The organism is Bosea vaviloviae, assembly GCF_001741865.1.
Taxonomy (GTDB): Bacteria; Pseudomonadota; Alphaproteobacteria; order Rhizobiales; family Beijerinckiaceae; genus Allobosea; species Allobosea vaviloviae.
The window spans coordinates 1284311-1341156 of record NZ_CP017147.1 but is presented as its reverse complement, the minus strand read 5'-3'; the positions used below and the strand labels follow the sequence as shown (position 1 = coordinate 1341156).

Genomic DNA, 56846 nt, shown 5'->3' with positions numbered 1-56846 from the left:
GGCGCGAACGAGGCCGGCCACAGCCTTTGGATTGTCCTTGATCAGCTTCTGCGAGACCATCAGGCCGTTCGAGTAGAGGTCGAGGCCATAATCGCCGAACATCAGCCAGTTGAAATCCTTGTCCGGGTCCTGGCGGTTCAGCACGAGGTTGAAATAGCTGGTGATGTTGAAGACCAGCGCGCCGTCGATGTCGCCCTTGATCAGCAGGGGCTCCTGCAGGTTCGGCGCCATGTTGGAGAGCTTGACCTTGTCCATCGGAACGCCGTTCTTGCGCGCGAAGACCTCGAGCAGACGGGTCGTCGGCGTGCCCTGGGCGCCGCCCAGCGTCTTGCCGACGAGCTCGGCCGGCTTGGTCACGCCGGTCGCCTTCTTCGTCACGATCGCGAAAGGCGGCCGGTTCCACATCATATAGACCATCACCGGGGCTTCGCCCGGCCTGGCCGCGGCGTTCTGGATGATGGCGTTGACGTCGCCGAAGCCGGCATCATAGGCGCCGCTCATGACGCGGGTGACGGTGGCGCCGGAGCCCTCGCCCTGGTCGATGACGACGTTCAGCCCCTCGGCCTTGTAGTAGCCCTTGTCGCGCGCGACGAAGAAGGCTGCATCCGAACCTTGCGTCTTCCAGCCGAGCGTGAACTTGATCGTGGCCTCCTGGGCCAGCGCGGAGCCGGCCCAGGCGAGGCCGGCAAGGAGTGTCGCGGTCCATGTCTTAAGCATCGCGGTCTTCAGCATCGTGGTCTCCCCTTCTGACGATTTCTGGCGATTACGGCATGCCTAGGCGGTGGCGAGGTCGGTCTTGCGGGTGGCCCAGCCGGTGACGCGCATCTCGATCAGCGAGAAGGCGACGTAGAGCGCGACGCCGAGCCCGGCGAGGATGAACAACCCGGCGAAGACCAGCGGCACGTTGAAGTTGGACGAGGCCGTCATCATCACATTGCCGATGCCGCGATTGGAGGCGACGGTCTCGGCCAGCACCGTGCCGACGAAGGCGTAGGTGATCGCGACCTTCAGCGAGGCGAAGAAGAACGGCATCGTGCGCGGCAGGCCGACATTCCAGAGGATGTCGAACTTGCTGGCGCCGAGCGCCTTCAGCACGTCCTCCATCTCGGGCTCGGTCGTGGCGAGGCCGGTCGCGATGTTAACCACGATCGGGAAGAAGCAGATCGACAGCGAGGTCAGCACGGCCGGCACCGTGCCCGAGCCGAACCAGAGCACGAAGATCGGCACCACCGCGACCTTCGGGATCGAGGAGAAGCCGATCAGCAGCGGGTAGACCGTGTCATAGGCCGTGCGGGAAACGCCGATGACCGCGCCCAGCACGACACCGAGCGCAACCCCGAGCACGAAGCCGGCCATCGTCGTCGCCAGCGTCTGCAGGATATGCGGCCGCAGGATCGGGAAGCGCTGCACCAGCGTCGCGACCACCTGGCTCGGGCGCGGCAGGACCAGGTCCGACATGCCCGAGATGACGCAGAACAGCTCCCAGCCGACGAAGAACAGCACGATCAGCCCGGCTGAACCCAGCCTCTGCCTGAGACGGATATCGGCCATGTCAGATGCCCTCCTCAAGGATCGGGGCGGAGCGGGCATCGACGATGAGCTCGCGCAAGCGCTGGTTCAGCGCGACGAAGTCCGGCTCGAAGGTCATTGCGATCGTGCGCGGCCGGGCGAAGGCGACCGCGCTGTCGTCGAGGATGCGGCCCGGCCGGGCGCTCATCACGCAGATCCGGCTCGCCAGGAAGCCGGCCTCGCGCAGATCATGCGTCACCAGCAGGACGGTGGGACGGTGCGCCAGCCAGAGCTCCTGCAGGACCGCCCAGAGCTCCTCGCGCGTGAACTGGTCGAGCGCGCCGAACGGCTCGTCGAGCAGCAGCATGCGCGGCTCATGGATCAGCGCCCGGCACAGATTGGCGCGCTGGAGCATACCGCCCGAAAGCTGCCAGGGATATTTGCCGGCAAAGCCCTTGAGCCCGACCTGGGAGAGCAGCGCATGCGCCTTGTCGCGGAAGGCGCCGCGCTTCTCCCGCGCGAAACGCGAGCGGAACGGCTGCACGATCTTCAGCGGCAGCATGACGTTCTGCTCGATCGTCAGCCAGGGCAGCGTGGTCGGATTCTGGAAGGCCATGCCGATCCGGAGCGCCCGCGCGGTAACCTCGCGGCCGCCGACGATGACGACGCCTGAACTCGGCTGCACGAGCCCGCTCACCAGCCGCAGGATGGTGGACTTGCCGCAGCCGGAGGGGCCGACCAGCGCGACGAACTCGCCATCGGGAATGCGCAGGCTCGTCTCGGACAGGGCCGGCACCGCGCCTGCGCCACGGCCGAAGGTGACGGAGGCCTGCGAAAGCTCGATCGCCGGAGCGGCGCGCAGCGGCGCATCCGCGCCCGGCTGCGGCGGCGCCGATGGAACGATCGCTGGCTTGTGGCGTGGTTGGCTCATGCCAAAAGTGCATGCAATTGCAGTGCCACATTGTATCCCGATCGGACCGCCCTCCTTGTTCGAGCGGCCTCGGCAATCCATCACGGCCAGCGCGATCGGCGGGATGCCGAGGCAACCCGGCTGTCCCGCGCATGCATTGCGGAAGCGGTCGACATGGCGCTAAGACGATCGCCCACGACGTGGAAAACCATGATGGCGCGCGAGACGGACCAGGGCCGCACTTCGCCCGACAAGGTCGGGACGATCTGCCGCGCGTTACGCCGCGCGATCATCGAGCAGGCGCTGGAGCCGGGCGCGAAGCTGCCCGAGGATGCACTGGGCGAGAGTTTCGGCGTCAGCCGCACCATTGCACGCCACGCGCTTGGGCAATTGGCGGCCGAAGGGCTGGTCGAGCTGCGCCGCAACCGCATCGCGGTCGTGGCGACACCGAGCTGGCAGGAGGCGCGCGATACGTTCGACATCCGGATCGAGCTCGAGCGCCTCGTCGTGCGGCAACTGGCCGGCCGCTTGAGCAAGGCCCAGATCGCCGCGCTGAGGGCCCATGTCGATGCCGAGGATGCAGCGCGCGGCGGCCCCGACGCGGTCTCGATCCGGCTCGCGACCGAGTTCCACATCCTGCTCGCCACGATGACGGAAAGCCCGATCCTGATCCGCTATGTCAGCGAGATCGCCTATCGCTGCTGCCTGATCCTGTCCTTGTTCAGCCGGCCTCATTCGTCCGAATGCGCCATCAACGAGCACCGCCTGCTGATCGACACGCTGGCGGAAGGCGACGCCGACAAGGTGATGAGCCTGATGCATAGCCATCTCGATTCCGTCGCCGACCGCGCTTTGGTCGCGCAGGCCAAGCCGCGCGGCCGCGACATCATGGATATCCTGGCGCCCTATGCCGAAACGCCGCCGGCGAGCCCCGCCGGCAAGGCGGGTCCTGGCCGCAGCTTGCGGCGCGACGCGGCGGAATAGCGTTCAGGCCGTCGGCTGCTTCAGTCCCGCGCCGGCCATCCGCTCATCGCCTCCCCGACACGCCTGCTCTATCACATAGTGAGAGACGGATTCACCGATCAGGTCGATCCGACCTGATCGGATCCGGCTCTAGCGGTATCGGCACACAAAGTGCATGCATGTTTTTTGAACAGCCTGAACTCATTTCCTAGAGCAGGATGCGAAAAAGTGGGAACCGGTTTTTCGCATTGATCCTGCTCTCACTCTTTGATGAGAGACGGATTCAGATTTCAGACGGGATCACGAAGTGACCCCGTCTGAAATCATCCGGCTCTATGCATGCGATGCCCAGCTCCCTCGATCTCATCTTTCGTCAGGCGATTATCCCCAGCCACGATCAGCCGGTCGATATCGGCATCGCCGCCGGGCGCATCTCGGCCATCGCGCCCCGTATCGTCGCCGACGCGCCGGAGATCGTCCTGGACGGCCGCGCCGTGCTGCCGGGTTTCGTCGACAGCCATGTCCATCTCGACAAGGCCTGCCTGCTCGGCCGCTGCGGCCATAGCCATGGCGGGCTCGCAGACGCCATCGCCGCGGTCGCCGCGATGAAGCGCGATTTCACCGTCGACGATGTCTATGAGCGCGGCGCGCGCGTGATCGAAAAGGCGATCGCCAAGGGCACGACCCGGATGCGCACCCATGTCGAGGTCGATCCGCGCGCCGGCCTGCGCAGCCTCAAAGCGATCAAGGCGCTGAAGGCGGCCTATGCCTGGGGGCTGGAGCTTTCGATCTGCGTCTTCCCGCAGGAGGGGCTGACCAACGATCCCGGCACCGACGAGCTTCTCGTCGCCGCCCTGCGCGACGGGGCGGACCTGCTCGGCGGCTGCCCCTATACCGACAGCGACCCGCTTGCCCAGATCGACCGGCTCTTCGCCCTCGCCGGGCAGTTCGACGTCGACCTCGATATCCATCTCGATTTCGACCTCGACCCGAGCTGGATGCATCTCGATGAGATCTGCCGCCAGGCCGAGCGTCGTGGCTATCAAGGCCGCGTCGCGATCGGACACGTCACCAAGCTCTCGATGGTGGAGCCGGCGACCCTTGCCCAGATCGGGCAGCGGCTGGCTGAGGCGGGCGTGGCGGTGACGGTCCTGCCGGCGACCGATCTCTATCTGATGGGGCGGGAGGCTTCGCATGCGGTGCCGCGCGGCCTGGCGCCGGCGCACCGTCTCGTGGAGCAGGGCGTGGTCTGCTCGGTTGCGAGCAACAACATCCTCAACCCGTTCACGCCCTTCGGCGACGGCTCGCTGCTGCGCATGGCGAATTTCTACGCCAATGTCGCGCAAATCGGCCCGGACGGATTCCAGCGCTGCCTAGATCTCGTGACGACGCTGCCGGCGCGACTGATGAACCTCGACGATTACGGGATCGCCATCGGCAACCCCGCCGATTTGATCGTCTTGGACGCGCCGACCGGCCACGACGCACTCGCGGAGATCGCCGAGCCGATCATGGGTTTCCGAAGCGGCCGGCAAAGCTTCGCACGCCCGGCCGCGGCGCTGTTCGCCCCTGCATTACGCTCGCGGCACGCGCTTTGAGCGAATTGATGCGAAAAGCGCGGGGAACCCCTCTCCTGCATCGAAGTCGGGTTTACCCGACCTCGACACTTTGAGTGCCGAACTCGGGCAGGCCCGAGTTCAGTGAGAGGGGCAGGGGTGAGGTGTAGGCCTCTGGACCAGTGGCGTGACGACCTTGCCGTCATTGCGAGCGTAGCGAAGCAATCCAGGAGGTCTCGCTCTACGTCTCCTGGATTGCTTCGCTACGCTCGCAATGACGAGGGAGCAGCGGTTGGGACACAGACAAAGCGTCAAACGGCCTACCCCTCACCCTACCCTCTCCCTACGGGAGAGGGTTCCCCGCGCTTGTCTCGGCAAGAACACGAGGCCCCGCCCTATCGGCGACGCCGCCAGCTCGAACCGGCGGTCATTCAGGGCCAGGACAACACGGAGGTGCGCCAATGCGCGCTCGCGAATCCGTCATCGCCGATCAGCCGAGGGCGCGCACAAAACTTCGTTAAGACAGCCCCTGTAAGGGTCCCGAGCATTGGATCGGATCACAGAACCGGAATGCTGCAGGCCTCATCTCGGGCTCAGCGCGGCGCAACCGGCCGGGGCTGCCAACGCCTCATGATCTGACGATGAGGGAACGGCCGAACCGACTGCCTCGATCGTCCCGATCGAACCGAGCCTGTTCCCGTTGTCGCGCCGTCCCGCAGAACCCCGCCGCCGAAAGCTGACCATAGCCATGCTGAAGCACGCCTCCATCGTGTCGAAATCCATCGGCGTCGTCGCCGTGATGAGCGTCGTCGCCATCGTCATCGCCCTTGTCGGCTGGATGGGGCTGACGCAGCTCAAGCGCTCGATGCTCGATGTCGAGCAGACCGGCGGCGTCGCGCGTGAAGCGATGGATTTGCGCATCGACATCATCGCGATCAGCCGGATGACCTACCAGCTCGCGCGCCAGCCTGAAAAATATGCCGAGTTCGCCACCGACACCGAGCTGCGCGTGAAGGAAATGCTGGCCCGGCTGCCGATCCTGGAAGCGCTGGCCGATGCCGAGGAGAAGCGCCTGATCGGCGATGTCCGCGCCAAGCTTGGCAGCTATTTCGACCAGATCCGCGCCATGGTCGCCGCCTCCCGGAACAGCACGGCCGATCGCTCGGCGATCGAGGCCGCGCTGGCTGCCTGCCTCGGCGGTCAGAAGGCCGTCACCGAAGCGGTCAAGGCCTATACCACCTATTCCGGCAAGACGATCGAGGTGACCCGCGACACCGCCTTCGCGTCCGTCGACCGCTTCCTGCTGGTGCAGATCGTCGTCGCCGTGCTCGGCATCCTCGGCGGGCTTTTGCTCAGCCTGTTCGTCGCGCGCCGCGGCATCCTGCTGCCGCTGCGCGGGCTCAACGGCACGATGCACTCCATCGCCGAAGGCGATCTCGACAGCGCCGTCGAAGGCACCGAGCGCCGCGACGAGATCGGCCAGATGGCCGCCGCACTGCAGATTCTGCGCGACAATCTCCAGAAAATCCGCGCGCTTGAGGAACAGGAGCGCGAGGCCTCGTCGCGCCGTCTGCGCGCGGCGGAAAACATGGCCTCTGTCGTCTCGGATGTCGGCGAGGTCGTTGCCGCCGCGGCTGCGGGCGATTTCTCGGCGCGGCTGCAGATCGACCAGGCCGACGAGCAGATGCAGAAGCTCGTCGCCGGCATCAACGAGATCAATGCCGTGGTCGATTCGGCGACGAGCGAGTTCGCCCAGGCGCTCTCGGCGGTGGCGGGCGGGGATCTGACCGCCCGGATCGAGACCGCCTATCGCGGCAAGTTCGCCGAGCTCAAGGGCGCGATCAACGAGACGGTCGACCGGCTGTCCGCGACGGTGCGCACGATCCAGACAACCTCTGCGGATGTCGGGCTGGCGGCGCGCGAGATCACCATGGGCGCCGACGACCTGTCGAAGCGCACGGAAGAGCAGGCGAGCTCACTGGAGGAAACCGCGGCCACGACCGAGGAGCTCGCAGCCTCGGTGAAGGCCTCGGCCCAGGCCTCGAAGGACGCCGCCGCGATCGCAACCGAGGCGATGCAGGCGGCGCAGACGGGCGGCACCATCGCGACCGAAGCGGTCGCTGCGATGGCGCGGATCGAGAGCGCCTCGCAGAAGATCTCCGACATCATCCGGGTGATCGACGACATCGCCTTCCAGACCAATCTCCTGGCGCTGAACGCGGCGGTCGAGGCGGCGCGCGCCGGTGATGCCGGCAAGGGTTTCGCGGTCGTCGCCTCGGAAGTGCGCACACTGGCGCAGCGCTCGAGCGCTGCCGCCAAGGACATCTCCGGCCTGATCTCCTCCTCCAACATGGAGGTCGGCACCGGCGTCAAGCTGGTCCGCCAGGCCGGCGACCAGCTCGACCAGATCCTCAGCCATTCGCGCAAGGTCGCCGCCACCATCGCCGACATCTCCTCGGCCGCCGGCGAACAGGCCAATGGCATCGACGAGATGAGCCAGGCCGTCGCCCATCTCGACGAGATGACGCAGGCCAACGCCGCGCTCTCCGAACAGAGTGCAGCCTCTGCCGGTTCGCTCTCGGGCCGCATCGTCCAGCTCAACGACCTCGTCGCCGCCTTCAGGACCGGGCCTGAGAGTGCAACCGCCTCTTCGGCCAATTACGCCCCGGCGCCAGTCAGGGCTACAGCGTCCGAGCCAGAGCGCCTGCGCAAGCTCGCCGCGGCTGCCTTCGGCCAGAGCAGGGCATCGGCGCCGACAGCCCGGGCTCAGGCGGCCGCGCCAGCGCCGCGCGCCCCGGCCAGGAAGGCCGCGAACAGCCGCGCCGGCGATGCCGGATGGGAAGAGTTCTGAGACCCCACCTGTTTGGAAAGGTGAGCCCTCATCCTGAGGAGTGGGCGAAGCCCGCGTCTCGAAGGATGCTCCAGATGGTTCGGGAGCCTCCTGGAGCATCCTTCGAGACGCCATTCCCAAGGGAATGCCTCCTCAGGATGAGGGCTCCGGGGTCCAAATAGACTCTTAGCAAATCCGGGCCAGCCGCTCAGCCGCCGACCGCAGGCCTGATGATGTCGTCGATCTCGTCCGCATCGATACGCCGCCGTTCAACCAGCCTTTCGGCAATGGCCTTCTGGGCCGCGAGCATAGCGGGCTGATACAGGATTGCGGCCGCCGCCCTGGCGCAGCGCGCCCGCAAAGCGAGCTCATCGGCAGGCCGCAGAAAGGCGATATAGGGCCGCATCTGTTCCAGGTCGTCTTCATGGGACTGGATCGCGCCCGGATACCATTTGAGCCCGTCCCCCTCGTTCCAATAGATCATCTCACCGCAATGACCGGCGGACAGGATCGTGATCTCGACCTCGGCGCGCCGGATGTCCGCCAGTCGCTCAATCTGGAAGCCTTTCCGATAAGGCTCGAAACAGGTCTCGCCAGTGAAGCCATAGGGCGGGCGAAGCCAAGCATGGGTGACATATCGCTCGTGATGCCAGCCGACGATGATGTGGCCGGCCTCATGAAACGCGCAAGCCGCGCGCCGAACCTCGGCAGGGATGGCGCTGAGCGCGTGATCTCGTCCCACCCTCATCTCCTGCGCCTCTCGTGCTGGCCTACTGAGGCCAATCGCCGCGAAAAGCCAGCCACAGCCGCAGCGCGCCCGGCACGCTTCGAAGGTTTGACCTTAGCCTGCCGGGCTTTGCTTCCTCGCAAAATCCCTCGTTGCCGAGCGCCCGGCTATCCCTTCCACGGATTGCGCCCGTAGCTCAGCTGGATAGAGCGTTGCCCTCCGAAGCTGGGTTTTCTCCGAGGCGCTGCCAAAATAGCCCGACATTTACAGCGGCTTGCGCTTCGAATTCGCGCGTGAGATCCGATCTCAACGCGATTCGGCACGACAGCGCCACATGCAACTGATCATCGGCTCGAATGTCCGAGAAATTTCAGCGCAGCCCATCATCGCTGGATGATATCCTTGCTTTCGAATCGACGAAGTCGGCACGGAGAGTCTCAACCTTGAATAGCATTCCAAGCGGACGCTTCGTCGTGCTCGACTTCGAGACGACCGGACTCAGCCCGTCGATGGGCGCGCGGGTGATTGAGGTGTCAGCTCGCGAAGTGGTGGATGGTCGAGCAGGCCATGAATTCCTGACCTTCGTCGACCCAGGCGTTCGCGTGCCTACCGAGATCACCCTGATCACCGGCATAACCACTGCGATGCTGCACGGCGCACCGGCCTCGGCCATCGCCATGTGTCGGCTGGCGTCTTTCATCGGCTCATCGCCGATCGTTTGCCATAACGCGGGCTTCGATCGGAAATTTTATGAGCACGAGGCCAGAAACGTCCTCGAAGGGCGGCCCGTTCGCACTCTTTGCACTCTGCTGTTGGCTCGGCGCATGTTCCCCGGCCGGAAAAGTTATCGATTGGGCGGTCTCATCGAAGAGATGGGCATTTCGTCCCCGGGCCGGCTCCATCGAGCGAGCGCAGATACGTTCGTGACCGCGCGCCTATTCGATCGCATCTGCGCGGATGCACGCTCTTATTGTCGCGCCGAGCATTTCGATCACGATGTGCTGCACCAGCTCCAGCGTGTCCGGGTTGCGGGGGCACGTGATTGGCTGGCAGCGTTGGGTAACCCTGACGCTAAATCGCACAGCAAATTTGGCTCAACCGGTACTGTCGCGCAAAGCATCAGCGCGGTGAACTAACCCAAATGAGTTCATGCTCCTGGACCATCGTCGTCCTCGACACCCTCAGCAAGTCGCCTGGAGATCAACGTCGGGGGCCGGCGTCGGAGATTTCTGACGCCGACGCCGAGACGCAATGAGCTGTCAAACCGCCCACCACAGCCGCGGCGCACCCGACACGGTTTGAACATGTGACCGTCGCCTGAGGGGCGTTTGCCCGTTCGTAATTGCTGCGGGCGCTCGACCACCGGCAGCCAGCTCGGCCGCGCTAAAGAAGATGCGGTTGCCCTGCGATCTTTCACAATTGGATCGGCCATCTTCAAGAGGCCGTCTGGGAACGGTCCCTATTGCTGGACGTTGTCTTCTCATTGCCATGTGCCCCTCAAGCCCGAGGGATGTCGCCGCGCAAAGAGGACGCCACCATGAAGACCCTCCAGGACGCTTTTCAGCACACACTTCAGGACATTTACTGGGCCGAGAACGCCCTTCTCAAGGCTCTGCCCAAAGTCGCGAAAGCAGTCGGCAGCGCCGAGCTGAAACAGGCCTTCGATGATCACCTGAAAGAAACAAAAGGCCATGTGTCGACACTCGAATCCGTGTTCAAATCGTTGGGCCTCAAGGCCAGCGGCGAGAAATGTGATGCGATGGCCGGCCTATTGAAGGAGGCGGACGGTCTTATCGACGAGGCAGAAGGCCACGCACGCGACGTCTGTCTGATCGGCGCCGCCCAAGCCGTCGAGCATTACGAGATTGCCCGCTATGGAACTCTGCGCGAATGGGCGAAAGTCCTGGGGCACACCGAAGCGCACGAGCTGCTGACGTCGATCCTCGACGAGGAAAAGGCGGCAAATGCCAAACTGACGACGCTGGCGGTGATGACGGTCAACGGGTCCGGGTCAACCAGCAAGACAAAGTGACGAACTGACGCTCTCCATCAATGCAGGACAGCTCGCTGTGGCGGCATACCGCCGCCACAGCCGCGGCGCGCCCGACGCGGTTCGAACATCGGACCGGTGCCCGAGAGGCCCTTGCTTCGTCGCAAAATCCCTCGTTGCCGAGCGCACGGCAATCAGCTATCCACCTTCCACGGATTGCGCCCGTAGCTCAGCTGGATAGAGCGCTGCCCTCCGAAGGCAGAGGTCACACGTTCGAATCGTGTCGGGCGCGCCATTTCCTTAAGCCGCTGTCATAACCCGGCTTTCATTCTCTTCATCCAGACATTGTTGTGTGCCAGCCAGCATGCGCTATCACCAATGGCGCGCTCAACGAGCGGCCTGATTGGCCCGCCTCATCCCGTCCCCGCACCGACGCATCCGTCCATGACCGCGGCGATTTCGGCGGCGGACAAGGCCGCCAGTTCGGCAATGAACACGATCCTCGAGCGAGGCAGCCCCGATGCCGGCACCCCGGCCGGAACCAGGGTCGCCCGGCCGCCGGCGAGCTGAAACAGGAACTGCCGGCCCGGCTGCTCGACCGTCTCGAACAGCCCCTTGGCGCGGGCGAGCTTCGGGGCAAGCCGGGCGATCGCCTGTTGCAGGAGCGGCAACGAGACCGGTCGGTCGGAGGTCCAGCTCAGGCTCTCGAACCGCTCGAAGCTCGGGCGGCGGCTGCCGGGAGCGCGCGGTACGGGCGGCCGGTCCGGGCCGTCAGGGAAAACCAGCTCCAGCGGTACCTGGCCGTGCGGGGCTTCGATCTGGAGCACGCCCGGACGGATCGCCGCGACGGCATCGCGAACCCGCTGCCGCTGCGCCGCATCGACGAGATCGACCTTGCTCAGCGCCACCACATTGGCGGCGCGAAGCTGTCCGCGCAGCAGGGGATCGTCCAGCCCTGCCGGAGACATCGTCGCATCCACCACGCACAGCACCGTCTCCAGCGGCGCCTCCTGGAACGTCACGGGATCCAGGAGATTGCGGACGATATCCTCGGGCTCGGCGACGCCGCTCGTCTCGATCAGGATGGCGTCCGGCCTGGGCTCGCGCCGCAGGATCGTCGCCAGAGTGCGCAGCAGGTCGCCCTCCAGCGAGCAGCAGATGCAGCCATTGGCGAGGCTGACGACCCCGTCGCTGGCTCCGGCGATGAGTTCGGCGTCGATATTGATGGCGCCGAAATCATTGACCACGGCGGCGATGCGCCGCCCCCCGGCATGGGCCAGGACATGGTTCACCACCGTCGTCTTGCCGGCCCCCAGAAAGCCGGCCACGAGCAGGATCGGGACGGGCATGCCGGCTCAGGCGCCCGAGGCGACGGGCCGGCGCACGGGCTGGCCGGGGCGCGCCGCCACCTCCATGACGCCGTCACTGATCACGGCCTGCCCATTGACCAGAAGATGCTTCACGCCCTCGGCCGGTCGGTTCATCGCCGAGAATTCGGCCCGGTCGGTCAGCGTCTCGAAGTCGAACACGACGATATCGGCATCAGCGCCCGGGCGCAGCCGCCCCTTGTCGCGCATGGCGGGCGTGCTCGCCGCCAGGATCTCCGCCGGGATCAGCGTGCATTTGGCGATGCCGTCTAGCAGCGAGACCGCCTGGCGCTCCCGCACCCAATGGCGCAGGAAGCGGGTGAAGGTGCCAGCCGAGCGCGGATGCGAGGTCGCGTCCTCAGGCAGTGGCCAGGCATCGCCGGTATAAATCGAGGCATCCGGCAGGCTCCAGGGCATGGCGTCGGAGGCGATCGCGCCGCCGGGATAGAGCACGGAGAGATCGAGCATGCGGCGGTGCTGTTCGTTGTTCTCGGTGTCGAGGATGTGCCAGAGCACCAGCGTGGAGGGCTCCTCGGCTTGCGCCGCCAGGAGTTCCTGCCGATCGCGGAAGCGGCGCCCATCGGCGACGCGCTGCACGGAATCATAGCCGGTGCCGTTGCGCGTCTCGAATTCGGGATCGCTGAAGAAGGCGGCCGCCAGCACGGTGGATCCAGTGCCGTAGGGATAGGCTTCGACCGTGATCGGCAGGCCCTGTGCCTGCGCCTTCATCACCAGCTCGGCGCAGCGCTCCACATCGGTTTTGCTGGAGCTGTTGAAATGGCAGATATGCATATGCGCGCCGGTGGCGCCGGCATAGCCGATCAGGCGGATATAGGCCTCGACGGCGCTTTTCGGGTCGATGCGCGACATATAGGCGATATGCGTGAAGGTGGGGACGCCCTGCGCCGCCGCGAGCTGGCAGACCGCCGTCAATTCCTGCACGCCGGCGCCCGGCGCATAGGCATTCAGGATGCCGATGCCGATACCGCCCTCGTCCAGGCCCTGCGCGATGCGCGCGATGATCCCGGCCTGCTCGCCGTCGCTGGCGATATTGTCCATCCAGCGCGGGTCGCGCATGGCGCGGCCGAACGCCTCCAGGGACGATTCCTCGTTGATGCCGACCATGGCGCCGATCCGGGCGAAGGCCCAGTTGGTGGAGGCGCCATAGTTCAGGATCCGCCCCCGCTCCGCCTGGCGCCGATACCAGGAGGCGACCGGCATCACGCCGGCTTCCAGATCCAGCGTCGTGGTGACGCCGTCAAAGGCCTGCATGCGGTCGGCGGGGATGGATTGGCCATGCGCGTGCAGGTCGATGAAGCCGGGCGCGACGACTAGCCCTGTCGCGTCGATGACCCGTTCGGCCTCGCCGAGCCCGGTTCCAACAGCGGCGATCTTGCCGTCGAGCACCACTATATCGGCCAATGCATCGATCCCGCTTTCAGGATCCACCACGCGTCCGCCCCTGATCACCAAACCGCTCATATCGCCGCTCCGCATGCCAAACCCTGTGCCTCGAGCCGGCGTCGCCCCCGGCGACGCATTCGACCGGCCATGGGCGAACAGGACCGGCAGTAGAGGCAGATTCTCCGCCGACCGCAATCGGCTGGCCACCTATCTGATCACGTTCTCGGTCTCGGGTCTGGATCAGGCGCGCGTCGGTGATCGGGCGATGCGCCTGCCTCCTCGGTCCCTCCCCCTCGATCCCTGCAGCCTCAATCCTGCCACTCGAAGCGCAGCGGCGCCTCGCGGAAGGCGAAGCGGTCGAGATGGCTTGCGACGACGCCTTTCAGCGCCGCGAGCTGCTCGGGCACGCTCGCCTCGATGCGGCATTCGAGATTGTCGTCATGGGCCTGCAGGTCGAGCGTGGCGTCGCCGGGCCAATCCGCGCCGCGTATGTCGCGCGGAAAGGTCACCCGCCCCATTTGAGGCGTGAACGTGACCTCGAGATTATGGCTCCAATGCTTGCAAAGCTGCTGGAGATAGCGGCTGCCATTTTCGGTCGGAACGCGCGCGCTGCTGGAAACGGTCATGGTATCTCCTGAGTGGGAGCGGGCGCGATGGGCAGCCCGCCCGGCCTGTTCTCTTCAAAGCCGTTCGATCCGCTGCGCAGCCTCGTCGAGGATCGCGGCGATGTCGTGAACGATGGCCTGGTCGGAATCGCTGCCGCCGAGACGGCCACGTAGCGCAAGTTTGAGGTTCTCCATGGCGCGGCGAACCGGCCCGCCATCGGTGCGCTCACGCATGGTGGCGATCGCGGCGAGGCGAGCCATTTGGGATTCGACCTTGTCCGCATTGACGGCAAGATCGGCCTTGCCCGTCTCGGTGACGGCAAAGGCCTTGCGCGCGCCTTCCGAGGCGACTTCGCCGATATGTCCGAGGTCCTGCAGCATCGACAGCGCGGGATAGATGACGCCGGGGCTGGGGACATAGCTGCCGCCCGAGGCTTCCTCGATCGCACGGATCAGGTCGTAGCCATGGCGCGGCTGATCGGCGATCAGCTTGAGCAGGACAAGACGCAGATCGCCGGAATCGAAGACGCGCCTGCGGCCGCCGCCCCGTTCTCCACGCTCCCGGCCCCATTCATGGCCGAAATGATGGGAATCGCGCGAGCGGTGCTGTGCAAATTCGCGCGAATGCGGATGCCCGCGATGGTTTCGATGTGAGTGACGAGTGAAATCCATCTTGATGCTCTCCATTCTAAGATGCGTCTACGATATATCGCAGAATATCTGAATTACAAGAGACCCGTTTTATCGCGAACGCCGGACAGCTTGTTCCAGGGCTGGCGAGCGGGCGAATCCGGCTTGCGGCACGCGCACCGAGGCCGGGAGAAACCCGAGCGACGGCGGCTTCCCGCGCGGCAAGGCGGAATGCTATGGGGTGCGGCGTTCGGTCGATTTCGGCGCAGGCTTTCAGCCCGCTCCGAGCGCATGCATTCGCAGCCGACTGACGATTTCCCGATAGCAAGCCCAGCGAAAGGCGAGGCCACGCGTCATGGATGACGATGCCGCAAGGTCTTCGCGCGAGCGCCAGCCGCTGGTCTTGATCCCCGGCCTCCTCAACGACGCCGATCTCTGGCGCGATCAGATCGCCGCGCTCGGCGATGTCGCCGCGTGCCAGGTGGCGGATATCTCCCAGGGCGAGACGCTGGAGGCGCTGGCCGAAAGCGTGCTGGCGGCGACTCCCGCACGCTTCTCGCTGGCCGGGTTTTCGATGGGTGGCTATGTCGCCCAGGAGATCATGCGCCGCGCGCCCGACCGGATCGCGCGACTTGCGCTGCTCGACACCTCGCTGCGCGCCGACACGCCCGAACGTCTCGAGGCGCGACGCGCGCTCGACAAGACCGCGGTCCTGCCGGGCAAGTTCCACGGTTTCGGCGACCGGCTGCTGGGAGCCTATCTCGCTCCCTCGCACCTGAAGGACGAGGTCATCATCGGCCGCATCCGGGCCATGACCGCAAGGCTCGGTTCCGAGACTTTCCTGCGGCAGAACGGGATCGAGCGAAAGGACGGCGTCGCCGTGCTGCGCGCGCTGTCATGCCCGCTGCTGATCCTGTGCGGCGAGACGACAGCTTGACGCCGGTCGCGGATCATCGCGCCATGGCGGCGCTGGCTCCGCATGCGACGCTCATCATCGTGCCCGATAGCGGCCATATGACGCCGCTGGAAAACCCGAAGGCGGTGACGCAGGCCTTGCGGAGCTGGTTGGAGATACCGGCCGCCTAAAGCTGAAGACAGGGCTTCAGATGGGATCACTTGGTGATCCCATCTGACATCATCCGGCTCTAGCGGCAACTCACTCCGGCTGGATGCCGGCGGCCTTGACGATATCGGCCCATTTCCTGATCTCGGTTCCGACGAATGCCCGGAGCTCCTGGGATGTGCTGGTCTCCGGCTCGATACCGGCGGCGAGCAGCTTTTCCTGCGTGCCCTTGTCGTTGATCGCGGCCACGAGCGCCTGGCGCAGCTTGTCGATGACCGGCTGCGGCGTCTTCGCGGGAACGAAGGCCGCGAACCAGGCGGCGAGGTCGTATCCGGCGACGCCCGACTCCGCCATCGTCGGCAGTTCGGGCGCCAGGGCGCTGCGTTTCGCGGTCGAAACGCCGAGGCCATTCACCTTGCCGGCCTTGATCTGGGGCAGCGTCGTCGAGATGTCGGCGAAGACGATGTTGATCTGGCCGCCGAGAAGATCGGTGATCGCCTGCGGATTGCTGCGATAGGGCACATAGGTGAGGTCGATGCCACCCAGCGTCTTGAGCATCTCGCCGGCGATCCGCGAGGAGCTCGACCCCGCCCCGAAAGTGAGCTTGCCGGGGTTGGCCTTGGCATGGGCAATCAGCTCCTGCACGGTCTTGGCGGGCACCGATGGATTTGTCGCCAGCGCGAGCGTGATGGTGCCGAGCTTGGTCACGGGCTCGAAGCTCTTCTCCGCGTCATAAGGCACGCTCTTCAGCAGGCTCTGGTTGGCGCCATGCGTCGTGTTCGTCGTGATCAGCACGGTGTGACCGTCCGGCGCGGCGCGCGCCACGTTCTGGGCCGCGAGGATGCCGCTGGCGCCAGCCATGTTCTCGATGACGATCGTGCGGCCCAGCGTCCGCGATGCGTGGTCGCCGAGGATGCGCGCCAGCGCGTCGGTGGCGCTGCCGGCAGCGAAAGGCACGATGAATTTGATGTTCTGCGTCGGATAGTCTTGGGCCGCAGCCGGCAGAGCTGCCAGCAAGGCGCCGCCGAACGCCAGGGCGGCAAGGCTCCAGCTCTTCGATGTCATGGTCGTTTTCTCCGAGAGCCTAGAGCAGTTGAACGATCCGCTTGGATCGTCAAACTGCTCTAGGTCTTTGTTTTGACACGTTTTCTTCACGCGAACCGGCATCCACTTCGCTCGAAAACGCTTTAGTGATCGCCGTCTTGTCGCGGCGTCGTGCGGGGAAGGCTTTCGTCGGGGATGTCGAGGTCGAGCAGAGCCGAGCTCAGGCCCTTGCCATGGGTGTCGAGGGTGAGCGAACGGGTCACGCCGCCACTGAGGGCCTGGCGCAGGACGAAGTTGAGGGCGCTGAGGCTGGGAATCTCGTATCGCACCACCTCGCCGGCCACGAGCTCGCCGAAATGCGCCTTGACGCGCTCGGCCGTGACATGGCGCAGCAGCAGGGCATAGCCGGCGGTCTCATAGGCGATCACCGAGATGCTCGAGGTGTTGCCCTTGTCGCCGGTGCGGGAATGAGCGATCTCGCGCAGCTTCATCTCAGCTCTCCACATATTGGATGGCTGTCGTGACGCGCTCGCGCGGGATCAGGGTCGAGAGAATGCCGACCACCTCGCGGGCGGATTTCGTGACGCCGCCCCCGCCCGCGGGCCCGTTGGTGTAGAGCGTCTCGACCTCGTTGCCGATGCGCAGGGCCTCATTGATGCTGTCGGTGCGTCCCGCGACGCGAACGCGCACCTCATAGGGTTCATGGCCACCGCCATGGTTCGAGAGCCTCTCGCCATGCAGGGCATTCGCGCCGATCAGGTCGAAACGCAATTCGCTCGTGCGCACGCCGGTCAGCGCCAGGCGCTCGCGGACGATCTCCAGCGCCAGAGCACCCCGCGCCCGCGCGCCGGGACCCGCATAGGAGATCTGGCCTTCGCCGACGAAGCCTTCGGTCGTCCCGAGCGACACTTTCAGCGTCCCGGTCCGGGGATGGCCGGAGGCGCCCCGGACGCGAACACGATCGAAGCCGACTTCCTCGACCGTGACGTTCGAGAAGTCGGCCACGACATCGGGGGTGAGATAGCGCGCCGGATCGTGGATTTCGTAGAGGATCTGCTCCTTGCAGGTGGCGGGCGTGACCTGCCCGCCGGAGCCCGCGACCTTGGTGACGACGACGGAGCCATCCTCCCCGACCTCGGCGATGGGGAAGCCGAGCCGGGCGAGATCGGGCACGGATTTGTAGCCGGGATCGGCGAAGTACCCGCCCGTGACCTGGCCCGCGCATTCCAGGAGATGCCCGATCAGCGTGGCCTGGCCGAGCCGATGCCAATCATCCCTAGCCCAACCAAACGCATGCACGAGCGGTCCGACGAACAAGGACGGGTCGGCTGCGCGGCCGGTGATGACGATATCGGCGCCATTCGCCAGCGCTTCAGTGATGGCTTGCGCCCCGGTATAGGCATTCGCCGAAATCAGGCTGCCGCCGAGATCGGCAACGGAGGCGCCGGTCTCGTCGATGCGATAATCGCCTGCTGCCACGGACGATAGGACATCGTCGCCCGTCACGGCCGCGATCTTCAGCCCGGTCAGGCCCAGTTCGCCGGCGATCGCCCTGATGCGCTCCGCACCGGCGACGGGGTTGGCCGCGCCCATATTGGTGACGATGCGCGTGCCGGACTGCCGGCACGGCCGCAGCACCGCCCGAAACCGCTCCACCAACAACGGGTCATAACCGGCTTTCGGATCCTTGAGCTTCGCCTGCTGGGCCAGCGCGATGGTGCGCTCCGCCAGGCACTCGAAGACCAGATAATCGAGACCGCCTTTTTCGGCGAGTTCGATCGCCGGCTCGATCCTGTCGCCGGAATAGCCCGCGCCTGCGCCGATCCGAACCTGCTTCACCACCGCCTCCGAAAACCGGCTGTATAGGAGCACCAGCGGATTGATCACACAATTGAAATGAATCTATCAGAGTGATAGTCATTCATTATGAATATCGACGTTCGCCAGTTGCGCGCTTTCGTCGCCGTGGCGCAATTCGGCAGCTTCACCCGGGCGGCCGGTTGCCTGAACCTGTCGCAGCCGGCGCTGACGGTTCAGATCCAGAAGCTCGAGGACGGGCTCGGCATCCGCCTGTTCGACCGCAACACCCGCAGCGTGTCGCTGACCCGGATCGGCCGGGAGCTGGCGCCTCAGCTCGGGCGTATCCTCAGCGATCTCGACGCGGTCGTCGGGGATACGCGCCAGCTCGCGCAAGGCCAGCAAGGGGTGGTGCGGCTGGCTGTGCTGCCATCCTATGCCTCAGGCATCCTGCCGGAGATCATCGCGGCCTTCCGCCGGACGAACCCGCAAGTCAGCTTCGTCATCCGTGACGTGATCGCAAGCCGTGTCGCCGAGCTGACCCGGCAGGAGCAGGTCGACCTCGGCATCATGGGCGGGGCGCTGAATGACCCCGACCTCGAAGTGCTGCACCGAACGCAGGATCACATGCATGTGGTTTTTCCCGATGGTCACAAATTAGGCAATCTCGATTCCGTCACCATCGACGACATCGCACCTCTCCCGCTGGTCCTGATGGACCCTGCGACCAGCGTCAGGGCGATCGTCGATGCCGCCTTCCTGACTGCGGGCCATCAGCCGATCGTCGGTGCGGAAGCGACCTATATGTCGACCGCGGTCGGGATGGTGCGCGCGGGCCTCGGGGTCGCGATCCTGCCGGGTTCGGCGATGGAGGTGCGCGCCGAGCAGACCTTGCGCTCCCGCCCCCTGAACGCCGCGAATTTCGCGCGTCAGATCGCGCTCATCAAGCGCAGCGGCCGGACCTTGCCCCCAGTGAGCGAGAGTTTTGCGCTGATGTTGACGAAGGAATTGCCGGCCGCGCAAGGCGCGGACACGACCTGAAGCAAGCCGGGCTAGGCCGACAGCCCGAACGCGGTTGCGGCCTCGTATCGACTCTTCAATGAGCGCTCGCCCGGCCTTCCCCCGTTCCAGTCACCGGTCGATCCCAACCCGCGCGCCACGGCACCGGAACGCGGCCCGATGACGCAACGGCAGACCGAGACCTACAGCGGTTGAGCACAATTTATTCGCAGATGCATGGAACAAAACAGCCGGTGCACATTTTTATTCATTGCGAGCGCCGCGCTTGAGCGCATCCTATCAAGCGATAGCAGATGCTGATTCGCAGTTGACGTGCGCCGTGTTTCGACCAGGGGCGTAGCTGATTCTCGTATGCCTGCGTCGAGCCACGGCATAACCATATGCAGAGGGCTCATGTACAACGACTCTTTGTTCAACGCCTTCGCTCGCTCCTATGAGGCGCGCCGCGAGACGGATATGCCGATCTCCGACTACTTGGAGGCCTGCAGAGGCGATCCGATGCTATACGCTAATGCAGCCGAACGGCTGCTGGCGGCCATCGGCGAGCCTCAGATGATCGACACGGCCAAGGATCCTCGCCTTGGCCGTATTTTTTTGAACCGAACCATCCGGACCTATCCGGCCTTTGCCGGCTTCTACGGCATGGAAGAGACGATCGAGCGTATCGTCTCCTTCTTCCGTCACGCCGCCCAGGGTCTCGAGGAGCGCAAGCAGATCCTCTACCTGCTCGGCCCGGTCGGCGGCGGCAAGTCGTCCCTCGCCGAACGGCTCAAATCATTGATGGAGGCCCACCCCATCTATGTGCTGAAGGCCGGCGACGAGATCAGCCCCGTCTTCGAGAGCCCGCTGAACCTCTTCGACCCCGGAACGATGGGCCCCATCCTCGAGCAGCGCTACGGCATTCCGCAGCGGTGGCTGACGGGCCTGATGAGCCCCTGGTGCCTCAAGCGGCTCGAGACGTTCGGCGGCGACATTTCCCGCTTCCAGGTCGTCAAGCTGCAGCCTTCGCGCCTGCGCCAGATCGCCATCGCCAAGACCGAGCCCGGAGACGAGAACAACCAGGACATCTCCTCGCTCGTCGGCAAGGTCGACATCCGCAAGCTCGAAAACTTCTCCCAGAACGACCCCGACGCCTACAGCTATTCGGGCGGCCTCAACCGCGCCAACCAGGGCGTCCTCGAATTCGTCGAGATGTTCAAGGCGCCGATCAAGATGCTGCATCCGCTGCTGACGGCGACGCAGGAGGGCAACTACAACGGCACCGAGAACATCGGCGCCATCCCCTTCTCCGGCGTCATCCTCGCGCACTCCAACGAGGCGGAGTGGCAGAGCTTCAAGAGCAACAAGAACAACGAGGCCTTCATCGACCGGATCTGCGTCATCAAGGTGCCCTACTGCCTGAGGGCGACCGAAGAGCAGAGGATCTATGACAAGCTGATCGAGGGCTCGGCGCTCAGCAGTGCCCCTTGCGCGCCCGGGACATTATCGATGCTGGCGCGGTTCTCGGTTCTCTCGCGGCTGCGCAACCACGAGAACTCGACCTTGTTCGCCAAGATGCGTGCCTATGATGGCGACAGCCTCCGGGAGACCGATCCAAAAGCCCGCAGCGTCCAGGAATATCGTGACGCCGCCGGCATGGACGAAGGCATGGACGGCATCTCGACGCGCTTTGCCTTCAAGGTCCTGGCGGCAACCTTCAACCACGACACGATCGAGCTCGGCGCCGACCCGGTGCATCTGATGTATGTGCTGGAACAGGCCATCCGCCGCGAGCAGCTCCCTGATGAGACCGAGAAGCGCTATCTCGAATTCATCAAGGCCGACCTTGCCCCGCGCTATGCGGAGTTCATCGGTCACGAAGTCCAGAAGGCCTATCTCGAATCCTATGCGGATTATGGGCAGAACCTGTTCGACCGCTACGTCGACTATGCCGACGCCTGGATCGAGGATGTCGACTTCAAGGATGCCGACACCGGCCAGTTGCTCGACCGCGAACTGCTCAATCAGGAGCTGACCAAGATCGAGAAACCGGCGGGAATCGCCAATCCGAAGGATTTCCGCAACGAGATCGTCAAGTTCTGCCTGCGCTCGCGGGCGAGCAATGGCGGCAAGAACCCGTCCTGGACCGGCTATGAGAAGATCCGCGAAGTCATCGAGAAGCGGATGTTCTCGCAGGTCGAGGACCTCTTGCCGGTGATTTCCTTCGGCTCGAAGAAGGACGGCGAGAGCGAGAAGAAGCATGGCGAGTTCGTCTCGCGCATGGTGGAGCGTGGTTATACCGAACGCCAGGTCCGGCGTTTGATCGAATGGTACATGCGCGTGAAGCAGGCTGGCTGAGCCAGGCGCGGGAGCCATCATGAACATTGTCGACCGACGCCTGAACCCACGCGGCAAGGCTCTCGAGAATCGTCAGCGTTTTCTGCGCCGGGCCAAGGGCGTCGTACAACAAGCGGTGAAGCAGTCCCTGCAGAGCCGCAATATCCGGGACGTGCTGGAGGGCGGGGAAGTCAGCATTCCGATGGACGGGATGGAGGAGCCGAGCCTTCGCCGGGGGAGCGGGGGCACGCATGACCACGTGCTGCCCGGCAACAAGACCTTTATTGAAGGCGATGTGCTGCCGCGCTCGGGAGGAAGCGGCGGCGGCAAGCCCGACAAGGCCGGCGAGGGAGCAGGCGAGGATGCCTTCCGCTTCGTCCTGACCCGAGAGGAGTTTCTCAACGTCTTCCTCGACGATCTCGAGCTTCCCGATCTCGCCAAGCGGCGGCTCACCGAGACCGAGCATGAAAGCCCCGTCCGCGCCGGCTACTCGGTCTCAGGGTCGCCGGCCAACATCGCGGTCAACCGCACGACGCGGCTTGCGATGATGCGCCGGATGGCGCTGCGCCGCCCGAACTCCGAGACGATCGCGCGGCTTCAGGCGGAAATCGCCGCCTGCGAGGAGGATGGCTTACGCCTGGTGCTCGAAGACAAGGTCAAGGCGCTCGAAGCCAAGGTGCGGCGCATTCCCTATATCGACCCCGTCGATGTGCGCTACCGCCGCTATGAGAACGAGCCGAAGCCAGTCGCGCAGGCCGTGATGTTTTGCCTGATGGATGTGTCCAGCTCGATGACAGAGCACATGAAGGACCTCGCCAAGCGGTTCTACATGCTGCTCTATATTTTCCTGGCGCAGCGCTACCGCCATGTCGAACTCGTCTTCATCCGTCACACGGACCGGGCCGAGGAGGTGGATGAGGACACCTTCTTCCACAGCCCAGCAACGGGCGGGACGCTGGTTTCGAGCGCGCTCGAGGCGATGCGCTCGGTCATCGCGAAGCGCTATTCTCCCGAGGACTGGAACATCTACGCCGCCCAGGCCTCGGACGGGGATAATTCCTATTCGGACGAGGCCACGACAGAGCGCCTGCTCAAGGACGCGATCCTGCCCGCCAGCCAGTATTTCGCCTATCTCGAAGTCGGCGAATCCGACCGCGAATCGATGTCCCACTCCGCCCTGTGGCGGCTCTATGAGCGGTTGCGCTCGGAGGGCGCCCCGCTCTCGATCCGCAAGGTCAGCCATCGCAGCGAGATCTTCCCCGTCTTCCGCGAGCTGTTCCAGCGCCGCCAGGGACATGAGAAGGCGCCATCATGACAACAGCCGCGATGGAACCGCTTTTCGAGGGAGCCGATTGGAGCTTCACCACGCTCCAGCGGATCCATGACGCCTGCCAGGAGATCGCGCTCTCCGAACTCGGCCTGGATGTCTATCCAAACCAGATCGAGGTCATCACGGCCGAGCAGATGCTCGACGCCTACTCCTCCACCGGCATGCCGCTGTTCTACAAACATTGGTCCTTCGGCAAGCATTTCGCCCATCACGAGGCGTTCTACCGCAAGGGCCTGCGGGATCTGGCCTATGAGATCGTCATCAACAGCTCTCCTTGCGTGTCCTACCTCATGGAGGAGAACACGGCGACGATGCAGACGCTGGTCATCGCGCATGCCGCCTTTGGCCATAACCACTTCTTCAAGAACAACTATCTGTTCAAGACCTGGACCGACGCGGAAGGCATCCTCGACTATCTCGACTTCGCCAAGGGCTATATCGCGCGCTGTGAGGAGCGCCACGGCCAGGCGGCCGTCGAGCGGACGCTGGACGCGGCGCACGCGCTGATGTCCCACGGCGTCCACCGCTATCCCGGCAAGAGCAAGCTCGACCTGCGCCAGGAGGAAAGGCGCGAGCGCGATCGCCGCGCGCATGAGGAGCAGATCTTCAACGACCTCTGGCGCACCGTGCCGGCCGGCCCCAGCAAGAGCGCCCTGGATCTCGGCGCCGAGCGGCGGCGCACCGTCCTTGGGCTACCGCAGGACAATCTGCTGTATTTCCTGGAGAAATCCGCCCCCCGCCTGAAGGCCTGGCAGCGCGAGATCCTGCGGATCGTGCGCCATGTCGCGCAGTATTTTCATCCGCAGCGGCAGACCAAGGTGATGAACGAGGGTACCGCGACCTATGTCCATTACCGCATCATGACGCGGCTGCACGAGAAGCAGGCGATCAGCGACGGGAACTTCCTCGAATTTCTGACCTCGCACTCCAATGTCGTGTTTCAGCCAGCCTTTGACCATCCGCGGTTTCCCGGCTTCAATCCCTATGCGCTCGGCTTCGCGATGATGCAGGACCTGGAACGCATCGTTACCGCTCCCGAGGCGGAAGACCGCGAGTGGTTTCCCGATATCGCCGGCAGCGGCGACGCGATGGCCGTCCTGCGCGACATCTGGGCCAATTACCGCGACGAGAGTTTCATCAGCCAGTTCCTCAGCCCGCGCCTGATGCGGCAGATGCGCATGTTCCACATCTGCGACGACCCGGCGCGAAGCGAGGGCGTGACGGTCGAGGCGATCCATGACGAAGCCGGCTATCGCCGGATCCGCCGCCAGCTCGCCCGCGAATACGACATCAGCTGGACCGATCCCAATATCGAGGTCGTCGATGTCGACCTCGCCGGCGACCGGCGGCTGCTGCTGCGCCATACCGTCGTGAACGGATGCCTGCTTCAGGACACCGCCGCGACGCATGTGCTCCAGCACATTGCCGATCTCTGGAGCTATGATGTCCGGCTCCAGGAGGTCGATCCCGCAGGCACGGTCCTGAAGGAACATCTGGCCAGCCCGCGCGCGATGACTCGCGCGGCCTGAGCGGCGCGGCCCGGGACAAGACTACGAGCCTTACGAGCTCATCTGCAGGCGATGGACGTCGAGCCCGAAAATGCCGGGACTAAACATCTAGAGCCTGTTGGGGCCTTTAGAGGCAGGTCCATCCGCCATCTGCCATGATCGATGAGCCCGTAATCATTGCGGCCCCGGAACTGGCGACGAAAACCATCACGCTTGCGATTTCTTCGGGCTCTGCCAGCCGAGCCAGCGGCATGCGGGAAACCTGCGCCGAGAATTCCTTTGACGTTGCCGACACCCGCTCCGTCATCTCGGTTCGCGTGAAGGTCGGCGACACACAGACACAACGGATTCCGTGCGGCGCAAGATCGAGGGCCATGCACTTGTTCAGCCCCTCGAGCGCGTGCTTGCTTGCCGTGTAGCTGGCCCTCCCGGCGGCGCCGACATGCCCGAGCTGCGACGATGTCTGAATGATCACGCCCTTGATGCCGGCAGAAACCATAGAACGCGCGACAGTTCGGGCCACGAGAAAAGCACCCCGCACATTGACCGCCATGATCCTGTCGAAGGTTTCCGAGGCAATCTCGAGAATGTTGCCGGGAGCATGGATGCCGGCATTGTTCACCAGAACGTCGAACCGCCGCGCGGCAATGGCCGCGACGACGTCCTCCTCGTCGCAGACATCGAAGCAGAGCGCTTCTGCCGTCACACCATCGACGGCGAGAACACCAAGAGCATGATCCAGTCCCGCCTTGGAACGCGCGGCCACTGTCACCGCGGCGCCGAGCGCACCGAACGCCTTGGCCACTGCCAGGCCGATACCGGACGTGCCGCCCGTAACGAGGATGCGCTTGCCGTCGAACCGCTCGGACATCTCTCTTCCCTTGTCAGAAGCTGTTGCCTTGTCAGAAGCTGTTGCCTTGTCAGACGCTGTTGCGGATCATGTCCGCGGCCTTCTCGGCGATCATGATCGTCGGCGCATTGGTGTTGCCGTTGATGAGGCGCGGCATGACCGATGCGTCGACAACACGCAGCGCCTCAATCCCTCGAACGCGAAGCGCGAGATCGACGACGGAGCCCGAGTCTGCCCCCATTCGGCAGGTGCCGGCGGCATGCATGTTCGAGAAGGCGCGCCCGCGGAGATCGGAGACGAGATCCTGGTCGCCTTCGATATGTGGTCCCGGCGCCACCTCCTCGATCCGCCAAGGTGCCCAGCAGGGTTGGGCGGCCAGACGCCGGATCCAGCGCATGCCCGAGACCAATGCCGCGATATCGTCCTCGTGCTGCAGGAAGCCGAAGCTGATGCTGGGGGCGTCATGCGGCTCGGCGCTGCGAAGGCGCACGCTTCCGCGTGCTTTCGGCGTCATGTGGACGGGACTCATGGTGAAGCCGGAAAAAGCATCGGGCGCAACACCATCCCGCCCCCGCTTAGCTGCACTGCCGGGATTGATGTAGAGGTTGAGATCCGGGCGCGTCAGGTCCGGCCTGCTCCGGACGAAGGCGGCCGTTGCCAGACCGTTGGCGGCGAGCGGTCCGCCGCCGGTCGTCAGATAGCGTGCGAGGGCGATTCCCTGCCGTATCGGGCTTCGGGCAAAGTCGTTCAGGGTCCGCCCCTGGCCGCAGCGGTAGATCAACGATGTCTGGAAATGGTCCTGGAGGTTTCGCCCGACGTCTGGACAATCGCAGACGACCGGCAGGTTGTGGGATCTGATCTCGCCCGCCGGGCCGATGCCGGACAGCAGCAGGAGCTGAGGCGAGTTGAAGGCGCCGCCCGCAAGGATCACCTCGCGCAGCGCATTTGCCCGGCGCAGTTCAGCCCCGAGACGATATTCGATGCCGCGCGCGCGCCGATCCTCGACCACGACACGCGTGACGAGGGCTCTGGTGCGAATCTTCAGGTTGTGCCGATGGCGCGCCGGCGCGAGGTAGCTTGCCGCCGCGCTCATCCGCCGCCCGCGGCGGATCGTCGACTGATAGAGCCCGTAGCCTTCCTGGCTCGGGCCATTGAAGTCCGCGTTGGCTGATAGTCCTGACTGCCGGCAGGCCTCGAGGAAGGTCTTGGCGATGGGCCAGACATAGGCCGGCTCCGTGACCGGGAGAGGCCCGCCAACACCATGCGTATCGTCGGCGCCGCGAACCTGGTCCTCCGCCTTGCGGAAATACGGCAGCACGGATTGCCAATCCCATCCGACGCAGCCCTGTTCCGCCCACGCGTCGTAATCTTCCCGCTGACCGCGGATATAGACCATGCCGTTGATCGAGCTCGTGCCGCCGAGCACCTTGCCGCGCGGCTGGAAGAGCGTGCGGCCTTGAAGTCCGGGCTCCGGCTCGCTCTCATAGGCCCAGTTGATCGCAGTGTCCGCGAAGAGGCGCGGATAGCCCATGGGAATGTGGATAAGAGGATTGGTGTCGGCGCCGCCGGCCTCCACGAGCAGCACGCTGTGACGCCCGGCCTCCGAAAGGCGGGCGGCGAGCACGCAGCCCGCCGACCCGGCGCCCACGACGATGTAGTCGAAGGTTTTGATCTCCACGACTGGCCCGGCCGCTTCAGAGGCGGGAGCGGATCGATTGCAGCAGCCGGTCCATCTTCTCCGCTGTCGCGGCGACTTCCTGCCTGACCGGCCGGTCGTTGAGGATGATCCGCTGCAGCATGTCCTCGATGAGACCGCTGGTCAGCACCGGCGCCGCAAACGGATTCAGGCCGAAATCCATGCCGGCCATGACGCCGCGCTCGACGCTGTCGAGCGTTGACTTCACCACATTCGGATAGGCGGCGATCACCGGATTGTCGGTGAAACGCTTCATGTCCGCCTTGCGATAGGCCGGGAACATGAAGAGCGGGATCGTCGTGAGGAAGGGCATATAGCTCTCCTCGGCGAAGAGATAAGCGAGGAATTTCTGCGCGTCCTCGCTGTTCCTGCCCTTGGGCAGCACCGCGGCGATCAGGTTCGTCTGATAGCCCGGGGTCACCTTGCTCGGCATCAGCGTCGCGTCGAGGTTCCTGGCGACGTCCGGCGCGTCCTGAGCCGCGACACCGATGATCGCGGCGCTATCGTTGCACATGGACTGCTTGCCGCTGTTCACCAGGCTGAACGTGTCGGCGAGGCGAAGATTGGCGATGCCGGGGCCGCTCGTCTTGCGACCGATCTCGGCGAGCCATTCGGCCGCCTGGCGAACGGGTTCGCTGTCGAACAGGACCTGACCCTTGGCATCGTAGAAGTGGCCGCCAGCCGACTGGGTCATGCACCACAGGAACTCGGCGCCCGCATAGTCGTCCTTCGCGAGCTTCAGAATGTTCCCGTAATACTCTGGCGGCTTCGTCATCGCGAGCGCGGCCTTGAGATTATCCTCCCAGGTCACCGGGACGGGTAGGCCGGCGGCTGCGAGGCGGTCCTTCCGGTAGACGTTGATGAAGCTGTGTACGTAGTGCGGCAGGCTGACATAGGCGTCGTTGAATTTGCACGACTTCTCAATCAGGCCGGGAATGAAGGCCTCGGGTCCGCCAAGCGCCTTCAGCACCGGCTCCGTTGAGTGGAGCGCGCCAGCGATCGACATCGGGATGGCATTGCGTCCGAGCGTGATGGCGACGTCGGGCAGGGCGTTGGCGGCGCGCGCTGCCGGCCAGCGCTGCCCGAAGGCGGCCCATGACATGACCTCGATCTCGACCTTGATGCCGGGATTGGCCGCCTGGAAGCGGTCCGCGACGCCGCGCATGAAGTCGGAGCGAATCTTCTGTGTGTAGCTGTGCCAGAAGACGACCTTGCGCTCGCCCTGCGCGCGAACCGCCGGAGCGGCGAACAGGGTGGCCGCGGCCGCACCTCCCTTGAGCAAGGCCCGTCGCGAAACCTGAAGACGCATGTCCTGTCCCTCCCTGATCGGATGCTGATCGGCATCTCTCAATTTTTGAACTCAGTTCCGAAAATAACATTAAAGCCCGACTGCATGTCAACAAGCGAGATTCAATACTGATTTGTAAAAACTGAAGAATCTGAATCCTTCCCTGCTTGACACGTGGCCTTCGTTCTGGATTTCTAGAACTCAGTTCAGGAATCAATCAATGGCCGGCAGTCTTCTGGAACGCACCTTCAACCTGCTCGCACTGCTGAGTGCGGCGCGCAGCGGCCTGCCGCTGCAGCAATTGGCGGATGAACTTGAAGTCCCGAAAAGCGCGGTGCATCGCCTGCTTTCCGAGCTCGGCCGACTCGGCCTGACGCGGCAGGAGCCCGTGACCGGTCACTACCTGCTGACCACCAAGCTGCTCTCGCTCGGTTTCTCCTATTTGGCGGCGAGCGGCGTCGTGGATGTCGCGCAGCCCGTGCTCGACCAGTTGGCGCGGGAAAGCAGCGAGCTCGTGCGCCTGGCTGTCGTGGACGGCAACACCATGACCTGGGTTGCGAAGGCGCAGGGCGCGCGATCCGGCATGCGCTACGATCCTGAGATGGGCGGGCATCCGACCCTGTTCTGCACGGCGACGGGGCAGGCCTGGCTCGCGACGCTCGATGATCGGCAGGCGATGGCTATCGCGATTGCATCGGGGCTGGAGCATGCGGCGCAATACGGTCCCAACGCACCGCGCACCGTGGCCGTTCTGCAGCGGCGGCTGAACAAGACCAGGGCCGATGGCTACGCGATGGTGGTGGAAAGCGCCGCGGTCGGCGCTTCGGCGATGGCCTGCGCGATCATGTCGTCGGCCAGCGGACAGGCGATCGGCACGGTCAGCATCGCGGGCCCGAGCTTCCGCCTGACCGAAACGCGCATGCGCCAGCTGTCTCAGAGCCTTGTGGGTGCGGCGCGAGAGCTTTCGCAGACCAGCATCGGCTCCGACTTCTTCTCTCCGTTGGCCCGCGCGGCCACTGCCTGAACATTGGAGATATCGATGGTCGCCTCCCGCCTCGCGCGCCCGTTCAGCGGCCTGATTTCGGCGCCGTTCATGCCGATGCTTCCGGACGGCGCGATCGATTGGGCCTCGCTACGCCGCTATACCGACTGGATCGTCTCGCAGAAGCCCGATGCGGTCGCAGTCAATATGGATGCGGCCGAAGGACCCGCTCTGACCGCCGAAGAGCGCGTCGAGGTGATGCGCGTCTGCGCCGAGGTCAATGCCGGCCGTGTGCCGCTGCTGAGCGGGCTGATCGGAGGCTCGACGGAGGCGATGATCGCCCATGGCCGCGACCTGCTGGCGGCCGGCGCCGAAGGCTTCTGCGTCTTCCCGCCCATGCCGGTCTTCATCGGCTCGCCGATCCCGGCGGAGATGATCCGCCGCTTCCATGGCGACATCGCGCAGGCGCTCAGAGTGCCGCTGATCGCATTCCAGTTCCCGCGTGGATGGGGTCCGGACTATTCCGGCGACATGCTCACGGCGCTCGCCAGCATCGATGAGGTCATCGCGATCAAGGAATCGTCGTTCGACGCCAATCAGACGATCCAGGCCGTGGAAAGTATTTCGCGCCTGGAACGACCGATCGGCATTCTCACGGGCAGCGATACGTTCATCTATGAGGCGATGTTGATGGGCTGTGGCGGCGCGCTGATCGGTTTTGCCGGTACGGCAGTCGCCGAGCTGGTCGACATGCAGCGCGCCCATCGCGCCGGCGACACCGCGAAGGGCTTTGCGATCTGGTCGCGGCTGGCGCCGCTCGCCCGTTATTGCTGGCGCCCACCGATCCGCGACTTCCGACCACGCATGAAGGAGCTCCTGGTGATGCAGGGCGTGATCGATCACGCGGCGGTGCGCAGGCCGCAGCTCGGCATTTCAAGCGAGGAGCGCGAAGTCATCGCGCGCCTCGGGCGCGAGGCTGGCCTCATTCCATGAGAGTGTCCGACACCAGAAGCGGGCAATGCGCCCCAAAGCCAGACCGAACATGGTCGTCGGACCGGTGCCAGCCACAAGCGCGAAGCGGAAGGCGGCAATGGTAACCGCCTTGTCCTCGGGACATCATCGGGCATCAGCGTCCGGCCAGCGCATGACGACGCGCCTTTTTGCGGCGTTCGACCGACACTTCCAGCTGCTGTTCATCCTGCCCGGCCTGCTATGCCTCGTCGGCATCGTCGCCTATCCGGTCGTCTGGAACCTCGTCGCCGCCTTTACCAATGCCAATCTGATCTATGAGGGGTGGCGGTTCACGGGGCTCGAGAATTTCCGCCTCGTTCTGGCCGACGCGGAATTCGTGACGTCGACGTTTCGCACGCTGGTCTGGACCTTCGTGTCGGTCGCGCTCCAGCTTCTCGTCGGGCTCGTCGCGGCGCTTTGCCTCGAGAAGGTCACGGCCGGGCGATCGCTCCTGCGCATGGCGTTGATCGTGCCCTGGGCCTTTCCGGCGATCATCATGGCGTTCGCCTGGCGCTACATGCTCGATGCGAGCTACGGCGTCGCCAATTATTTCATGATGGTCCTCGGGCTGATCGGCATGCCGCACGCCTGGCTTGGCGAGACCGAGACGGCGATGGTGGCGTTGATCGCCATGAATGTCTGGTTCGGTTTCCCCTTCATGATGGTCGCCATGATCGCGGGCCTGCAGACCATTCCGAAGGAGCTGTACGAGGCCGCTCGTATGGACGGCGCTTCTCCCTGGCAGGAGTTCCTGTACGTGACGCTGCCGGGGCTGAAGGGCATCGTCGCCACGCTCGCGACGCTGCGTACGATCTGGGTCTTCAACAATTTCGAGTTCCCGTATTTGACGACGGGCGGTGGTCCCATCGATGCCACGACGACCTTGCCGATCTACGCGTTCAAAACCGGCTGGACGCAATACGAACTCGGCCGGATGGCGGCCGTTTCCGTGCTGATGCTGGCCATCCTCACCGTCACGACCGTGCTTTACCTGCGGCTGCTCAGGGAGGAGGACGATGCCTGACATCGTTGCCCACCCCCGCGCCGGCTCATTGTTGAAGCTGGCCGTGCCCTACATTATTCTCGCAGTGCTCGCCGCCTGGGCGCTGTTCCCGCTCGCCTGGATGATCTTCTCGTCCCTGAAGAGCTATGCGGCGCTCTACCGCTTTCCGCCAAGTTTCTCGCTCGACGATCTCGGCTTTCACAACTATCGCGACGTCATCACCTCCACGCCGTTCCTCAGCTTTCTCAAGAGCAGCGCCATCGTCGCGCTGGCCAGCACGATCCTCGGCACGACGATCGCCGCCATGGCGGCCTATGTGCTGGCGCGCCGGCTGGTCCGAGGTTCGGGTGCGCTGACCAAGCTGCTGCTCATCGCCTACATCTTTCCGCCCATTCTGGTGGCGATCCCGCTCTTCCTGGTCGTCAATCTCGTCGGGCTGGCGAACACGCAGGCCGGGCTCGTGCTCGTGCACATCGCCTACACCTTCCCGTTCTCGACCTGGATGCTGATTTCCTTCTTTCGGCGCGTGCCCGTCGAACTCGAGGAGGCGGCGCGGATCGACGGCGCCAGCAACCTGACGATGTTCTTCCGTATCACCCTGCCGCTCGTCGCACCGGGTCTCGTGACCGTGGCGGTGTTCGCCTTCATCTCGTCGTGGAACGAGTTCCTGCTGTCGCTGATCATCCTGGGCGCCGGCGACCAGCGTACGCTCTCGGTCGGCCTCTACAGCCTCGTCGGCGGCGAATTCGCCCAATGGGGAACCGCGATGGCGGCGACGACGCTCGCGATCATTCCCACGCTTCTCCTGTTCCTCGCGGTGCAGAACCGCATGGCAGCCGGTCTGACGGCTGGGGCCGTGAAAGGCTGAGCATGGTTCCGTTGCGGATCGCGATCATCGGATGCGGCATGATCGGGCGCATCCACGCCGATCGCCTGGCCGCACTCGGCCATGAGATCGTCGCGGCGAGCGATCCGGATCTCGAACGCGCGCGTACCGTGGCGGCGGGCGGGGCGGCATATCAGGGTCATCGCGATCTGCTGCGCGCGGGCGGTATCCATGTCGCCTGCATCTGCAGCCCCACCCCGCATCACCACGGCGCGGTCATGGATTGCGCGGCGGCGGGCGTGCACGTCTTCCTGGAGAAGCCGATGGCGGTGACCCTCGACGAGGGCCGCGAGATGGCCGCCGCCATGGAGGCTGCGGGCCTCGCGCTCGGTTTCGGCTTCAAGATGCGTTTCGAGACGGTTTTTGCTACGGCGCGCCGGCTGATCGCCGAAGGCCTGATCGGGCGGCCGCGCTACGCCACGTTCTCGTTCTACCAGCCCACGCCACCAGGCGAGCGGATCTGGTACGCCGACATCGGCGTGCTCAGGGACATGCTCGTGCACATGATCGATCTCGCAGGCTGGGTGCTGGATGCCGACCCCTGCGCCGTGCGCGCCCGGACCGATCGCGAGATCGGTCGCGCCGGCGAAGACAAGGCCTTCATCGACATCAATTTCGGCGAGCGCGTCGAGGCCCGCATCCAGGGTGGTTATCTCGCTGACTATCCCGACGTGGCGGGTCGAGAGGACGTCGTATTCCAGATCGTCGGCGAGCGCGGATATGTTCTCGGCAAGCGCTCCGATCTCCTCCTCACCGTCACAGCCGATGGCTCACGGACACACGCACTTGCACCGGTCGATGCTTTTGCGGCGGAACTGAAGGCCTTCACGGAAGCCCTTGCGGCACGCGAATCGCCCCCCGTGACGGGCCGCGACGGGCTGCGTGCCCAGGCCGTGATCGATGCCGCAGAGCGTTCGGCCGCGGCCGACGGCGCCGAGGCGCGCGTCCCCCAATGGCAATGACCGGCCGGCATGGCCGCATCCGGTGAAATGAGAAACGCGATGCGCATCCTGATGCATTCCATGGCATGTCCGGACCGTGATCCGGAGGGCGCGCTGGCACTCGCCGAAGAGCTCGGCCTCGACGGCGTCGAGCTGATCTGCCAGGCCGGCTATCGCTGTGCCTTGCCGCCCGAGGCCACATTCGCCGATGCGCGCCGGCTGGCCGCGCAAGCTGCAGCCGTCGGCACGAAAATCCTGACGCTGACACCTTATGCCAAGGGCATGAACGCGGTCGACGCCGACGCGCGGCAGCAAGCCGTCGCGGAACTGAGCCATGTGATCGCGCTTGCCGCCGAGCTCGGCTGCGAGGTCGTGCGCATCTTCGCCGGCGCGCAAGTGCCGCTGGAGGATGTCGAAGCGGCTCTTGCGCGGATGGTAGGGCCGTGCCGGCAGCTCGGCGATGTTGCGGCGCGGCAGGGCATCACGCTCTGCCTGGAAAATCACATGGACACGATGGCGCTTTCGGCGGGCCTGACGATGCGGGCCCTGCGGGCGATCGACCATCCGGCCTACGGCATCCTCTACGACCAGGCTAATCTCGACGTCATGGAGGCCGAAGCCTTTCCGGACGGATATGCCTTGCAGGGGCCGATACGCCATGTGCACGTCAAGGATTTTCGATTTGACGAGGCCGGCGAACGCCACGCCGTAGCGGTGGGCGACGGCCTCGTGCCCTGGCCCGGCATCATCGGCGCCCTGGTGCGCGACAGTTATCGAGGCAGCCTCAGCCTCGAATACGAGCGGCGATGGTTTCCTGACCAGCTTCCACCGGCCGAGGAGGGGCTGGCGCGCTCGCGCGACGCTCTGCGGGCGATGCTGAAGGCCGCAACGGCATGACGCCGGCGACAGGGCCCGGGCTAGCGCTCTTCTACGACCGGGTGCGTGCGCCAGACATGATGGGCGACGCACAGCGGAACGGGCTCGCAGCCTTCCGCCTCCTGACGGCGGAGCCGGCCGCCGCGCCCGGGGATCTCCCGGACTCGGTTCTGGCCGAGATCGAGCTCGTCATTGCGGGTTGGGGATGCCCGCCCCTCGACGAACCACTTCTCGACCGTATGCCGAAGCTCCGCTTCGTCGCGCATACGGGGTCGGCCGTGAAGCCGATCGTCTCGCCGTGCTTCTGGTCGCGGGGGATTCGCATATCCTCGGCAGCGGCTGCAAATGCGCGGCCGGTCGCGGAGTACGCGCTCGCAGCGATTCTCTGGGCCAACAAGCAGGTTCTGGCCACCAGGGAATTCTATCGCGATAAGGGCCGGCCGCACCGGTATCCATGGACGGCGCCCGATACGCCCGGAAACTACGGCCCAACCGTCGGCATCCTGGGAGCGTCGCGCACTGGCAGGGAGCTCCTACGTCTGCTGTCGCCCTTCGACATGACGGTGCTGCTCGCCGATCCATATGCCAATGCTGAAGAGTTCTCGGATGCCAATATACGCCTCGTCGATCGCGACGAATTGGCGGCGCTGTCGGATGTGATCAGCCTGCACGCCCCTTTGACCGACGAGACGCGCGGTATCGTCGATGCCGCGTTTCTCGCCCACATGAAGCAAGGCGCAACACTCGTAAATACGGCGCGCGGTGGCCTGGTCGACCAGCAGGCTCTCATCGCGGCCCTGCGGGATGGCCGCATATCCGCTATCCTCGACGTTACCGAGCCGGAGCCGCTGCCTCCGGATTCGCCTCTTCTGTCGCTCCCGAACGCCTTCGTGACGCCGCATGTCGCAGGTGCTGCGGGATATGAGACCCGGCGCCTTGCCGATCTTGCAATCAGCGAGGTCTTGCGCTTCCACCGGGGCGAGCCGCTCCTGCACGAAGTTTCGCAACGCCACGCTGAACAATTTGGATGACCGCCACCAGGCTTTGGACCCGCTGCGTCCACTTCGCTCGAAAACGCTTTAGCAAAGCCGCCCTCATGCGCGGCGATGAGGAGATTGGCGAAGAGCTGGCCGGGCGAGGACAAGGGCCGGCTTTTCTCATAGGCCCGACCGCTCGCTCTCCTTCGAAGCGCCGGTCTCGACCCCCGGCAGCTATGTCGCGCTACGCGCCGAGATGGATCTCGTCATCGCCTTCAGCGCCTGCCCGCAGGACATCCTGCCGATCAACGGCGTCGGCCATATGCCGACCGAAGCGCATTTCACGGTGGAATGACGCGCAACATGTCCCTGCTGCTGACGACCATTCCCGCCGGCCATGGCAAGGCGCTCCGGCTCAAGGCCGGCCAGACCGTGCGATTGATCAACACCCATGGCACCCAGGTCGTCGATTGCTGGGCCTGGAACGGCCATGATCTCGACGAGCACATGTCGATGGAGGCGAGCCGCGTCTGGAGCCAGCGGCTCAACCCGATCATCGGCGACAGCTTCGTCAGCACTTACCGCAACCCGATCCTGACGCTGGTCGAGGACACCTCGCCCGGTATCCACGACACCTTCATGGCGGCCTGCGACTGCCATCGCTACCACCGCCTCGGCGTCCAAGGCTATCACCGCAACTGCCTGGACAATATGTTCGAAGGCCTCGCGGAGATCGGCCTGACGGCGCCGCGGCCGATCCTGGCCTCGTTCAATATCTTCATGAACATCGCCGTGCAGGCTGATGGGCGCAGCCTCAAGACCGCGCCGACACCGGGCCGGGCGGGCGATTACATGAGCCTGCGCGCCGATATGGACTGCGTGGTCGCCTTCTCCGCCTGTCCGCAGGATATCGTGCCGATCCAGGGCGGAGCGGCCAATATCCCGCGCGATGCGCATTACGGCGTGATCGAGGACAGCTTCCCTGCCGTCCCGCCCTCGCAGCCCTGGGTTCCTTGAAGGGGCTGGCCTGAGGGCGTGGTTTCGCCGCTCAGAACTCCTCCCAGCCGGCGTCATTGGCGCGGCCGTTGACGGCGCGCTTGGCCGGTGCAGAGGCCCGCGCCGGGACGGGAGCGGATCTGGCTGGAGCCTGCGCCCGGGATTGCCCGAAGGCGGCTTCGGCGAGCTTACGCAGGCGCTCGGGCTCGGAAGCCGTGCCGGACGCTGTAGCCCTCACTGGGGCCGGGGCGTAATTGGCCGATGAGCCGGTTGCAGCCTCAGGGCCAGTCCTGAAGGCCGCGACGAGGTTGTTGAGCTCACCGATGCGCGAGGACAGCGAGGAGGCGGAGGCCGCGCTTTGTTCGGAGAGCGCCGCATTGGCCTGCGTCATCTCGTCGAGATGGGCGACAGCCTGGCTCATCTCGTCGATGCCGTTGGCCTGTTCGCCAGACGCCGCCGAGATCTCGGCGATGGTCGCCGCGACCTTCTGCGAGGCCGCCAGGATCTGGGTCAGGGCGTCGCCGGCCTGGCGCACCAGCTTGACGCCGGCATCGACCTCCATGTTGGAGGACGAGATCAGGCCGGAGATATCCTTGGCGGCGGCGCTTGAACGCTGCGCCAGCGTGCGGACCTCCGAGGCGACGACGGCAAAGCCCTTGCCGGCATCACCGGCGCGTGCCGCCTCGACCGCCGCGTTCAGCGCCAGGAGGTTGGTCTGGAAGGCGATGTCGTCGATCACCCGGATGATGTCGGAGATCTTCTGCGAGGCGCTCTCGATCCGGGCCATCGCAGCCACGGCTTCGGTCGCGATCGTGCCGCCGGTCTGCGCCGCCTGCATGGCCTCGGTCGCGATCGCGGCGGCGTTCTTCGAGGCCTGGGCCGAGGCCTTCACCGAGGCTGCGAGCTCCTCGGTCGTGGCTGCGGTCTCCTCCAGCGAGCTCGCCTGCTCCTCGGTGCGCTTCGACAGATCGTCAGCACCCATGGTGATCTCGCGGGCGGCCAAGCCCACATCCGCAGAGGTCGTCTGGATCGTACGCACCGTCGAGGACAGGCGATCGACGGTGGTGTTGAAGTCGTCGCGAAGCTGCTCATAGGCCGCCGGAACCGCGATCTCGATGCGATGCGTCAGGTTGCCATAGGACAGTTCGGCGAGGCCGCGAGCCAGCTCCGTGACGACATTCTCCAGCTCCTTCGCCTGCTCGAGCTGCTGCTGTGCTCCCGTCAGACGCTCGGCTTCGGTCGCGCGGCGGGTGTCTTCGATCAGGCGCGCTTGCGCGACGGCAGCGGTTTCAAGCGCCGCCTTCTCGATCGCGGCGCTGCGCAGGACGCCGACCGCATCGGCCATCGCCGCGATCTCGTCGCGGCTGCGGATGACGGGGATGGTCGCCTCGATATCGCCCGAAGCAAGCCGGTGCATCGCCGCCTTCAGGCTGCCCAGCGGCTTCATCATGCGGCGCAGGACCAGCAGCAGCACGGCGCCGCCCACCAACGCGATCAGCAATCCGGCGATCACGTTGCCCCAGATCATCTCGTCGATCACGACCAGGAAGTCGGCCTGCCTGATGCCGACGAACAGGATGCCGATGACCTGGTTGTTCGATTTCTGGATGATCGGCTCATAGATCGTGAAATAGGGCAGGCCCAGAATGTCGGCCGCGCCGGAATAGGTCTTTCGATCCTTGAACACGCTGTCATAGGCGGAGCCCGCAGCGAGCTTGGTGCCGACGGCGCGCGAGCCGTCGGGCTTCTGCACGTTGGTGGCAACGCGCACATCGCCCATGAAGACCGTCGCCACGCTGCCGGCCAGCGCCTTGACCTTGTCGACGGCAGCGAAATTGCCATTCACCGGCTCAGCACCGAAATAGAGCTTGTCGCCCTCCAGCCTCGGCTCGCCCTTGGCGACGAGGATATCGCGCAGCAGGTTGATGTTGACCGAGAGGCTGGACTGCGCCCGCTCGCGCATCGCCTTGTCGGCGGCATGGATCGAAACCAGGACGGATGCGGCCACCGCCGCGCCCACGATAAGGACCCCGACGATAGCCAGGCGGGTCGCGATCGGCAGCCGAAATAGAAAGAGCTTCTTCATGAGGCGGCTCATTGTTGAATGGGCGGCGTGACGAGCCCAGGAACGCCTCAGATTTGTCTATAATAATGAAAAGCTGATTAATTTCAGGATTACCCCCATACTCAACGCATGGGCTCGAAACTTTCAACGCCGCGATACAGGCGAAAAAATCAGTACAGATGAATACGTTCCAAAACAACTTGACGTTGCAGCGATTATTTCTTCATATGATGCCATTTATTGGATATTACTGAAGCGCCGCCTTGGAACACGGCTCCCATGCTTCGAGATGCCGCTGCGCAGCGTCTCGGGATGAAGGCTCAGCCCGGTTTCCAGCCATACTGTCGGATCGACCTGGTGACCGGCCTTCTGTGACGATAGTGTCATCGGATAGTCATCGGCTGATGCGTAGTTCGGCCGCCATGAGCGACGCTCCGACACATCACTCGACCCCGCAGGAGGTCTCGCCCTCCGCGATCCCTCGCTCGGGGGGCACGACACCGCCTTCTCCCCCGCTGTTGGCGCTGGAGGCCTTCACGGTCTCGTTCCGCAACGGCCATGGCGCGACCCGGGTCGTGCATGGCGTCGATCTCACGCTTGCACCGGGGGAGGCGCTCGGCATCGTCGGCGAATCCGGCTGCGGCAAGAGCGTCACCTGGCTTGCGGCCTTGCGGCTTCTCGGCAAGGGCGTCGCCACCTCGGGCAAGGTTCTGCTCTCGGGCCAGGACATCACGCATCTCGGCGAGCGCGAGATCGCGCGCATCCGCGGCGGCCGGATCGGCCTGATCTTCCAGGATCCGACGAGTTCGCTCAATCCGGTGCATCGCATCGGCACGCAGATCGGCGAGGCGCTGCGACTGCATCGCGGCCTCTCCAGCGCGGCCGGGCAGGCGGAAGCGCTACGCCTGCTCGACCGTGTCGGCATCGCCGACGCGCCGCGCCGGCTGCGGCAATACCCGCATGAATTGTCGGGCGGCATGAACCAGCGCGTGATGATCGCGATCGCGCTGGCCGGCGAGCCCGACGTGCTGGTCGCCGACGAGCCGACGACCGCGCTCGACGCCACCATCCAGGCCCAGATCCTCGATCTCATCCGAGACATCCGCCGCGATACCGGCATGGGCCTCGTGCTGATCTCGCATGATCTCGGCGTCGTGGCCGATCTCTGCGACCGTGTCGCCGTCATGTATGCCGGCCGCGTCGTGGAGACCGCAGCGACCTCGACGCTGCTGCATCAGCCGCACCATCCCTATACGCGAGGGCTGCTCGCCGCCCTGCCGGAGCTGGAGGGGCCACGCCTGCGCCTGACGCCGGTGCCCGGCACGGTGCCCTCGCCCGATGCGATGCCGCCAGGCTGCGCCTTCGCGCCGCGCTGCGCCTCGGCTGCCGCCATCTGCCAAATCGAGCCGCCGCCGCTCGCACCAGTGGGCGGCGTCCGCCAATCCGCCTGCCTGCGGCTCGATGCCTTGCCGCGCTGGCAAGGCAGCCCGGAGCAGCGGGCCTCGGATCAGCGTGAGCAGCGCCTGGACGAGCTTGTCGGGCTGTCGTCATGAGCGCGCTTCTGACGGTGAAGGATCTGGCGCGGCACTATCCCGTCGCTGGCGAGCGCGGCGAGCGGCGCCTGCTGCACGCTGTCGATGGGGTGAGCTTCTCGCTCGACGCCCGCCGCACGCTCGGCATCGTCGGCGAGTCGGGCTGCGGCAAGTCGACCACGGCCAAGCTGGTGCTGGGCCTGCTCGCGGCTTCCTCCGGCCGGATCGATTTTGCCGGCGAGCCGGTCACGGCGGTGCGCGATGCCAGATGGCGCGCCATGCGCCGTTCCATGCAGATGGTCCCCCAGGACCCGCTGGCGGCGCTCGACCGGCGCCTGACGGTCGGAGAGCAGGTCGTCGAGCCGCTGCAGATCCACGATCTCGAAACCGGCCCTGGGGCGCGGCAGGAGCGGGCGCTGTCGCTGTTCGAGGCGGTGGGGCTGCGTCCCGACCTGTTTCACCGATATCCGCATGAATTATCGGGCGGCCAGCGCCAACGCGTGGTGCTGGCGCGCGCGCTGGTGCTCGACCCCAGGCTCGTGGTCTGCGACGAGCCGATCTCGGCGCTCGACGTTTCCGTCGCGGCGCAGGTCATCAACCTGCTGCAGGATCTGCAGGGGCGCTTCGGCATGGCCTATCTCTTCATCAGCCACGACCTCAAGGTGGTGCGCCAGATCGCCGACGAGGTTGCCGTGATGTATCTCGGCCGCATCGTCGAGCAGGGGCCGCCCGATGCGCTGTTCCATGCACCGGCCCATCCCTATACCGAGGCGCTGGTCTCGGCGGTGCCGACGCCCTGGCGGCGCATGCGCGAGCGCATCGTGCTGTCGGGCGATCCGCCCAATCCGGTTGACCGGCCAAGCGGCTGCGCCTTTCATCCGCGCTGCCCGCGCGCCATGGCGCGGTGCGCGACGGACGCTCCGGCCCTGCGGCGCGTGGCGGATGGGCGGCTCGCCGCCTGCCATCTCGCGCCGGCGGTCGACAGCCCGGTTGCCGTAGCCGCCTGACTGCGTCAGGAACCGCTTCCATACCCTTCGGAGACAAACTGATGGCGCAGAGTGAACAGGCGACCACTGACCGGGTGATCGTGGCAGTGTTCGATGGTCTCCGGCCCGACATGGTGACGCCCGAGCTAACGCCGAACATCCTGCGCCTGGCGGCGCGCGGCACCTGGTTTCGGCAGGCGCGCAGTGTCTTCCCCTCACTGACGCGCGTCTGCACGAGCGCGATCGCCACCGGCGCGCCGCCGACCACGCATGGCATCGTCGGCAACGCCTTCTACCATGCCGCCGCCATGCCCGAGCATGTCTTCGACACCGGCCGGGTCGACCATCTTCGCCGGATCGAAGCCCATCATGGCGGGCGCCTCCTCGATGTGGATACCTTCGGCGACGTTCTCGCCCGCGCCGGGCGGCGGCTTGCCGTGGTGCATACGGGTTCGCCCGGCTCGGCGCATTTCATCAACCCCCGCGCCCGCGACAATGGCCACTGGACCTTCTCGATGCATGGCGCCGACGGCACCCAGACGCCCCATGCAGTGGCCGAGGCGCTGGAGAAAATCGGCCCGCTGCCGGAGCGCGAGATGCCGCGCCTGGGCGAGTTGCGCTACGCCGCGCGGCTGATGGTCGAGCATGTCTTGCCGGTGCTCGCTCCGGATGTCGCGCTGGTCTGGTTCAACGAGCCCGACACGACCTTCCACTACAAGGGCCTCGGCTCGCCCGAAGCCAAGGCCGGGCTGCAGGAAGCCGACAAGGCCTTCGGCGCCATCCTGGACTGGGTCGACGCCCAGCCGGATGCGGAGCGCATCGCCGTCATCGTTGCCTCCGACCACGGCCAGATCTCGACCCGCGCCATCCACCCACTCTTCGACGACGCCCGCCAAGCGGGTTTTGCGGTCGCCCAGCGCGACGAATTCGATGGCGCGGCCTTCGTCGCCACCGGCGGCATCAGCGGCGAGATCCGCCGCCTCAACGACGAGCGCGACGGCGTTGAACGCATCGCCCATTGGCTGATGCAGCAGCCGGCCGTCGGGCATGTCTTCTCGCCCGCCCGCAACGAGGTCGATGGCGTGGTGGGCGGCAGCTTGTCCCTCGCGCTGCTGGGCAATGGGCATGAGCGCCAGCCGGACCTGATGTTCATCCTGAAATCGGATCTCGCGGCCGACCAATACGGCCTGCCGGGCCTGGGAACGATGACGCCGGGCGACGTGCCGCTCGGCGGCGGCATGCATGGCGGCATCAATCCGCACGAGCTCAACACCGTGCTCATCGTCGCAGCCGAGACGACGGAGGGGCGCGGCTCCCTGTCCTCAGCGCCCGCCGGCATCATCGATATCGGCCCGACCGTCCTCGGCCTGCTCGGGATAGCCCCGGCGCAGACCATGCAGGGCCGAAACCTCGCCCGCCCCGCCCGCGAGGAGGCACGCATCGCACGCCATTCGGCCGGTCGCGGCGGCTTCAGCCAGCATGTCGATATCGTCGAGCAGGATGGCCGCCGCTTCATCCTGGGCGGCGGGCACTGAGGGCGCACACCCGACCTCCCATCACCTGCGAGATCAAAAAGAAAAGGGCGGCAAAGCCGCCCTTTTCCATATTCGCGCGCAGCTTTCAGCTGCGGCCGAAGGACAGGTTGTCGGGCCGCAGATCCATGAAATAGAAGGTGGTCGGCCGCCAGGCGATCGACTTCTTGATCGCGTAGGCTTCGCTCGGCTGGTAGAGGATCGTGGCCGGCGCCTCGTCCTCCCAGATCTCGAGCATCTCGGTGAAGAGGGCCTTGCGCTTCACCGGATCGATCTCGGCCTCGAGCGCATTGCCGGCCTTGTTGAAGGCCCCCGCCGAGCTCCAGAACTTCGAGACCTGGATCTCGCCGGCCGGTCCCCAGGCCACCCAGATCGAGCCAAGCGGGTCGGGCAGGCGGGTCGAGTTCGACCAATTGAAGATCTGCGAACCGGCGCCGCGCAACTGGGCCGAGTTCTCGACGACCTGCAGCGAGGCGTTGAGGCCAACCGCCTTCCATTGCTCGACCAGGACCTGCGCGGCTTCGAGCGCGTTGGTGTAGTAGTTGGCCATCGTCCGGTAGACGACCGGCTCGCCCTTGTAGCCTGCCTGCTTCAGCAGCGCCTTCGCCCTCGCTGGGTCATAGGGCAGCTTGCGCCCCTCGACGAACATCTCGCCGTATTCGGGGAAATTGTGGCTGGCCGGCACCAGGGCCGTGCCCTGCCACAGCGTGTCGACGAGCTTCTGGCGGTCGATGGCGCAGACCAGCGCCTGGCGGATGCGCTTGTCGGAAAGCAGCTTGTCCTGGTCGTTGAAGGCGAGCACATGCACGTTCGCCAGCACGACCGAGCGCACGTCGATGTCCTTGTAGTCGGCGACGATGCTCATCTGGTCCGGCGGAATATTGGTGATGAGGTCGTAGTCACCCGCCACGAGCCCGGCGACGCGGGCGGCCAGTTCCGGCACGCGCTTGAAGATGACGCGTTTGGCCGACGGCCTGGCCATGAAATAATCGTCGAAGGCCTCGAGCACGGTCGCGTCGGCGGCGCTGTGCGACACGACCCGGTAGGGGCCGGTCGCGACGGGCTTTCTCGAATAGGCCTCGAAGCCCATCGCCTCATAGGCGCGCTTGTTGACGATCCAGGCGCACCAGGAGGCGAGCCGCTGCTCCAGCAAGACGTCGGGTGTCCTGGTACGGAAACGCACGCTGTAGCGGTCAATCGGCTCGACGCCGGCCAGCACGCCGAAATAAGCCTTGCCGCCCGGGATCTGGGCCTTGTCGCCCCAAAGGCGGCCGTCACGAAAGGTATAGGCGACATCCTCGGAAGTGAGTTCGTCGCCGTTATGGAACTTCACGCCCTGGCGCAGCGTGACGATCAATTCCTGCGGCGAGACACGCTCCCATTTGGTCGCGAGATGCGGCTTGAGCTCCGAGCCGCCGCCATCGGCCGTACCGAGGAAATCGCGCCGGATCAGCGTGTCGAAGATCGAATAGGTGACGCGCGTGCCGACATTGGAGAGTTCACGGGCCGGCTCCAGCGTCGCCGGCAGATCGGCGACAGCTACGGTGAAATTCGGGCGGGTCTCGCCGGCGGCGAAGCCCGGCTGGGCGTTGAGCGCGATGGGGGTGGCGATCGCGCCTTCCAGGAAGCGGCGGCGGGATATCGTGACCCGGGACATCGTGACCATTATGGATCCTTGGAACAGCCGGTGCGGCCAAGCCGGCAAGGTCAGCGCGGCGGCACCAGTGGAACGGTGAATGCGTGGCTTGCCTCAGCCAGGCGACAATCCGGTGACATCGGCATGCCCGGCGCGGGCTTCGACCAGCAGGCGCGGATCGTCGAGCAGGACCGCGTCCGGCGACAGTGCAAGCAACCGATCGAGCCCCTCACGATCGACACGTCCGACCGGGAAAGGCGGATAGTCCGGCAAGGCCACCGAACGCGGCTGGCCGACCATGACCGCAAGCTTCAAGCCCTCGGCCCGAACCGCAGCCGCGCGTTTTGCCGTAGCAGTGCCTTGCCATAGCCGGAACCAGTTTGCGCCGGCAGCGCGAGCCCTTGCGGCGGAGTCGGGATCGGCAGCGAAAGCGAGCAGCGCGACCTCGCGCGCCTGAGCGCGCGCCATGGCGATGAGATCGAGATCGCGCAGACCGAGCAGTATGCGCCCGGCCGCGCCGGCTTCGCTCAGCTCCGCCAGGATACGCGGCAGGATGCGCGAAACGACGGCGCGCTCGGTCAGCTTCACGTCGAGCAGCAGCCCGAGCGGAGCCGAGGCCGCGATGGCGTCCTGCAACGTCATCACCGACGGCAGCAGGCGGCGAATGGTGGCGAGGTCGATCTCCGCCACCGCGCGGGGATCACCGCAGAGGCGTTTCAGATCGGCATCGTGCAGGCAGACCAGCACAGCATCGACTGTCAGCCGCAGGTCCGTCTCGACCATGTCGGCTCCGGCAGCCGCCGCTGCCCGAAAGGCCTCTGCCGTATTCTCGGGCGCGAGCAGCGCCCCACCGCGATGAGCGATGACGAGCGGACGTCCCGAAGCCGGCGGTTGTGCGGACACCATCATCCCGCCCTTACCCCCGATCGACCGTGGGATCGAACCTGTCGCGCAGCCAGTCGCCGAACAGGCTCATCGACAGGGTCGTCAGGAAGATGGTGAGCCCGGGGAAGACCGCGATCCACCAGGCGTTGAGCAGATAACGCCGCCCCTCGCCCAGCATCAGGCCGAGCGAGGTGCCTGGCGGCTGCACGCCCAGCCCCAGGAAGGAGAGCGAGGTTTCGAGCAGGATCGTGCCTGGAAAATTCAGCGTCGCCTGCACCACCAGCGCCGCGACGATGTTGGGCAGGAGATGGCGCATGATCACCCGCACCGGGCGCGCGCCCAATGCCTCCACCGCATTGATGTATTCGCTCTCCTGCTCGGAGACGACGAGGCCCCGCGTCAGCCTGGTATAACGGTCCCAGCCGTCGATGCTGACCAGGATGATGAAGAGCAGGATGTTGTTGCCGAAGAAGGCCAGCATCGTCAGCGCCAGGAACAGCGCCGGGATCGCCGCCTGCGCATCGACCAGCATCATGATGCCCTGATCGACGAGCCCCTTGAACCGCGCTGCCACAAAACCGAGCAGCGTGCCGAAGACAGCCCCGATCAAGGTGCCGAGCACCGCGATCAGGATCGAGGTGCGGATGGCGAAGATCAACCGGCTCAAGATATCGCGCCCGAGCTGGTCGGTGCCGAGCCAATAGGTCATGCCGCCGCCCTCGGACAAAGGCGGACGCAAGCGCGCGGCGAGGTTCTGGGTGGTGAAGTGGATCGGCGCCAGCCAGTCGGCGAGCAGCGCGACGAGCACGGTGAGCAGGAGGAACGCCGCCGACGCTTTGACGATGGGCGACATCGCCGCCCGCGCCGGGCGGGAGCGAAGCGGCGGCAGCGCGAGAGCCGCGCTATCGAGCCCCGTCGTCATGCCCGTGCTCCCCCAGCCTGCCGGAAGCCGCCCAGACGGGGGTCGATCAGGATATGCAGGATGTCGACGAGCAGATTGGCTGAGATCATGATCACCGTGATAGTGAGAATCACCGCCTGCACCACGGCAAGGTCGCGCGTCGCCACCGAATCGACCAGCAAGCGGCCGACGCCGGGCCAGGCGAAGATCGTCTCGACCACGGCGCTGCCGGCGAGAATGCCGCCGATCTCGATGCCGAGGAACATCAGGAGCGGCACCGACGCATTCGGCAAGGCGTGGCGGATGATGACGCCGAAGGGCATCACGCCGCGCCCGCGCGCCGCGCGGATGAAGGGCTTGCCGAGCACCTCCAGCGTCGAGGTCCGCGCGAAACGGGCGAGCCGGCCCGCCAGCGGCAGTCCGAGCGTCACCATCGGTAGGATGAGATGGGCCGGTGTGTCCGACCCTGCCGAGGGCAGGACGCGCAGTTTCAGCGCGAACAGCAGGATCAGCAGGATGCCGAGGAAGAAGATCGGGATGGCATAGCCGAACACAGCCGAGGCCATGGCCAGCCTGTCGATGACGCTGTTGTGCCTCAGCGCCGCCAGCACGCCGAGCGGCAGGCCGACCAGCAAGGCCAGCAGGAGCGCTGATGTCCCGAGCAGCGCCGTCTTCGGCAGGGCCTCGAGAACAGCAGCGAAGGCCGGCCGGTCATCGGCGAAGGAGGCGCCGAAATCACCCCTGGCAGCGCTGAGCAGATAGCGCAGATATTGCTGGTGGAGCGGCTGATCGAGGCCCCAGAGATCGCGGTAATAGGCGCGCACATCCGGGGGCGTGTCGATCGAGAGCATGATGTCGGCGGGATCACCCGCCAGGCGCAGCGCGATGAAGACCGCCGAGACGCAGATGAGAAGCGTGAGAATGGCGCGCCCCGCGCGCAGGGCCAGGAACCGAAACATACATAAAACCGATCGACACGACCTCGTGACAAGCGGCGCATCTGCAAACCGGGCGACGACAGATTGATGACAGTCGCGCGCTTTCCATCTCGATCAGGCTCACGCGTACTCCGATCAGACCGCTGCCCCCCAACGCTGCCGCCAGGCATTCCCCGCCAGCGCCGCGACGCAGTCGATCAGCGGGGTGGGAACCCCTGCCCTTCGGCCGAGCTCGGCGACCGCGCCTGCAATCGCGCCCAATTCCAGCGGCCGGCCAGCCTCCATGTCCTGCAGCATCGAGGTCTTGACGCCGACCAGGGTGGGAGGAAGCTCCAGGCGCACCTCGAGATCAGGCCTGTCCTCGATGCCGAGCGCTGCGGCGACGGCAACGCATTCCGCCATGATCGATTTGGCGACGCTCCGGAGCGCGGGATCGCCGATGATGGCGTCAATCGTGGCTCCCGTCAGCGCCGAGACCGGATTATAGGCGGCATTGCCGAGCAGCTTGTGCCAGACCGCGCTTCGGACGTCCGCGCTCGGCTCGGCGTCGATGCCGCCCGCCTGCAGGAACGCCACGACATCGGCAAGCCTCGCGCTCGTCGGCACTAGGGGTTCGCCGATGACCAGGCGCTTGCGGCCGTTCCAAGCGATGCGGTTCGGCGCCGGGCGATTGGCGCCGACATAGACGACGCAGCCGAGAACCTGGGTGGTCGGAAGCGCCGCCGCGATCGCACCCTCGGGGTCGACGGAGGTCAATTTCCGATCGCCGAATCCCGCGTCCAACCCATCCAGGTACCACCATGGAATGCCGTTCAGCATCGGCAGCACGATCGTCTCGGGCCCGAGCAGAGGCGTCACCAGATCCAGGCCCGTCGGCCAGTCATGCGCCTTGTAGCCGACCAGAACGAGGTCCTGCACGCCGGCCGAGGAGGGATCGGCGGTCGCGTTGACGGACAGCGTTTCGGCGGATGACGCGGTTTCAAGGGTCAGGCCGTCGGAGGCGAGCAGGGCCGCCGTCGCCGGGCGCGCCACGATGAGGGGGCGCTGCCCCGCCTTGGCCATATGCCAGGCGATGACGCCCCCGATCGCTCCGGCGCCAACAATCGCCACCCGCATGGTCCGCTCCCGCTCCATAAACCGATAGCGGACTATAAGGCGCCGGAACCGATGCGACAGTCTCGATCCCGGGCAGGGGCCTATTTGATCATCACCGAAGGCAGCCAAGTCTTCCCGGAAAATGGAGCATGCTTCAGAGACCGATGCCAACATGAGCAGCTGACAGTTTGTCTGTTTTGCTGCTCGGCGACGGCGATCGCCGCACAGGCCTGCTCCTACTGCATGGCGCGGAGATTGCGCCAGCCACCGAACTTCCCCGACACTCGCTGCCAGCGATCGCTCGGCGGATGAGGAGAGGCCGGAATGCTGGATTGGGCGCGTGCCAGGGCCGAGGCCTCGGACATCACCGAGGCCTGGCGGCGTGAAGGCGGCCCCGGCGGGGCGGTCGTGATCTTCGACTGCAACGGCGTGCGCGAGGCGCTGAGCGGGGGATTTGCGGTGATCGAGCACGACCTCGCCTTCACCCCGGATACGACGAACCGCTTCGCCTCGATCAGCAAGCATATTCTGGCGACCCTGCTGCTGCAGGCGGATGTGCCCTTGGACGCCCCGCTCGGGACATGGCTTGCGGATCTGCCCGAGGCTTTCGCCCGACTGCCGCTCGGCCGCGCACTCGACATGACCGGCGCCTTGCCGGACATGATGGAGGTGTTCTGGCAGCGTGGCGTGCCCTACACCGCCAGCCTGAGCGCCAGCGAAATCCTCGCCGTGGCGCAACGCCTGCCGTCCCTGAATGGCGAGCCCGGGCTGGAGATGGCCTATTCCAACACCGGCTGGCGCCTCGGCCAGCTCGTGCTGCAGAAGCGGCTCGGGATCGATTATGCCGAGGCCGTGGACCGGCTGATGGCGGAATTCGACCTGCCGATCCGGTTTCCGCAGGATGAGACCGAGATCGTGCGCGGTCTCGCGACCGGGTATTGGCGTGACGGCGAAAGCTGGCGGCGCGGCCGCTACGGCTTTCATTTCTCCGCCTCGGGCGGGATCACCGGCAGCGCGGAGGGGCTGGCGCGCTGGGCCTCGGCCCTGCTCGCCGGGCGCGGCTCGCTGGCTGGCATGCTGGAGCGCCTGACCGCCCCGCGCGCCTTCACCGACGGCAGCAGCAGCGTCTATCGGCTCGGGCTGGTCTGCAGCGCATTGGAGGAGGTCGCGCTCGTCGGCCATGGCGGCTCGTTGCCCGGCTATCGCAACCACGTCCTGATGGCGCCGGCCCATGGCGTCGGCGTCGTCGTGTTGACCAATCGCGAGGAGGATGCGCTCTGGCTGAGCCTGCGCGTGCTTGCCGCGCTGCTGGGCCGGGAATTGCCGGGTCCCGCGAACGACGTGCCCACCGGCCTGTTCGCCGCCGAGAGCGGCCCGTTCTGGGCGGAGCTGGCGCCGGATTCGATCAGCTTCATGGGCGGCTATGAGCGCCTCGTCAGCGACGGCGACAATGGCATGCGCAGCCTGCCCGCCTATCTCGACATCAGGCTCAGGCAAACCGACGCTGACACGCTCGAGGGCAGGATAGGCGGCGTCCGGCGGCGCCTCGCGCGCGTTCCCGCGGGAACGGCTCTCGACCGGGGACTGCCTGGGCGCTGGCGCGAGCGCATCTTCGGCGCCGAGATCCTGATCCGCCTGGACGGCACCGCGGTATTACCCTGGGCGGGAGACGCCGGAACCGAAGCTGTGCTCACCGTCCTGCCAGGCGGCCGGGCGCTCGCCGATCTAAGCCATGGCCCGTGGCGGCATCGGCCTTGTCTTTGCTTGCAGCCGGACGGGTCGCTTCATCTTGCCAGCCACCGCGCCCGCGTCCTGCAGTTCGACCGCATTGCCGAACAAGGAGCCCGGTCATGAAAATCTCGCATCTCGCCGCCCTGGCCATCTCGGCCGCTTGTCTTGCCGCTTGTCTTGCCCTCCCCGCGCAAGCGCAGCCGGCGCCCGGAAAAATCCTGCGCGTCGTACCTCATTCCGACCTCAAGAACCTTGACCCGGTCGCATCCTCGATCGTGATCACGCGCATGCATGGGCTGATGATCTACGAGACGCTGTTTGCCTGGGACGCCGGCCTCAATCCCAAGCCGCAGATGGTCGAGAGCTTTTCGACCTCCGCCGATAAACTGACCTGGACCTTTACTCTGCGCCCGGGCCTGAAATTCCATGATGGCCAGCCGGTGACGACGCGCGATGTCATTCCTTCACTGAAGCGCTGGATGGCGCGCGACACGATCGGCGGCAAGCTCGGCGAATACACCGAGGGCATGCAGGCCATCGACGACAAGAGCTTCACGCTCAAGCTGAAGCGTCCGATGGCGCTGGTACCGTTCGCGCTCGGCTCCGCTGTCGGCCAGATCCCGGCGATCATGCGCGAGAGCGACGCCACCAGCGACCCGATGAAGCCGATCTCGGAGACCATCGGCAGCGGGCCGTTCCGCTTCAACAAGGCGGAATGGCGTAGCGGCGCCAAGGTCGTCTATGACCGCAACCCCGATTATGTGCCGCGCTCCGAACCGGCGGACGGGCTTTCGGGCGGACGCGTCGTCAAGGTCGACAGGGTCGAGTGGATGATCATGCCCGACCCGGCAACTGCGGCCGCCGCGTTGCAGACTGGTGAGATCGACATCTGGGAGCAGCCCAGTCAGGACCTCGTCCCGGTCATTTCGCGCGACAGGAATGTCAAGATCGAGCGCTACAACAACCTGGCGACCCAGGCGCTGCTGCGACCCAACCAGTTGCATCCGCCCTTCGACAATCCCAAGGCCCGCCTCGCGCTCGCCTATGCCACCGATCAGGCCGAGTTCATGGCTGGCGGCTATGGCGACGAGGCGTGGTGGAAACGCTGCAACTCCTATTTCATCTGCGGCAGCCCAGACGGCACCGAGGCCGGCGCTGAAATCTTCGGCAAGCCCGACCTCGCCAAAGCCAGGCAGCTTCTGGCGGAAAGCGGCTACAAGGGCGAAAAGCTCGTGCTCACTTCGAGCATGGATATTCCAGCGATCGGCCGCATGGCCGAAGTCGCCGCCGACAGCTTGAAGAAGGCAGGCTTCAATATCGACCTGCAGTTCTCCGATTGGGGCACGGTCACGACGCGCCAGCAGAATCGCGGCACCACCGATCAGGGCGGCTGGAACCTGTTCGTGACCACGGCCTCGGGCGCGACCATGCAATCGCCGCTGACCAATATCGGCACCAACATGGCCTGCGAGAAGGCCTGGGCCGGCTGGCCCTGCGACGCGGAAGCCGAGCGACTGCGCGGCGCCGTCGTCGATGCGCCCGACGACGCCAGCCGCAAGCTCGCAATCGAAATCCTGCATCGCCGGCTGGCCGAGGTGCAGCCCTATCGGGTGCTCGGCCAATTCGACCAGCCCTATGCCCGGCGCAGCACTGTTGTGGGCGTGCTGAGCGCGCCCGTGATGCTGTTCTGGAACATCGAGAAGAACTGAGACGGCCCCGAGACGCACCCTGCAAGAACCGAAGCGTCTTCCGGCTCTTGCAGGGTGCGTCTGGGAGTTTTATATGCATGCGAGTAATTAGCATGCTATGTAGTTTTCATGACCACGACCCGCTCCGCTTCCGAATTCGCATTCGCGACCGGCCTCTCCAACGCCAGCCGCAAGATGCAGACAACGTTCGACGGCCTGCTCCGGCAAAAGGGGCTGACGCTGGCGCGGGCGCGGGCGCTGCTTCATATCGCCCGCAACCCCGGCGTGAACCAGAGCGAGCTGGCGAAATTCCTCGCGATCGAAAGCCCGACCCTGGTCCGGCTGCTGGACGCCATGGAAAGCCAGGGCTTCATTCAGCGCAGCGCCGTCGAAGGGGACCGGCGAGCCAAGCAAGTGTCGTTGACCGAGTCGGCGCAAGGCGAGCTCCGGCAGGTCGAGGAACTCTCCCAGATCATCCGCGCCTTCATGCTGCGCGGCGTCGATGAGGAAGAGTTGGCGGTGGCGACGCGCGTGCTCGGCCGCGTCTTCGAGAACATCGAGGCGGCGATGGACGGGCATGTCGCATCATGACGAACGCAGCCGAAGGCACATCGCCCAGTCCCGCACCGGCACCCGCCGTCGCGGTCGCGCCCCCGCCGCCCGACCCGACCCTGCAACGGACCGTCGCCTGCATCGGCGCCTCCGTCCTGCTCTGGACGACGCAGGGGCTGGGGATGAATTTCGTCGCCGGCAACACCGCCCAGATCCAGGGCTCGCTCGGCGCGACGCTGACCGAGACGAACTGGCTCATCGCCGCCTATATGGCGCCCAATGTCAGCCTGACATTGATCCTGACCAAGATCCGCATCCAGTTCGGCTTGCGCCGCTTCGCGCTGCTGAGCCTGGGCGTCTTCGTCTTCGCCTCGATCCTGCACCTGTTCGTGCATGATCTGCGCGCGGCCGTGGCCATTCGGTTCCTGGCTGGCATCGCGAGCTCGCCGGTATCGACGCTGGGCTTCCTCTACATGCTCGAGGCCTTTCCGGCGTCGAAGAAGATGAGCTGGGGCCTGAGCCTGGCGCTGACCTGCACGGCGGCGACACCGACGCTGGCGCGGCTGCTCGCGCCGGCGCTGCTCGATCTCGGCCAATGGCACCAACTCTATATGATGGAGATGGGGCTGGCGCTGCTCGCGGCGGCAGTGGTCTATCTCCTGCCATTGACGCCGATCGTGCACACCAAGGTGCTGCGCAAGCTCGATTTCGTCAGCTATCCGCTGATCGCGCTGAGCTTCGGCCTGCTGGCCGTCGTGCTCGCGCTCGGGCGCTATTATTGGTGGCTCGAGGCGCCATGGCTCGGCTGGTGCCTGGCAGCCTCGCTCCTGTCGCTGGGCCTCGCGATCGCGATCGAGGTGCAGCGCGAGGCCCCGCTCCTGAACGTGCGCTGGCTGATGAGCCGCGAGATCCTGCATCTGGCCGCGATCATGCTGCTCTTCCGCCTTGTCCTGTCCGAGCAGACCGCCGGCGCGATCGGCCTGTTCCAAACGGTCGGCCTGCTCAACGAACAAAGCGCCGGACTTTACGGCGTGATCCTGCTCGCCTCTGTGGTGGGCGGGCTCACTTGCGGCGCCTTGCTGAAGCCGGAGCGCATTCCGGCGCTGCACGGCCTTGCGCTGATCTGCGTCTGCGTCGGCGCCTATCTCGACAGCCAGGCCACCAACCTGACGCGCCCGGCGAACATGTATTTCAGCCAGGCGCTGATCGCCTTCGGCGGAGCCATGTTCCTGCCGCCTTCCTTGTCCACCGGGCTGTCGGTGGCGATGAAACGCGGGCCGGAATACATCACCAGCTTCATCGTCACCTTCCTGTTCACGCAAAGCATCGGCGGGCTGATGGGGTCGGCCTTCTTCACCAGCTTCGTCGTGCTGCGCGAGCAGTTCCACTCCAGCCATCTGGTCGAGCGATTGACGCTGAGCGACCCGCTGGTCGTCGAGCGCGTCCGCCAGCTCGCAAGCTCCTATGGCAAGGTGCTGACCGACAGCCAGTTGCTGAACGCGGAGGGGCTCGCTCTGCTCGCGCAACAGGCGACGCGGGAGGCCAATATCCTTGCCTATAACGACATCTTCCTGCTGATCTGCTGGATCTCCGGCTTCGCACTCTGCGCCCTGATCGCGCATCTGCTTTACCTGAACCTCCGGCAGGCGATCACCCACCGGCGATCCCTTACTGTCGCCTAGAACCGAACCTTGCCATGTTGAAATCACTCCGCTCACCCGCGACCGTGCTCGCCCTTCTCGTTGCCCTCTGCGGGGCGCTGCTCGTGCTCTACGCCTGGAAGCTGCCGCCCTTCCACAGCGCGGTGGAGACGACCGAGAACGCCTATGTGAAGGGACAGGTCACGATCATCAGCCCGCAGCTCGCCGGCTATGTAAAGACGGTGGCGGTGCAGGACTACCAGCTCGTCAAGGCCGGCGACCTGATCGTTCAGATCGACGACCGGATCTATGACCAGAAGGTCAAGCAGGCGCAGGCGCTGCTCGCCGGCCAGAAGGCCAATCTGGCCAATGCCGACCAGAGCCTCCGCTCAGCCCAGGCCAGGATCGGCTCGAGCGAGGCGCAGATCGCCAGCGCGCAGGCGGCGCTGCGGACGGCGGAAGCCACCGACGACCGCATCAGCTCGCTGCTGGAAAAGCACATCTCGACCCAGGCCACTGCCGACCAGGCGACCCAGGCGCTCGACCAGGCGCGCGCGGGCCTGCGGCAGGCAGAGGCCGCGCTCGAAGTCTCGCGGCAGGATCTGCAATCGATCGTCGTCAACCGGCAGTCTTTGGAAGCGGCGGTGCAGAATGCCGAGGCCACGGTCCAGCTCGCCGAGATCGACCTGCAGAACACCCGCATCCTGGCGCCCCAGGATGGAAGGCTCGGCGAGATCGGCGTGCGTCTCGGGCAATATGTCTCGGCCGGGACGCAGCTCGCCTCGCTCGTGCCGGCGCGCAAATGGGTGATCGCGAACTTCAAGGAGACCCAGCTCTACGGCATGAAGCTCGGCCAGCCCGTGAGCTTCACCGTCGACGCCCTGCGCCACCAGACGCTGACAGGGCACATCCAGGAATTCTCGCCCGCGACCGGCTCCGAGTTCAGCGTGCTGAAGGCCGACAACGCGACCGGCAACTTCACCAAGATCGCCCAGCGCCTGCCGGTCCGCATCGCGATCGACGACAATCAGCCCCTGGCCGCGCAGCTCGCGCCGGGCATGTCCGTCGTCGTCAGGATCGATACGGCGGCAGCCGCGGAGAACGTGCCGGCCCTGCGCTGACGAGAATTCCGTTCTGCCGGTTCAAGCCCTTTTGCCGTGCTCGCGACCCGGCCAGTACAATTGCGATTATCGTTAACGGGTTTTTTGACGTTCCCGGGCGATTCTAATGACCCGATTCGCTCAAGCCGTCAGTTGCTCATGGGTCAAGTCCTGCAGTTCCGCCTCCCGCTTGCCGATGCCAGCGAGGCCCCTCCCGACATCGATCTGATCACGGCGGTCGATGTCGCCTTGCGCGACCTCGCCGATATCGCGCCCCATGTCGCGCTCGCTTCGGCGCGCGCCCAGCTCGCGGCCTGCCGCGAGATGCTCCAGGCCTGCTTCGACGCCGCTGTCGAGCCTCGCTGAGAGCGCGTCCTCGGCCTCACGGGAACCGCATTGCCAGCCCGGCGTTCCCTTGCGGAGATTGTCCAGCGAGGAGGCACGCCATGCCACGCGGCGACAAATCCGCCTATACCGACAAGCAGAAGCGCAAGGCCGAGCATATCGAGGAGGGCTACGAGGAGCGCGGCGTCCCGCACGACGAGGCGCAGGCGCGCGCCTGGGCGACCGTCAACAAGGAGAGCGGCGGCGGCAACAAATCCGGCTCCGGCCGGGGCGTGCCCGACACCAAGGTCTCGGCAAAACGAGGCGGGACAATCGGCGGACAAGCCTCCGCTTCCCGGCCCGCAGCAGAGCGCTCCGCGGCCGCGAAGAAGGCCGCTGAGACGCGCAGGAAGAAGGCGTCCTAAGCAGGGCATGGCCTCCAAGACTTGGCGTCATTGCGAGCACCCGGGTCTTGCCCTCGGCAAGCCCGAGTCCAGGCTCCGCGAAGCAATCCAGTAGGTTCCGCTCGACGGCCCCTGGATTGCTTCGTCGCTGCGCTCCTCGCAATGACGGCAGGATTCAGCCGCCGATATTGAAGGCGGCGAGCGCCGCCATATTGACGATGTCGCTATCCTTGGCGCCCAGCGGCACGATCTGCACGGGCTTGTCGAGGCCGACGATCAGCGGGCCGATCACGGTCGAGCCGCCGAGTTCCTGCAGCATCTTGGTCGAGATCGAAGCCGAGTGGAACGCCGGCATGATCAGCACATTGGCCGGACCGCTCAGACGGCAGAACGGATACTGGCTCATCAGCTCGCGATTCAGCGCGACATCGGCGGCCATCTCGCCGTCATACTCGAAATCGACGCGCTGGCCGTCCAGCAGCTTCACTGCTTCGCGCACCTTCTCCGAGCGTTCGCCGGCCGGATGGCCGAAGGTCGAGAAGGCGAGCATGGCGACCTTGGGCTCGTAGCCAAGACGACGGGCGACGCCGGCGGCCTCGATCGCAATCTCGGCAAGCTCCTGCGCCGTCGGCATCTCGGTGATCGCGGTGTCGGCGACAAGCACGGTGCGCTCGCGCGAGAGCACGATCGAGACGCCGATCAGCCTGTGGCCGGGCCGATCGTCAATGACGCGGCGAACCTCCTCCAGCGCGATCGAGTAGTTGCGGGTCACGCCTGTGACCATCGCGTCGGCATCCCCAAGCGCCACCATCGCCGCGGCGAAGTGGTTGCGGTCCTGATTGATCAGGCGCTGGCAGTCGCGGAAGAGATAGCCCTGCCGCTGCAACCGCTCATAGAGATATTGCGCATAGGCGCTGTTGCGGCGCGAGAGGCGGGCGTTCTGGACCGAGATGCCCTTGGCCTCGAGGTCGATGCCGAGGAAGGTCGCGGTCTCGTAGACGCGCTCCTCGCGCCCGACCAGGATGGCGTGGCCGAGCCCCTGGTTGACGAAGGACACCGCCGCGCGGATGACCTGTTCCTCCTCGCCCTCGGCGAAGACGACGCGCTTGGGATAGCGCCGGACGCGCTCGAAAATGCGGTTCAGCGTCCCGGCGACGGGATCGCGCCGCGCCGAGAGCTGCGCCTTATAGGCGGGAATATCGACGATCGGCTTGCCGGCGACGCCGCTCTCCATCGCAGCCTTGGCGACCGCGACGGGCACGACATGGATCAACCGCGGGTCGAACGGCACCGGGATGATGTATTCCTTGCCGTAGCGCGGCCGCGAACCCTGATAGGCGGCAGCGACCTCGTCGGGCACGTCCTCGCGGGCGAGCGAGGCCAGCGCCTCGGCCGCAGCGATTTTCATCTCCATATTGATCGTCGTCGCGCGGACATCGAGCGCCCCGCGGAAGATGAAGGGGAAGCCGAGGACGTTGTTGACCTGGTTGGGATAGTCCGAGCGGCCAGTCGCCATGATCGCATCGTCGCGGATGGCGTGGACCTCCTCGGGCGTGATCTCCGGATCAGGGTTTGCCATGGCGAAGATGATCGGATTGGGCGCCATCGAGGCCACCATCTCCGACGTCACGGCGCCCTTCTGGCTGAGGCCGAAGAAGGCATCGGCGCCCTCCATCGCCTGGGCCAGGGTGCGCCGGTCGGTAATCGCCGCATGGGCTGATTTCCACTGGTTCATGCCCTCGGTGCGGCCCTGGTAGATCAC

50 protein-coding genes and 1 tRNA gene (2 of these 51 running past the window's edge) are annotated in these 56846 nt (G+C 65.7%); 30 read left to right on the top strand and 21 right to left on the bottom strand.

All coding sequences use genetic code 11. The features are described 5' to 3' along the window. The 3 genes in view from BHK69_RS06325 to BHK69_RS06315 are tightly spaced (at most 57 nt apart) and all read right to left on the bottom strand, a layout consistent with a single transcriptional unit that may run on beyond the window. Positions 1-717, bottom strand: partial view of an ABC transporter substrate-binding protein gene (locus BHK69_RS06325; RefSeq protein ID WP_069693424.1) — the 5' portion only. 309 nt of this gene lie to the left of the window's left edge; only the first 717 of its 1026 coding nucleotides appear in the window; it begins with the start codon at positions 715-717; its stop codon lies beyond the left edge, outside the window. 57 nt (positions 718-774) lie between these two features. After that, positions 775-1551: an ABC transporter permease gene (locus BHK69_RS06320; protein WP_069689360.1), complete on the bottom strand. Its 777-nt coding sequence runs from the start codon at positions 1549-1551 to the stop codon at positions 775-777. Position 1552: 1 nt separating this feature from the next. After that, on the bottom strand, positions 1553-2440 hold the full coding sequence (locus BHK69_RS06315; protein WP_069689359.1) for an ABC transporter ATP-binding protein: 888 nt from the start codon (positions 2438-2440) through the stop codon (positions 1553-1555). Positions 2441-2629: 189 nt separating this feature from the next. On the opposite strand from BHK69_RS06315, the gene BHK69_RS06310 reads away from it, so the two are divergent. The 3 genes from BHK69_RS06310 (at position 2630) to BHK69_RS06300 (ending at position 7789) form a co-directional block, all read left to right on the top strand. After that, positions 2630-3403, top strand: a complete 774-nt coding sequence (locus tag BHK69_RS06310) for a GntR family transcriptional regulator (protein WP_069689358.1) — start codon at positions 2630-2632, stop codon at positions 3401-3403. Positions 3404-3717: 314 nt separating this feature from the next. After that, entirely contained in the window at positions 3718-4980 is a 1263-nt protein-coding gene (locus BHK69_RS06305) for an amidohydrolase family protein (RefSeq protein WP_069689357.1), read from the top strand. A 706-nt stretch (positions 4981-5686) separates the two neighbouring features. Further along, positions 5687-7789 carry a methyl-accepting chemotaxis protein gene (locus BHK69_RS06300; RefSeq protein ID WP_069689356.1) on the top strand — a complete coding sequence of 701 codons (2103 nt, stop codon included), beginning with the start codon at positions 5687-5689 and terminating at the stop codon, positions 7787-7789. A 187-nt stretch (positions 7790-7976) separates the two neighbouring features. Here the strand turns inward: BHK69_RS06300 and BHK69_RS06295 are convergent, their stop codons facing one another. Then, positions 7977-8510 carry a hypothetical protein gene (locus BHK69_RS06295; RefSeq protein WP_148663335.1) on the bottom strand — a complete coding sequence of 178 codons (534 nt, stop codon included), beginning with the start codon at positions 8508-8510 and terminating at the stop codon, positions 7977-7979. Positions 8511-8938: 428 nt separating this feature from the next. Between BHK69_RS06295 and BHK69_RS06290 the strand changes: the two genes are divergently transcribed. The 3 genes from BHK69_RS06290 (at position 8939) to BHK69_RS06280 (ending at position 10780) form a co-directional block, all read left to right on the top strand. Further along, positions 8939-9631 carry a 3'-5' exonuclease gene (locus tag BHK69_RS06290; protein WP_158516168.1) on the top strand — a complete coding sequence of 231 codons (693 nt, stop codon included), beginning with the start codon at positions 8939-8941 and terminating at the stop codon, positions 9629-9631. Positions 9632-10032: 401 nt separating this feature from the next. Beyond that, on the top strand, positions 10033-10527 hold the full coding sequence (locus BHK69_RS06285) for a YciE/YciF ferroxidase family protein (RefSeq protein ID WP_069693423.1): 495 nt from the start codon (positions 10033-10035) through the stop codon (positions 10525-10527). A gap of 176 nt (positions 10528-10703) precedes the next feature. Then, positions 10704-10780 (top strand) — tRNA-Arg (locus BHK69_RS06280). Between the two features lie 118 nt (positions 10781-10898). On the opposite strand, the gene BHK69_RS06275 is transcribed toward BHK69_RS06280, so the two are convergent. The 4 genes from BHK69_RS06275 to BHK69_RS06260 all read right to left on the bottom strand — a co-directional run bounded on the left by BHK69_RS06275 (position 10899) and on the right by BHK69_RS06260 (position 14533). After that, entirely contained in the window at positions 10899-11834 is a 936-nt protein-coding gene (locus tag BHK69_RS06275) for a CobW family GTP-binding protein (protein WP_069689353.1), read from the bottom strand. 6 nt (positions 11835-11840) lie between these two features. Then, complete coding sequence (locus BHK69_RS06270) at positions 11841-13334, bottom strand: amidohydrolase family protein (RefSeq protein ID WP_069689352.1); 1494 nt, start codon at positions 13332-13334, stop codon at positions 11841-11843. 230 nt (positions 13335-13564) lie between these two features. Continuing rightward, a complete protein-coding gene (locus tag BHK69_RS06265) occupies positions 13565-13882 on the bottom strand; it encodes a DUF2218 domain-containing protein (RefSeq protein WP_069689351.1) in 318 nt (105 codons plus the stop codon). A 54-nt stretch (positions 13883-13936) separates the two neighbouring features. After that, positions 13937-14533 (bottom strand): PadR family transcriptional regulator, encoded by a 597-nt coding sequence (locus BHK69_RS06260; RefSeq protein ID WP_083269806.1) that lies wholly within the window; start codon positions 14531-14533, stop codon positions 13937-13939. Positions 14534-14846: 313 nt separating this feature from the next. On the opposite strand from BHK69_RS06260, the gene BHK69_RS06255 reads away from it, so the two are divergent. Both BHK69_RS06255 and BHK69_RS33060 read left to right on the top strand, forming a co-directional pair. Beyond that, positions 14847-15428 carry an alpha/beta fold hydrolase gene (locus BHK69_RS06255; RefSeq protein ID WP_244548418.1) on the top strand — a complete coding sequence of 194 codons (582 nt, stop codon included), beginning with the start codon at positions 14847-14849 and terminating at the stop codon, positions 15426-15428. Next, entirely contained in the window at positions 15425-15577 is a 153-nt protein-coding gene (locus BHK69_RS33060) for an alpha/beta fold hydrolase (RefSeq protein ID WP_244548417.1), read from the top strand. Before BHK69_RS06255 ends, BHK69_RS33060 begins: the two co-directional genes overlap by 4 nt. Positions 15578-15647: 70 nt before the next feature. Here the strand turns inward: BHK69_RS33060 and BHK69_RS06250 are convergent, their stop codons facing one another. From BHK69_RS06250 to BHK69_RS06240, 3 genes are all read right to left on the bottom strand, one after another. Continuing rightward, positions 15648-16619 carry a Bug family tripartite tricarboxylate transporter substrate binding protein gene (locus BHK69_RS06250; protein ID WP_069689350.1) on the bottom strand — a complete coding sequence of 324 codons (972 nt, stop codon included), beginning with the start codon at positions 16617-16619 and terminating at the stop codon, positions 15648-15650. Positions 16620-16741: 122 nt separating this feature from the next. Beyond that, positions 16742-17089, bottom strand: coding sequence for an AtuA-related protein (locus BHK69_RS06245; RefSeq protein WP_069689349.1), 348 nt, complete (start codon positions 17087-17089; stop codon positions 16742-16744). Between the two features lies 1 nt (position 17090). After that, positions 17091-18437, bottom strand: coding sequence for an acyclic terpene utilization AtuA family protein (locus BHK69_RS06240; protein ID WP_069693422.1), 1347 nt, complete (start codon positions 18435-18437; stop codon positions 17091-17093). 87 nt (positions 18438-18524) lie between these two features. On the opposite strand from BHK69_RS06240, the gene BHK69_RS06235 reads away from it, so the two are divergent. The 4 genes from BHK69_RS06235 (at position 18525) to BHK69_RS06220 (ending at position 24590) form a co-directional block, all read left to right on the top strand. Then, positions 18525-19436, top strand: coding sequence for a LysR family transcriptional regulator (locus BHK69_RS06235; RefSeq protein WP_069689348.1), 912 nt, complete (start codon positions 18525-18527; stop codon positions 19434-19436). A 372-nt stretch (positions 19437-19808) separates the two neighbouring features. Beyond that, positions 19809-21752: a PrkA family serine protein kinase gene (locus tag BHK69_RS06230; RefSeq protein WP_069689347.1), complete on the top strand. Its 1944-nt coding sequence runs from the start codon at positions 19809-19811 to the stop codon at positions 21750-21752. Between the two features lie 19 nt (positions 21753-21771). Further along, a complete protein-coding gene (locus tag BHK69_RS06225; RefSeq protein WP_069689346.1) occupies positions 21772-23046 on the top strand; it encodes a YeaH/YhbH family protein in 1275 nt (424 codons plus the stop codon). Continuing rightward, positions 23043-24590 carry a SpoVR family protein gene (locus BHK69_RS06220; RefSeq protein ID WP_069689345.1) on the top strand — a complete coding sequence of 516 codons (1548 nt, stop codon included), beginning with the start codon at positions 23043-23045 and terminating at the stop codon, positions 24588-24590. The genes BHK69_RS06225 and BHK69_RS06220 overlap by 4 nt, the downstream gene beginning before the upstream one ends. Positions 24591-24696: 106 nt before the next feature. On the opposite strand, the gene BHK69_RS06215 is transcribed toward BHK69_RS06220, so the two are convergent. From BHK69_RS06215 to BHK69_RS06205, 3 genes are read right to left on the bottom strand one after another with little or no spacing between them, the layout of a single operon-like run. Next, positions 24697-25440, bottom strand: a complete 744-nt coding sequence (locus tag BHK69_RS06215) for an SDR family NAD(P)-dependent oxidoreductase (RefSeq protein ID WP_069689344.1) — start codon at positions 25438-25440, stop codon at positions 24697-24699. A gap of 49 nt (positions 25441-25489) precedes the next feature. After that, positions 25490-27097 (bottom strand): GMC family oxidoreductase, encoded by a 1608-nt coding sequence (locus tag BHK69_RS06210; RefSeq protein ID WP_199579042.1) that lies wholly within the window; start codon positions 27095-27097, stop codon positions 25490-25492. Positions 27098-27113: 16 nt separating this feature from the next. Further along, entirely contained in the window at positions 27114-28424 is a 1311-nt protein-coding gene (locus tag BHK69_RS06205) for an ABC transporter substrate-binding protein (protein WP_083269159.1), read from the bottom strand. A 199-nt stretch (positions 28425-28623) separates the two neighbouring features. Here BHK69_RS06205 and BHK69_RS06200 point away from each other — a divergent pair, with 199 nt between their 5' ends. The 8 genes from BHK69_RS06200 to BHK69_RS06165 all read left to right on the top strand — a co-directional run bounded on the left by BHK69_RS06200 (position 28624) and on the right by BHK69_RS06165 (position 36096). After that, positions 28624-29427, top strand: a complete 804-nt coding sequence (locus tag BHK69_RS06200) for an IclR family transcriptional regulator (protein ID WP_069689342.1) — start codon at positions 28624-28626, stop codon at positions 29425-29427. 15 nt (positions 29428-29442) lie between these two features. Further along, positions 29443-30378, top strand: coding sequence for a dihydrodipicolinate synthase family protein (locus BHK69_RS06195; protein ID WP_069689341.1), 936 nt, complete (start codon positions 29443-29445; stop codon positions 30376-30378). A gap of 151 nt (positions 30379-30529) precedes the next feature. Next, the gene (locus BHK69_RS06190; protein WP_069689340.1) at positions 30530-31420 is read left to right on the top strand and encodes a carbohydrate ABC transporter permease; all 891 of its coding nucleotides are present in this window, start codon (positions 30530-30532) and stop codon (positions 31418-31420) included. Further along, entirely contained in the window at positions 31413-32267 is an 855-nt protein-coding gene (locus tag BHK69_RS06185; RefSeq protein ID WP_069689339.1) for a carbohydrate ABC transporter permease, read from the top strand. Before BHK69_RS06190 ends, BHK69_RS06185 begins: the two co-directional genes overlap by 8 nt. A gap of 11 nt (positions 32268-32278) precedes the next feature. Further along, positions 32279-33247, top strand: a complete 969-nt coding sequence (locus tag BHK69_RS06180; protein WP_158516167.1) for a Gfo/Idh/MocA family protein — start codon at positions 32279-32281, stop codon at positions 33245-33247. A 39-nt stretch (positions 33248-33286) separates the two neighbouring features. Beyond that, complete coding sequence (locus BHK69_RS06175; protein ID WP_069689337.1) at positions 33287-34123, top strand: sugar phosphate isomerase/epimerase family protein; 837 nt, start codon at positions 33287-33289, stop codon at positions 34121-34123. Beyond that, on the top strand, positions 34120-35133 hold the full coding sequence (locus BHK69_RS06170) for a hydroxyacid dehydrogenase (protein WP_148663334.1): 1014 nt from the start codon (positions 34120-34122) through the stop codon (positions 35131-35133). The genes BHK69_RS06175 and BHK69_RS06170 overlap by 4 nt, the downstream gene beginning before the upstream one ends. A 309-nt stretch (positions 35134-35442) precedes the next feature. Next, a complete protein-coding gene (locus tag BHK69_RS06165; RefSeq protein ID WP_199579039.1) occupies positions 35443-36096 on the top strand; it encodes a DUF1989 domain-containing protein in 654 nt (217 codons plus the stop codon). A gap of 31 nt (positions 36097-36127) precedes the next feature. On the opposite strand, the gene BHK69_RS06160 is transcribed toward BHK69_RS06165, so the two are convergent. Continuing rightward, entirely contained in the window at positions 36128-38161 is a 2034-nt protein-coding gene (locus BHK69_RS06160) for a methyl-accepting chemotaxis protein (protein WP_069689335.1), read from the bottom strand. Positions 38162-38544: 383 nt separating this feature from the next. Between BHK69_RS06160 and BHK69_RS06155 the strand changes: the two genes are divergently transcribed. The 3 genes from BHK69_RS06155 to BHK69_RS06145 are packed head-to-tail and all read left to right on the top strand — an operon-like array spanning position 38545 to position 42193. Then, positions 38545-39693 (top strand): ABC transporter ATP-binding protein, encoded by a 1149-nt coding sequence (locus BHK69_RS06155; protein ID WP_244548416.1) that lies wholly within the window; start codon positions 38545-38547, stop codon positions 39691-39693. Next, positions 39690-40679 carry an ABC transporter ATP-binding protein gene (locus BHK69_RS06150; RefSeq protein WP_069689334.1) on the top strand — a complete coding sequence of 330 codons (990 nt, stop codon included), beginning with the start codon at positions 39690-39692 and terminating at the stop codon, positions 40677-40679. Before BHK69_RS06155 ends, BHK69_RS06150 begins: the two co-directional genes overlap by 4 nt. 41 nt (positions 40680-40720) lie before the next feature. Further along, the gene (locus BHK69_RS06145; RefSeq protein ID WP_069689333.1) at positions 40721-42193 is read left to right on the top strand and encodes an alkaline phosphatase family protein; all 1473 of its coding nucleotides are present in this window, start codon (positions 40721-40723) and stop codon (positions 42191-42193) included. A gap of 85 nt (positions 42194-42278) precedes the next feature. Here the strand turns inward: BHK69_RS06145 and BHK69_RS06140 are convergent, their stop codons facing one another. From BHK69_RS06140 to BHK69_RS06120, 5 genes are all read right to left on the bottom strand, one after another. Beyond that, positions 42279-43856 carry an ABC transporter substrate-binding protein gene (locus BHK69_RS06140; RefSeq protein WP_244548415.1) on the bottom strand — a complete coding sequence of 526 codons (1578 nt, stop codon included), beginning with the start codon at positions 43854-43856 and terminating at the stop codon, positions 42279-42281. 84 nt (positions 43857-43940) lie between these two features. Beyond that, positions 43941-44729, bottom strand: coding sequence for a glycerophosphodiester phosphodiesterase (locus tag BHK69_RS06135; protein ID WP_244548414.1), 789 nt, complete (start codon positions 44727-44729; stop codon positions 43941-43943). A 13-nt stretch (positions 44730-44742) separates the two neighbouring features. Further along, the gene (locus BHK69_RS06130) at positions 44743-45633 is read right to left on the bottom strand and encodes an ABC transporter permease (protein WP_148663333.1); all 891 of its coding nucleotides are present in this window, start codon (positions 45631-45633) and stop codon (positions 44743-44745) included. After that, entirely contained in the window at positions 45630-46571 is a 942-nt protein-coding gene (locus BHK69_RS06125) for an ABC transporter permease (RefSeq protein ID WP_069689331.1), read from the bottom strand. The genes BHK69_RS06130 and BHK69_RS06125 overlap by 4 nt, the downstream gene beginning before the upstream one ends. A 114-nt stretch (positions 46572-46685) precedes the next feature. Continuing rightward, a complete protein-coding gene (locus tag BHK69_RS06120; protein ID WP_158516166.1) occupies positions 46686-47666 on the bottom strand; it encodes a ketopantoate reductase family protein in 981 nt (326 codons plus the stop codon). A 303-nt stretch (positions 47667-47969) separates the two neighbouring features. On the opposite strand from BHK69_RS06120, the gene BHK69_RS06115 reads away from it, so the two are divergent. The 7 genes from BHK69_RS06115 (at position 47970) to BHK69_RS06085 (ending at position 55105) form a co-directional block, all read left to right on the top strand. After that, entirely contained in the window at positions 47970-49499 is a 1530-nt protein-coding gene (locus BHK69_RS06115; RefSeq protein ID WP_069689329.1) for a serine hydrolase domain-containing protein, read from the top strand. Then, positions 49496-51085 carry an ABC transporter substrate-binding protein gene (locus tag BHK69_RS06110; protein WP_069689328.1) on the top strand — a complete coding sequence of 530 codons (1590 nt, stop codon included), beginning with the start codon at positions 49496-49498 and terminating at the stop codon, positions 51083-51085. The genes BHK69_RS06115 and BHK69_RS06110 overlap by 4 nt, the downstream gene beginning before the upstream one ends. A gap of 108 nt (positions 51086-51193) precedes the next feature. Further along, entirely contained in the window at positions 51194-51655 is a 462-nt protein-coding gene (locus BHK69_RS06105; RefSeq protein WP_069689327.1) for a MarR family winged helix-turn-helix transcriptional regulator, read from the top strand. Then, positions 51652-53298, top strand: coding sequence for an MFS transporter (locus BHK69_RS06100; RefSeq protein WP_069689326.1), 1647 nt, complete (start codon positions 51652-51654; stop codon positions 53296-53298). Before BHK69_RS06105 ends, BHK69_RS06100 begins: the two co-directional genes overlap by 4 nt. 14 nt (positions 53299-53312) lie before the next feature. Continuing rightward, positions 53313-54377 (top strand): HlyD family secretion protein, encoded by a 1065-nt coding sequence (locus BHK69_RS06095; RefSeq protein WP_069689325.1) that lies wholly within the window; start codon positions 53313-53315, stop codon positions 54375-54377. A 138-nt stretch (positions 54378-54515) separates the two neighbouring features. After that, a complete protein-coding gene (locus tag BHK69_RS06090) occupies positions 54516-54722 on the top strand; it encodes a hypothetical protein (RefSeq protein WP_069689324.1) in 207 nt (68 codons plus the stop codon). A gap of 80 nt (positions 54723-54802) precedes the next feature. Then, entirely contained in the window at positions 54803-55105 is a 303-nt protein-coding gene (locus BHK69_RS06085) for a plasmid stabilization protein (protein WP_069689323.1), read from the top strand. Positions 55106-55259: 154 nt separating this feature from the next. Here BHK69_RS06085 and BHK69_RS06080 read toward each other — a convergent pair whose 3' ends face one another. Beyond that, positions 55260-56846, bottom strand: the 3' portion of a protein-coding gene (locus BHK69_RS06080; protein ID WP_069689322.1) for an NADP-dependent malic enzyme. Its footprint extends 699 nt past the window's final position; the window shows 1587 of its 2286 coding nt (coding positions 700-2286); its start codon lies beyond the right edge, outside the window; its stop codon occupies positions 55260-55262.

What these genes read in the sequence shown, in the direction of transcription:
- BHK69_RS06320 (WP_069689360.1), bottom strand. Translation starts at nt 1,551, where the DNA reads ATGGCCGATATCCGTCTCAGGCAGAGGCTGGGTTCAGCCGGGCTGATC.
- BHK69_RS06315 (WP_069689359.1), bottom strand. Translation starts at nt 2,440, where the DNA reads ATGAGCCAACCACGCCACAAGCCAGCGATCGTTCCATCGGCGCCGCCG.
- BHK69_RS06310 (WP_069689358.1), top strand. Translation starts at nt 2,630, where the DNA reads ATGATGGCGCGCGAGACGGACCAGGGCCGCACTTCGCCCGACAAGGTC.
- BHK69_RS06305 (WP_069689357.1), top strand. Translation starts at nt 3,718, where the DNA reads ATGCATGCGATGCCCAGCTCCCTCGATCTCATCTTTCGTCAGGCGATT.
- BHK69_RS06300 (WP_069689356.1), top strand. Translation starts at nt 5,687, where the DNA reads ATGCTGAAGCACGCCTCCATCGTGTCGAAATCCATCGGCGTCGTCGCC.
- BHK69_RS06285 (WP_069693423.1), top strand. Translation starts at nt 10,033, where the DNA reads ATGAAGACCCTCCAGGACGCTTTTCAGCACACACTTCAGGACATTTAC.
- BHK69_RS06275 (WP_069689353.1), bottom strand. Translation starts at nt 11,834, where the DNA reads ATGCCCGTCCCGATCCTGCTCGTGGCCGGCTTTCTGGGGGCCGGCAAG.
- BHK69_RS06270 (WP_069689352.1), bottom strand. Translation starts at nt 13,334, where the DNA reads ATGAGCGGTTTGGTGATCAGGGGCGGACGCGTGGTGGATCCTGAAAGC.
- BHK69_RS06265 (WP_069689351.1), bottom strand. Translation starts at nt 13,882, where the DNA reads ATGACCGTTTCCAGCAGCGCGCGCGTTCCGACCGAAAATGGCAGCCGC.
- BHK69_RS06260 (WP_083269806.1), bottom strand. Translation starts at nt 14,533, where the DNA reads ATGGATTTCACTCGTCACTCACATCGAAACCATCGCGGGCATCCGCAT.
- BHK69_RS06255 (WP_244548418.1), top strand. Translation starts at nt 14,847, where the DNA reads ATGGATGACGATGCCGCAAGGTCTTCGCGCGAGCGCCAGCCGCTGGTC.
- BHK69_RS06250 (WP_069689350.1), bottom strand. Translation starts at nt 16,619, where the DNA reads ATGACATCGAAGAGCTGGAGCCTTGCCGCCCTGGCGTTCGGCGGCGCC.
- BHK69_RS06245 (WP_069689349.1), bottom strand. Translation starts at nt 17,089, where the DNA reads ATGAAGCTGCGCGAGATCGCTCATTCCCGCACCGGCGACAAGGGCAAC.
- BHK69_RS06235 (WP_069689348.1), top strand. Translation starts at nt 18,525, where the DNA reads ATGAATATCGACGTTCGCCAGTTGCGCGCTTTCGTCGCCGTGGCGCAA.
- BHK69_RS06230 (WP_069689347.1), top strand. Translation starts at nt 19,809, where the DNA reads ATGTACAACGACTCTTTGTTCAACGCCTTCGCTCGCTCCTATGAGGCG.
- BHK69_RS06225 (WP_069689346.1), top strand. Translation starts at nt 21,772, where the DNA reads ATGAACATTGTCGACCGACGCCTGAACCCACGCGGCAAGGCTCTCGAG.
- BHK69_RS06220 (WP_069689345.1), top strand. Translation starts at nt 23,043, where the DNA reads ATGACAACAGCCGCGATGGAACCGCTTTTCGAGGGAGCCGATTGGAGC.
- BHK69_RS06215 (WP_069689344.1), bottom strand. Translation starts at nt 25,440, where the DNA reads ATGTCCGAGCGGTTCGACGGCAAGCGCATCCTCGTTACGGGCGGCACG.
- BHK69_RS06205 (WP_083269159.1), bottom strand. Translation starts at nt 28,424, where the DNA reads ATGCGTCTTCAGGTTTCGCGACGGGCCTTGCTCAAGGGAGGTGCGGCC.
- BHK69_RS06200 (WP_069689342.1), top strand. Translation starts at nt 28,624, where the DNA reads ATGGCCGGCAGTCTTCTGGAACGCACCTTCAACCTGCTCGCACTGCTG.
- BHK69_RS06195 (WP_069689341.1), top strand. Translation starts at nt 29,443, where the DNA reads ATGGTCGCCTCCCGCCTCGCGCGCCCGTTCAGCGGCCTGATTTCGGCG.
- BHK69_RS06190 (WP_069689340.1), top strand. Translation starts at nt 30,530, where the DNA reads ATGACGACGCGCCTTTTTGCGGCGTTCGACCGACACTTCCAGCTGCTG.
- BHK69_RS06185 (WP_069689339.1), top strand. Translation starts at nt 31,413, where the DNA reads ATGCCTGACATCGTTGCCCACCCCCGCGCCGGCTCATTGTTGAAGCTG.
- BHK69_RS06175 (WP_069689337.1), top strand. Translation starts at nt 33,287, where the DNA reads ATGCGCATCCTGATGCATTCCATGGCATGTCCGGACCGTGATCCGGAG.
- BHK69_RS06170 (WP_148663334.1), top strand. Translation starts at nt 34,120, where the DNA reads ATGACGCCGGCGACAGGGCCCGGGCTAGCGCTCTTCTACGACCGGGTG.
- BHK69_RS06165 (WP_199579039.1), top strand. Translation starts at nt 35,443, where the DNA reads ATGTCCCTGCTGCTGACGACCATTCCCGCCGGCCATGGCAAGGCGCTC.
- BHK69_RS06160 (WP_069689335.1), bottom strand. Translation starts at nt 38,161, where the DNA reads ATGAAGAAGCTCTTTCTATTTCGGCTGCCGATCGCGACCCGCCTGGCT.
- BHK69_RS06155 (WP_244548416.1), top strand. Translation starts at nt 38,545, where the DNA reads ATGCGTAGTTCGGCCGCCATGAGCGACGCTCCGACACATCACTCGACC.
- BHK69_RS06150 (WP_069689334.1), top strand. Translation starts at nt 39,690, where the DNA reads ATGAGCGCGCTTCTGACGGTGAAGGATCTGGCGCGGCACTATCCCGTC.
- BHK69_RS06145 (WP_069689333.1), top strand. Translation starts at nt 40,721, where the DNA reads ATGGCGCAGAGTGAACAGGCGACCACTGACCGGGTGATCGTGGCAGTG.
- BHK69_RS06140 (WP_244548415.1), bottom strand. Translation starts at nt 43,856, where the DNA reads ATGGTCACGATGTCCCGGGTCACGATATCCCGCCGCCGCTTCCTGGAA.
- BHK69_RS06130 (WP_148663333.1), bottom strand. Translation starts at nt 45,633, where the DNA reads ATGACGACGGGGCTCGATAGCGCGGCTCTCGCGCTGCCGCCGCTTCGC.
- BHK69_RS06125 (WP_069689331.1), bottom strand. Translation starts at nt 46,571, where the DNA reads ATGTTTCGGTTCCTGGCCCTGCGCGCGGGGCGCGCCATTCTCACGCTT.
- BHK69_RS06120 (WP_158516166.1), bottom strand. Translation starts at nt 47,666, where the DNA reads ATGCGGGTGGCGATTGTTGGCGCCGGAGCGATCGGGGGCGTCATCGCC.
- BHK69_RS06115 (WP_069689329.1), top strand. Translation starts at nt 47,970, where the DNA reads ATGCTGGATTGGGCGCGTGCCAGGGCCGAGGCCTCGGACATCACCGAG.
- BHK69_RS06110 (WP_069689328.1), top strand. Translation starts at nt 49,496, where the DNA reads ATGAAAATCTCGCATCTCGCCGCCCTGGCCATCTCGGCCGCTTGTCTT.
- BHK69_RS06105 (WP_069689327.1), top strand. Translation starts at nt 51,194, where the DNA reads ATGACCACGACCCGCTCCGCTTCCGAATTCGCATTCGCGACCGGCCTC.
- BHK69_RS06100 (WP_069689326.1), top strand. Translation starts at nt 51,652, where the DNA reads ATGACGAACGCAGCCGAAGGCACATCGCCCAGTCCCGCACCGGCACCC.
- BHK69_RS06095 (WP_069689325.1), top strand. Translation starts at nt 53,313, where the DNA reads ATGTTGAAATCACTCCGCTCACCCGCGACCGTGCTCGCCCTTCTCGTT.
- BHK69_RS06090 (WP_069689324.1), top strand. Translation starts at nt 54,516, where the DNA reads ATGGGTCAAGTCCTGCAGTTCCGCCTCCCGCTTGCCGATGCCAGCGAG.
- BHK69_RS06085 (WP_069689323.1), top strand. Translation starts at nt 54,803, where the DNA reads ATGCCACGCGGCGACAAATCCGCCTATACCGACAAGCAGAAGCGCAAG.